Annotated in this window: 49 protein-coding genes (1 of these 49 running past the window's edge); 25 read left to right on the forward strand and 24 right to left on the reverse strand. The window is 72.5% G+C overall.

Features of this window, described 5'->3' with window-relative positions:
* Positions 1-224 precede the first annotated feature (224 nt).
* The gene (locus tag NE235_RS33240; RefSeq protein WP_252810121.1) at positions 225-1,073 is read right to left on the reverse strand and encodes a helix-turn-helix domain-containing protein; all 849 of its coding nucleotides are present in this window, start codon (positions 1,071-1,073) and stop codon (positions 225-227) included.
* Positions 1,074-1,266: 193 nt separating this feature from the next.
* Complete coding sequence (locus tag NE235_RS33245; RefSeq protein ID WP_252810123.1) at positions 1,267-2,115, reverse strand: siderophore-interacting protein; 849 nt, start codon at positions 2,113-2,115, stop codon at positions 1,267-1,269.
* A gap of 194 nt (positions 2,116-2,309) precedes the next feature.
* Between NE235_RS33245 and NE235_RS33250 the strand changes: the two genes are divergently transcribed.
* A complete protein-coding gene (locus NE235_RS33250) occupies positions 2,310-2,807 on the forward strand; it encodes a PH domain-containing protein (RefSeq protein WP_252810125.1) in 498 nt (165 codons plus the stop codon).
* Positions 2,808-2,878: 71 nt separating this feature from the next.
* Positions 2,879-4,363 carry a PH domain-containing protein gene (locus NE235_RS33255; RefSeq protein ID WP_252810127.1) on the forward strand — a complete coding sequence of 495 codons (1,485 nt, stop codon included), beginning with the start codon at positions 2,879-2,881 and terminating at the stop codon, positions 4,361-4,363.
* A gap of 52 nt (positions 4,364-4,415) precedes the next feature.
* Here NE235_RS33255 and NE235_RS33260 read toward each other — a convergent pair whose 3' ends face one another.
* The gene (locus tag NE235_RS33260) at positions 4,416-5,573 is read right to left on the reverse strand and encodes an MFS transporter (RefSeq protein WP_252810129.1); all 1,158 of its coding nucleotides are present in this window, start codon (positions 5,571-5,573) and stop codon (positions 4,416-4,418) included.
* A 42-nt stretch (positions 5,574-5,615) separates the two neighbouring features.
* Positions 5,616-7,184: an amino acid permease gene (locus NE235_RS33265; protein ID WP_252810131.1), complete on the reverse strand. Its 1,569-nt coding sequence runs from the start codon at positions 7,182-7,184 to the stop codon at positions 5,616-5,618.
* Positions 7,185-7,411: 227 nt separating this feature from the next.
* On the opposite strand from NE235_RS33265, the gene ggt reads away from it, so the two are divergent.
* From ggt to NE235_RS33280, 3 genes are all read left to right on the forward strand, one after another.
* On the forward strand, positions 7,412-9,235 hold the full coding sequence (ggt, locus tag NE235_RS33270; RefSeq protein WP_252810133.1) for a gamma-glutamyltransferase: 1,824 nt from the start codon (positions 7,412-7,414) through the stop codon (positions 9,233-9,235).
* A 125-nt stretch (positions 9,236-9,360) separates the two neighbouring features.
* Entirely contained in the window at positions 9,361-9,702 is a 342-nt protein-coding gene (gene cutA / locus NE235_RS33275; RefSeq protein WP_252810135.1) for a divalent-cation tolerance protein CutA, read from the forward strand.
* 88 nt (positions 9,703-9,790) lie between these two features.
* Complete coding sequence (locus tag NE235_RS33280) at positions 9,791-10,630, forward strand: oxygenase MpaB family protein (RefSeq protein ID WP_252810137.1); 840 nt, start codon at positions 9,791-9,793, stop codon at positions 10,628-10,630.
* Between the two features lie 58 nt (positions 10,631-10,688).
* Here NE235_RS33280 and NE235_RS33285 read toward each other — a convergent pair whose 3' ends face one another.
* The 5 genes from NE235_RS33285 to NE235_RS33305 form a co-directional block, all read right to left on the reverse strand.
* Positions 10,689-11,261 (reverse strand): histidine phosphatase family protein, encoded by a 573-nt coding sequence (locus tag NE235_RS33285; RefSeq protein WP_252810139.1) that lies wholly within the window; start codon positions 11,259-11,261, stop codon positions 10,689-10,691.
* Positions 11,262-11,331: 70 nt separating this feature from the next.
* Entirely contained in the window at positions 11,332-12,447 is a 1,116-nt protein-coding gene (gene ald, locus NE235_RS33290) for an alanine dehydrogenase (RefSeq protein ID WP_252810147.1), read from the reverse strand.
* Positions 12,448-12,546: 99 nt separating this feature from the next.
* On the reverse strand, positions 12,547-14,022 hold the full coding sequence (locus NE235_RS33295) for a potassium/proton antiporter (protein WP_252810149.1): 1,476 nt from the start codon (positions 14,020-14,022) through the stop codon (positions 12,547-12,549).
* 66 nt (positions 14,023-14,088) lie between these two features.
* Positions 14,089-14,241, reverse strand: a complete 153-nt coding sequence (locus tag NE235_RS33300) for a hypothetical protein (RefSeq protein ID WP_252810152.1) — start codon at positions 14,239-14,241, stop codon at positions 14,089-14,091.
* A 17-nt stretch (positions 14,242-14,258) separates the two neighbouring features.
* The gene (locus NE235_RS33305) at positions 14,259-15,665 is read right to left on the reverse strand and encodes an NCS2 family permease (RefSeq protein WP_252810153.1); all 1,407 of its coding nucleotides are present in this window, start codon (positions 15,663-15,665) and stop codon (positions 14,259-14,261) included.
* Between the two features lie 597 nt (positions 15,666-16,262).
* On the opposite strand from NE235_RS33305, the gene NE235_RS33310 reads away from it, so the two are divergent.
* The 3 genes from NE235_RS33310 (at position 16,263) to NE235_RS38465 (ending at position 20,516) form a co-directional block, all read left to right on the forward strand.
* A complete protein-coding gene (locus tag NE235_RS33310; RefSeq protein ID WP_308206189.1) occupies positions 16,263-17,561 on the forward strand; it encodes a helix-turn-helix domain-containing protein in 1,299 nt (432 codons plus the stop codon).
* 283 nt (positions 17,562-17,844) lie between these two features.
* Entirely contained in the window at positions 17,845-19,872 is a 2,028-nt protein-coding gene (locus NE235_RS33315; RefSeq protein WP_252810157.1) for a cytochrome c oxidase assembly protein, read from the forward strand.
* A 59-nt stretch (positions 19,873-19,931) separates the two neighbouring features.
* Entirely contained in the window at positions 19,932-20,516 is a 585-nt protein-coding gene (locus NE235_RS38465) for a retropepsin-like aspartic protease (protein WP_252810159.1), read from the forward strand.
* A gap of 24 nt (positions 20,517-20,540) precedes the next feature.
* Here the strand turns inward: NE235_RS38465 and NE235_RS33325 are convergent, their stop codons facing one another.
* The 5 genes from NE235_RS33325 to map form a co-directional block, all read right to left on the reverse strand.
* Entirely contained in the window at positions 20,541-21,590 is a 1,050-nt protein-coding gene (locus NE235_RS33325; RefSeq protein WP_252810161.1) for a S1C family serine protease, read from the reverse strand.
* A gap of 110 nt (positions 21,591-21,700) precedes the next feature.
* Positions 21,701-22,438, reverse strand: a complete 738-nt coding sequence (locus NE235_RS33330; RefSeq protein WP_252810163.1) for a metal-dependent hydrolase — start codon at positions 22,436-22,438, stop codon at positions 21,701-21,703.
* 181 nt (positions 22,439-22,619) lie between these two features.
* Entirely contained in the window at positions 22,620-23,873 is a 1,254-nt protein-coding gene (locus tag NE235_RS38470; RefSeq protein WP_252810165.1) for a cytochrome P450 family protein, read from the reverse strand.
* 147 nt (positions 23,874-24,020) lie between these two features.
* Entirely contained in the window at positions 24,021-24,998 is a 978-nt protein-coding gene (locus tag NE235_RS38475; protein WP_252810166.1) for a DNA polymerase ligase N-terminal domain-containing protein, read from the reverse strand.
* A gap of 34 nt (positions 24,999-25,032) precedes the next feature.
* Positions 25,033-25,881 carry a type I methionyl aminopeptidase gene (gene map / locus NE235_RS33345; protein WP_252810167.1) on the reverse strand — a complete coding sequence of 283 codons (849 nt, stop codon included), beginning with the start codon at positions 25,879-25,881 and terminating at the stop codon, positions 25,033-25,035.
* 58 nt (positions 25,882-25,939) lie between these two features.
* Between map and NE235_RS33350 the strand changes: the two genes are divergently transcribed.
* Complete coding sequence (locus NE235_RS33350) at positions 25,940-26,116, forward strand: hypothetical protein (protein ID WP_252782743.1); 177 nt, start codon at positions 25,940-25,942, stop codon at positions 26,114-26,116.
* A gap of 6 nt (positions 26,117-26,122) precedes the next feature.
* On the opposite strand, the gene NE235_RS33355 is transcribed toward NE235_RS33350, so the two are convergent.
* Positions 26,123-26,701: a hypothetical protein gene (locus tag NE235_RS33355; RefSeq protein WP_252810169.1), complete on the reverse strand. Its 579-nt coding sequence runs from the start codon at positions 26,699-26,701 to the stop codon at positions 26,123-26,125.
* A 77-nt stretch (positions 26,702-26,778) separates the two neighbouring features.
* On the opposite strand from NE235_RS33355, the gene ppgK reads away from it, so the two are divergent.
* The 4 genes from ppgK to NE235_RS33375 all read left to right on the forward strand — a co-directional run bounded on the left by ppgK (position 26,779) and on the right by NE235_RS33375 (position 29,474).
* Positions 26,779-27,528, forward strand: coding sequence for a polyphosphate--glucose phosphotransferase (gene ppgK / locus NE235_RS33360; protein ID WP_252810171.1), 750 nt, complete (start codon positions 26,779-26,781; stop codon positions 27,526-27,528).
* A 24-nt stretch (positions 27,529-27,552) separates the two neighbouring features.
* Positions 27,553-28,233, forward strand: coding sequence for an NADPH-dependent F420 reductase (gene npdG / locus NE235_RS33365; protein WP_252810173.1), 681 nt, complete (start codon positions 27,553-27,555; stop codon positions 28,231-28,233).
* Positions 28,230-29,192, forward strand: a complete 963-nt coding sequence (locus tag NE235_RS33370) for a ketopantoate reductase family protein (protein WP_252810185.1) — start codon at positions 28,230-28,232, stop codon at positions 29,190-29,192. The genes npdG and NE235_RS33370 overlap by 4 nt, the downstream gene beginning before the upstream one ends.
* 102 nt (positions 29,193-29,294) lie before the next feature.
* Positions 29,295-29,474 (forward strand): helical backbone metal receptor, encoded by a 180-nt coding sequence (locus NE235_RS33375; RefSeq protein ID WP_406567659.1) that lies wholly within the window; start codon positions 29,295-29,297, stop codon positions 29,472-29,474.
* On the opposite strand, the gene NE235_RS33380 is transcribed toward NE235_RS33375, so the two are convergent.
* The 5 genes from NE235_RS33380 to NE235_RS33400 all read right to left on the reverse strand — a co-directional run bounded on the left by NE235_RS33380 (position 29,425) and on the right by NE235_RS33400 (position 35,748).
* The gene (locus NE235_RS33380) at positions 29,425-30,087 is read right to left on the reverse strand and encodes a hypothetical protein (RefSeq protein ID WP_252810187.1); all 663 of its coding nucleotides are present in this window, start codon (positions 30,085-30,087) and stop codon (positions 29,425-29,427) included. The genes NE235_RS33375 and NE235_RS33380 overlap by 50 nt on opposite strands.
* Before the next feature lie 125 nt (positions 30,088-30,212).
* Positions 30,213-31,151: an asparaginase domain-containing protein gene (locus tag NE235_RS33385; RefSeq protein ID WP_252810189.1), complete on the reverse strand. Its 939-nt coding sequence runs from the start codon at positions 31,149-31,151 to the stop codon at positions 30,213-30,215.
* A 256-nt stretch (positions 31,152-31,407) separates the two neighbouring features.
* Complete coding sequence (locus NE235_RS33390; RefSeq protein WP_252810190.1) at positions 31,408-33,477, reverse strand: SpoIIE family protein phosphatase; 2,070 nt, start codon at positions 33,475-33,477, stop codon at positions 31,408-31,410.
* A gap of 88 nt (positions 33,478-33,565) precedes the next feature.
* Positions 33,566-34,174, reverse strand: a complete 609-nt coding sequence (locus NE235_RS33395) for a TetR/AcrR family transcriptional regulator (RefSeq protein ID WP_252810192.1) — start codon at positions 34,172-34,174, stop codon at positions 33,566-33,568.
* Positions 34,175-34,188: 14 nt separating this feature from the next.
* On the reverse strand, positions 34,189-35,748 hold the full coding sequence (locus NE235_RS33400) for an MFS transporter (protein ID WP_252810194.1): 1,560 nt from the start codon (positions 35,746-35,748) through the stop codon (positions 34,189-34,191).
* A gap of 208 nt (positions 35,749-35,956) precedes the next feature.
* On the opposite strand from NE235_RS33400, the gene panB reads away from it, so the two are divergent.
* Positions 35,957-36,799, forward strand: coding sequence for a 3-methyl-2-oxobutanoate hydroxymethyltransferase (gene panB / locus NE235_RS33405; protein WP_252810196.1), 843 nt, complete (start codon positions 35,957-35,959; stop codon positions 36,797-36,799).
* 94 nt (positions 36,800-36,893) lie between these two features.
* On the opposite strand, the gene NE235_RS33410 is transcribed toward panB, so the two are convergent.
* Complete coding sequence (locus NE235_RS33410) at positions 36,894-38,738, reverse strand: NAD+ synthase (protein ID WP_252810197.1); 1,845 nt, start codon at positions 38,736-38,738, stop codon at positions 36,894-36,896.
* 58 nt (positions 38,739-38,796) lie between these two features.
* Positions 38,797-40,044 carry an MFS transporter gene (locus NE235_RS33415; protein ID WP_252810198.1) on the reverse strand — a complete coding sequence of 416 codons (1,248 nt, stop codon included), beginning with the start codon at positions 40,042-40,044 and terminating at the stop codon, positions 38,797-38,799.
* A gap of 243 nt (positions 40,045-40,287) precedes the next feature.
* Here NE235_RS33415 and NE235_RS33420 point away from each other — a divergent pair, with 243 nt between their 5' ends.
* The gene (locus NE235_RS33420) at positions 40,288-41,673 is read left to right on the forward strand and encodes a glycoside hydrolase family 16 protein (RefSeq protein ID WP_252810199.1); all 1,386 of its coding nucleotides are present in this window, start codon (positions 40,288-40,290) and stop codon (positions 41,671-41,673) included.
* Between the two features lie 76 nt (positions 41,674-41,749).
* Here the strand turns inward: NE235_RS33420 and NE235_RS33425 are convergent, their stop codons facing one another.
* A complete protein-coding gene (locus tag NE235_RS33425; RefSeq protein WP_252810201.1) occupies positions 41,750-42,982 on the reverse strand; it encodes an MDR family MFS transporter in 1,233 nt (410 codons plus the stop codon).
* 55 nt (positions 42,983-43,037) lie between these two features.
* Between NE235_RS33425 and NE235_RS33430 the strand changes: the two genes are divergently transcribed.
* The 7 genes from NE235_RS33430 to NE235_RS33460 all read left to right on the forward strand — a co-directional run bounded on the left by NE235_RS33430 (position 43,038) and on the right by NE235_RS33460 (position 50,679).
* Entirely contained in the window at positions 43,038-44,030 is a 993-nt protein-coding gene (locus tag NE235_RS33430) for an ArsR/SmtB family transcription factor (RefSeq protein ID WP_252810203.1), read from the forward strand.
* Positions 44,031-44,212: 182 nt separating this feature from the next.
* Positions 44,213-45,022 carry an ABC transporter substrate-binding protein gene (locus NE235_RS33435; RefSeq protein ID WP_252810205.1) on the forward strand — a complete coding sequence of 270 codons (810 nt, stop codon included), beginning with the start codon at positions 44,213-44,215 and terminating at the stop codon, positions 45,020-45,022.
* A 119-nt stretch (positions 45,023-45,141) separates the two neighbouring features.
* A complete protein-coding gene (locus tag NE235_RS33440; protein WP_252810207.1) occupies positions 45,142-46,668 on the forward strand; it encodes a penicillin-binding transpeptidase domain-containing protein in 1,527 nt (508 codons plus the stop codon).
* Between the two features lie 72 nt (positions 46,669-46,740).
* On the forward strand, positions 46,741-47,550 hold the full coding sequence (locus tag NE235_RS33445; RefSeq protein WP_252810209.1) for an ABC transporter substrate-binding protein: 810 nt from the start codon (positions 46,741-46,743) through the stop codon (positions 47,548-47,550).
* A gap of 30 nt (positions 47,551-47,580) precedes the next feature.
* Positions 47,581-48,402, forward strand: coding sequence for an amino acid ABC transporter permease (locus NE235_RS33450; protein WP_252810211.1), 822 nt, complete (start codon positions 47,581-47,583; stop codon positions 48,400-48,402).
* Positions 48,399-49,172: an amino acid ABC transporter ATP-binding protein gene (locus NE235_RS33455; RefSeq protein ID WP_308206190.1), complete on the forward strand. Its 774-nt coding sequence runs from the start codon at positions 48,399-48,401 to the stop codon at positions 49,170-49,172. The genes NE235_RS33450 and NE235_RS33455 overlap by 4 nt, the downstream gene beginning before the upstream one ends.
* Before the next feature lie 145 nt (positions 49,173-49,317).
* Positions 49,318-50,679, forward strand: coding sequence for a glutamine synthetase family protein (locus NE235_RS33460; RefSeq protein WP_252810213.1), 1,362 nt, complete (start codon positions 49,318-49,320; stop codon positions 50,677-50,679).
* Positions 50,680-50,745: 66 nt separating this feature from the next.
* On the opposite strand, the gene NE235_RS33465 is transcribed toward NE235_RS33460, so the two are convergent.
* Positions 50,746-51,312, reverse strand: a complete 567-nt coding sequence (locus NE235_RS33465; RefSeq protein ID WP_252810214.1) for a TetR/AcrR family transcriptional regulator — start codon at positions 51,310-51,312, stop codon at positions 50,746-50,748.
* A gap of 135 nt (positions 51,313-51,447) precedes the next feature.
* On the opposite strand from NE235_RS33465, the gene NE235_RS33470 reads away from it, so the two are divergent.
* The 3 genes from NE235_RS33470 to NE235_RS33480 all read left to right on the forward strand — a co-directional run.
* Positions 51,448-53,034 carry an MDR family MFS transporter gene (locus tag NE235_RS33470; RefSeq protein ID WP_252810216.1) on the forward strand — a complete coding sequence of 529 codons (1,587 nt, stop codon included), beginning with the start codon at positions 51,448-51,450 and terminating at the stop codon, positions 53,032-53,034.
* Between the two features lie 115 nt (positions 53,035-53,149).
* Positions 53,150-56,149, forward strand: coding sequence for a bifunctional [glutamine synthetase] adenylyltransferase/[glutamine synthetase]-adenylyl-L-tyrosine phosphorylase (locus NE235_RS33475; RefSeq protein ID WP_406567658.1), 3,000 nt, complete (start codon positions 53,150-53,152; stop codon positions 56,147-56,149).
* A 115-nt stretch (positions 56,150-56,264) separates the two neighbouring features.
* Positions 56,265-57,671 carry the 5' portion of a N,N-dimethylformamidase beta subunit family domain-containing protein gene (locus NE235_RS33480; RefSeq protein WP_308206191.1) on the forward strand. The gene runs 114 nt beyond the window's last position, so the window shows 1,407 of its 1,521 coding nt (coding positions 1-1,407); its start codon is at positions 56,265-56,267; the stop codon falls past the right edge of the window.

Here is a 57,671-nt window from a genome sequence, read left to right on the forward strand (position 1 = left end):
TGGAGCGGTTGTGCATCGACGCCGAGCCCGCCACCCGCATCCGCGACACCCTCGGCGCCATTCTCCGCGACCTCTGAGGCGGCCGCTGAAGATGGTTGAAGGGCGGCCCGCGAAGGCCGTACATGCCGCCGAGTCCACCGTTCATGCGCGAGTTCGGCGTTTCCCGGAGCCGGCCGCCCACGCTGGATCCTGAACTGCGGGGGGGATCCCGCACCCGCGGGGTCTCAGAGCTCGCGCATGATCTTGCTGATCAGGTCCATGGACTCCTCCGGCGAGGCGCTCTGCACGCACAGGCGCTCCATCGCCGCCGTGTAGTGGTCCATGTCGTCGTCCTTCTCCAGGTACATCGCGCCCGTCAACTGCTCGATGTAGGCGATGTCGGGGAGCTCCGGCTCGGGGAACCGCAGGATCGTGAACGCCCCGGCCTCACCGGCGTGACCGCCCACCCGGAACGGCATCACCTGCACCGTGATGTTCTGCCGGCGGGCGGCCTCGTGCAGCGCCCGCAACTGGGCGCGGGTCACCTCCACGCCGCCGATGGGGCGCCACAGCGCCGCCTCGTCGATGACGGCCCACAGACGAGGCGGATGCGGCTGGTACAGGATCCGCTGCCGGCGCATCCGCAGCTCGACCCGGCGCTCGATCTCGTCCGCGGACGGATCCGACATCCCCTGGCTGACGACCGCGCGGGTGTACTCCGGGGTCTGCAGGAGCCCGGGGATGAACTGCACCTCGTAGGTCCGGATGACCTGTGCCGCCTCTTCCAGATCGACGTAGGGGCGGAACCAGGCGGGCATCGCGTTGTTGTACGCCTGCAGCCACCCGGGCCTGCTGGCCTCCCGTACGACGGTCAGGAGGGCGTCGCGCTCGCCGCGCTCGTCGATGCCATAGAGCTTGAGGAGGGCGACGACGTCGTCCTCATCGAGACCGGCCCGGCCCTGCTCGAGCCGGCCGATCCGGGTCTCCGTCGCGTTGAGGGCCTCGGCGGCCTCTTTGCGGCTCACCCCGGCCGCCTCCCGCAGGCGGCGCAGCTGCGCTCCCACGATCCTGCGGCGGACGGTGGGCCTGCTCACCGAATGCACCGCGACGGCCACGGGTTCCCACCTCCGATCACCATAATGCGGGCAGAGTCTGCCATCGATGACCACCGGTGAACAGCCCTCAGGGCCTACCGGGACCGAAATAGCCTTTGAATCTTTCCTTTTACGGCGGATCGGTCCAATAGGCGGGTCGTCGGCGGGTGCCCGCGCGATGTCGCCGGCTCGCTCAGACGGTCGTGGCGGCCTCTTCCTCCTCGATCCGGCGGTTCCAGTCCGCCTTGCTCGCCCGCCAGCCCTCGTCGTCCGCGCCGAGGCGCCAGTAGCCGGAGATGGACAGCTGGTCCATGGACAGCCCGCGTTCCAGTCGCAGGTGCCGCCGCAGCCGTTTCACGAACCCCGCCTCACCGTGCACGAACGCGTGGACCTCGCCCGGCGGGAACTCCAGGTCACGTACGGCCTCGACCAGGGCGTCACCGACCTCGGCGGCGCCGCGGTGCAGCCAGGTGATCCGCGTGTCCCCCGGAGCGGCGAGCGGCACCTCGTCCTCCGCGCCGGCCACCTCGACGAAGACCCGGGCGGTCGCGTCCTCCGAGAGCCGTTCCAGCGAGGCGGCGATGGCCGGGAGCGCGCTTTCGTCACCCACGAGCAGGTGCCAGTCGGCCTTCTCGTTCGGCGCGTACGCCCCGCCGGGCCCCAGGAACAGCACCTCCTCGCCGGGCCTGACCCGTGCGGCCCACGGGCCGGCCAGGCCGTAGTCGCCGTGGTACACGAAGTCGATGGCCAGCTCACGGGCCTCCGCGTCCCACGAGCGCACGGTGTAGGAGCGCTGCCGCGGCCATTGGTCGCGGGGGAGGTCGCGGCGCACGGCCTCCATGTCGAACGGCTCGGGGTACTCCACGCCGGGCACGGGGAAGAGGATCTTCACGTAGTGGTCGGTGTACTCACCGGCGGCGAACCCGGCCAGTCCGTCTCCGCCGATCACCACCCGGATCAGGTGCGGGGTCAGTCGCTCGACGCGCTCGACGCGTCCGCGGGTCACCCGCCGGCCTCGCCGGGCGGGCCTGTCGTTGCTCATCTGGCACTCCCTATTTAGGTGAGCCTAACTTTACGCGGCGGCGACCCTCATCCCCTACCCGGCGTGAGCGGGATCACCGCCGGGCCGGCTCCACGCGCCGGAGACCGGTGTACGGCTTCGGTGACATCTGTCATGGAACCGTCGGTGATAACGCGCTCTGTAGCGACGATGGAGGCTCTGCGAAGATCGATGGTGTGGAGGCAACGGAGGCGCGGCTCAGGCCGCCACGTCACCTGGTCAGCAGGAAGGCCATCGGCTACTGGACCTTGCGCGCGCTGGGCGGCTGGCTGCCCGTCGTCGCCGGTCAGGTCGCCTGGACGCTGGGCGACGGCGGCCACCTCCCGTGGCATCTCGCCGGGCTCGTCCTGACCGGGGTGCTCGGCGCGGCGCACGTCATCGTCATGCCTCAATGGCGGTTCCGCGTGCACCGCTGGGAGGTGACGCCGGAGGCCGTCTACACGCAGTCCGGCTGGTTCGACCAGGAGCGGCGCATCGCCCCGATCTCGCGGATCCAGACCGTCGACAGCGAGCGCGGGCCGTTCGAGCAGCTGTTCGGCCTCGCCAACGTCACGGTGACGACGGCCTCGGCGGCCGGCCCGCTGAAGATCCGCGGGCTCGACCGGGAAGCGGCGGAGCGGCTGGTCGACCACCTCACCGAGGGCACCTCGGCCGATCGCAGCGACGCGACGTGAGTGAGCGGGGCGAGCGAGCCCATGGGCGCGGCGGCGTCGGTCATCCCTCCGGCGAAGGAGGACACCTGACCATGACCGAGCGGAACCACGGCGGCTGGCGGCGGCTGTCCGCCCGCATGCTCCTCGTCCATCCGGTGCAGGAGCTCCTGCGGGCCTGGCCGGTGCTCGTCGGCCTCGTCGTCGCGGGCAGCGCCGGAGGGCAGGGGTCCTGGTGGAGCCTGGGCGCCACGGCCGCCGTCATCATCGGCGGGCTGCTTCGCTGGTTCACCACGTCCTACCGCGTCACCGCCGAACAGGTCCAGGTCCGCAAGGGTCTCCTGCGGCGGCAGGTCCTGACCGTCCCGCGCGACCGGATCCGTACGGTCGACGTCACGGCCCACGCGCTGCACCGCGCTCTTGGCCTGGCCAAGGTGGAGGTGGGCACCGGCCGTACCGACCGCAAGAACGACGGGGTGAGGCTCGACGCCCTGCACGCCGGCGAGGCCGACCGGCTGCGCGCGGAGCTCCTGCACCGCGCGGCGGCCTCCGCCACGGGACCGGCCGAGCGGCCCCGCGAGACGCTCCTGGCCCGGATGCGGCCGGGCTGGGTGCGGTACGGCCCGTTCACGTTGACGGGATTCGTCACGGTGGGGGTCATCGCCGGAGTCGTGTGGCGCTCCCTCAACGAGGCGCACGTCGATCCCCGGCGCATCCAGGTGCTGAGCGCGCTGCTGGACCGGTTCGGGCGGACCTCGCCGGCCGTGGACGTCCTCGTCGTCACGGTCGCGCTTCTGGTGGTCGTGGTGGCGGCGTCGACCTTCGGGTACGTCCTGGCCTTCCACGGGTTCCGGCTCACCCGGGGTGACGCCGGCACGCTCCACGTCACCCGTGGCCTCATCACGACCCGGGCGATCACCATCGAGGAGCGGAGGCTGCGCGGCGTGGAGTTCAGCGAGCCGCTGCTGTTGCGGTCCGTCGGCGGGGCGCGGTGCATCGCCATCACCACGGGGCTGCGCGTCGGGCGCGGCGCCGAGCGCGGCGGGTCGCTCCTGCTGCCGCCCGCGCCGCGGGCCGAGGCCCTCCGGGTGGCCGGCGCGGTCCTCCGGGACGACGCTCCGTTCACCCGGACGCTGACGGGGCACGGCCCGCGAGCGGCGCGCCGCCGGTTCTCCCGGGCCGTCGGCGTCGCCCTCCTCGTCGTCGGGGTCGCCGTCGTCTCGTGGGCCCTCGGCGTGGTGCCCGCGTGGACGTGGCAGGCGGCGCTCGTCCTCGTCCCGCTCGCCGCGCTGGTGGCCGCCGACCGCGCGCGGGCCCTCGGGCACGCGGTGGTGAACGGTGCCCTGGTCGGCCGCCGAGGCTCGCTCGTACGGCGCCGGAGCGTGCTGTCCTGCGAGGGGATCATCGGCTGGAACCTGCGCCGCTCCTTCTTCCAGCGGCGGAGCGGCCTGGCCACCCTGGTCGCGACGACCGCGGCCGGACGCCAGCGGGTGGAGGTCCAGGACGTCCCGCTGGAGGAGGCCCTCCGGGTCGCGGAGGAGGCGCTCCCGGGTCTGCTGACGCCGTTCCTGGAGCGCTGAGCGCCGCGACGGCCTCGGACGCGCCGCGGCGGCCGGCCCGGCGCGGTCGGCGTCACCGTTCGCGCAGGGCGCCGGCGGGCAGGGCGATGAGGGCGGTCATGCCCGCGACGAGCGCGAGCGCGGTCGTCAGCGAGGTCGCCTGCGCCACGAACCCGATGACGGGCGGGGCGATCATCCACCCGCCGTACCCCACCGTGCCCACGGCGGCCACGGCGGTGCCCGGATCGCGGCCGGGGGTCCGCCCCGCCGCGCTGAAGGTCAGGGGGACGACCGTCGCCATGCCGAGTCCGAGCAGGATGAACGCGACGACGATCACCGGGGTGACGGGTCCGAGGAGCCCCGCGGCCAGGCCGAGGGCGCCGATCACGGCGGCGGTGCGGACCACGCGGGGCGCGCCGAGGCGTCCCACGACCCGGTCCCCGACGAGCCGGGCGGCGGCCATGGACAGGGAGAATCCCGCGTAACCCCACGCGGCGACGCCGGGTGTGGCGTGCGCGGCCGTGCGGAGGTACACCGCGCTCCAGTCGGCCGCGGCGGCCTCCCCGAACAGGCTGCAGAAGGTGATGACGCCGAGGACGAGCAGGGCGCGGTCCGGCCGGGCGAATACCTTCCCTGCCGCCGTCGGCGGCGCGGGGACGAGGCGTGTGCCGCACAGGGCACCGACCACGGCGATGATCACACTGACGGTGAGCAGATGGCCCGGCGCCGCGACGCCCGCCCGCGCGACCAGACCGGCGCTCGCCGAGCCGATGAGGCCGCCGACGCTCCACAGGCCGTGCAGCCCCGACATGATCGACCGGCCGTAGCGCTCCTGGACCGTGACGCCCTGGGCGTTCATCGTCACGTCGAGAATGCCGCTGACGGCGCCGGACAGGAACAGCGCGGCGAAGATCACCGGCATGGACGGCGCGAAGGCCGGGAGCGGCAGGGCGATCGCGACGGCGAACACCATGACGCGGGTCAGGGTACGGCTGTCGACCCGCGCGCTCAGCCACGCGGCGATCGGCATGCCCGAGAGTCCGCCGATCGCCGCGCCCATCAGCGCCAGCCCCAGGTCGGCGGAGGACAGGTGCCGGGCCTCCTTGACCCAGGGGATGCGGGCGGCCCAGCTGCCCGCCGCGATGCCGTGCAGGGCGAAGACGGCGGCGACGGCGAGGCGGGCCAGGCGGTCCCGTCGGGTCGGACCGGCGGAGACGGACGTCGAGGACATCCCACCATGATCACCTACGCGCTCCGGCGGGCGATACCTCCGTCAGCGGCGGTGCCGGCCGTGGTCGTGGACCGGACGGCCGTCGAGAAGGTGCCGCAGGCGGCTGTTGGTCCGCCCGTACAGCAGGTAGACGACCAGCCCGAAGGCCATCCAGATCCCGAAATACTCCCACGTGCGCAGGCGCAGGTTGAGCATGAGCCAGCCGGTGGCGGCGATCGCCAGGACCGGGGTCACGGGTACGCCGGGCACGCGGAAGCCGCGCGGCAGGTCCGGGCGGGCGCGCCGGAGCACCGGTACGCCGGCGGACACGAACAGGAACGCGAACAGCGTGCCGATCACGATCATCTGCTGGAGCGTGAGGACGCTGACCTTCCCGAACGTCCAGACGTCGACCTGGGACAGGGCGATCGCCGTGCCTCCGACCAGGAGGGCGGCGCGGGTCGGCACCTTGTACCGGCCGCTGATCACGGCGAGCGGCGCGGGGAGCAGCCCGTCGCGGGCCATCGCGAAGAGCACGCGGGTCTGGGCGACCATGACGACGAGGATGACGGTGGCCAGGCCGACGACCGCGCCCACGTCGATGACCAGGGCCATCCCGTCCTTACCGACGGCGGTGAACGCGCTGGTCAGCGGCGTCGCCGGGTTCAGGCGGCCGTACGGGACCATGCCGACCATGGCGACGGCGACGCCGATGTAGAGGGCGATCGCGATGAGCAGGCTGACGATCATCCCGGCCGGCACCCGGCGCGGCGCGTCGCGGGTCTCCTCCGCGGCGGTGGCGATGAGGTCGAAGCCGATGTAGGCGAAGGCGATCGCGGACGTGGCGGCGAAGACGCCGAACAGGCCGAACGCGTGCGGCGCGCCGCCCGTGACCAGGTCGAGGACGGTCCGGTCGCCGCCGGAGGCGGGCAGGGGCCGGGCGGGCGGTACGAAGGGCCGGAGATTGGCGGGATGGAAGAACAGGAGGCCGCCGGCGATGACCAGCCCGATCGCGATGACCTTCGCCAGCACCATGAACCACAGGGCGTAGAGGCTGAGCCGCGCGCCGATGGCCACGACGAGCGCGAGCACCGCGAGGATCAGCAGGGAGAACAGGTCGAAACCCGTCTCGTGCCCGGCGACGCCCTCGATCGCCGAGGGGACGTGGATCGCGGAGACGCCGGACAGCGTGCCGACGTCGGCGATCAGCCGCGTCGCGTACAGGGACCAGGCGCGGCCGACCACGGCGGCGGCGAGCTGCAGTTCGAGCAGGAGCGCCCAGCCGATCACCCAGGCCCAGATCTCGCCGAAGGCGACGTAGGCGAACGAGTAGGCGCTGCCCGCGACCGGCATCGTGGACGACAGTTCGGCGTAGGAGAGGGCGGACAACAGGCAGGCGAGGCCCGCGATGACGAAGGAGACGACGACGGCGGGGCCCGCCGTCGTCGCGGCCTGCTCACCGGCGATCTTGAAGATGCCGGCGCCCACCATCACGCCGAGGCCCAGCACGATCAGGTCGCGCGTCTGGTAGATGAGGGACAGCCGGTGGCGGCCGCCGTAGTGCGGGCCCGCGGTCTCCTCGACCGGCAGCCGGCGGAGCACGTTGTTCCGGAAGGATGCCTGGGCGCTCAACTCGTGTCGTCCCCCAAAGGTGCCTCGGCCGGTCGAGCCCCCCACCGCCTACGGGTTCCAGGGTCACCAAGGATGTCCAAGTTCCTGGGGGATAACAAGGTCACAACCGCTAAATGGGTTTCCGGAAGTTACGCGACACTTCGGCCGCGTCCGGCCGAGCTCCTGGAAGCTCCGGCGGCCGGATGGCATGGTGGGGACAAGCGTTCACCGTGGGTCAGGAGATCTACATGCGCCGCAGACGTACCGTCCTCGGGCTCGCCGCCCTCGCCCTGGCGACCCTCACCGTGCCCGCCGAGGCGCGCACCCTGCCCGGACAGGTGCCGGGCGTCTCTCCACCCCAGGGCAGGCAGGCGGTCGCGGTCGGTTACGGCGGCGCGGTGTCGAGCGTCGACGTGGACGCCACCCAGGCCGGCATCGAGGTGCTCCGGCGCGGCGGCAACGCGGTGGACGCGGCGGTCGCCGCGACCGCCACCCTCGGCGTGACCGAGCCGTACGTCGCGGCGATCGGCGGCGGCGGGTTCTTCACGTACTACGACGCGCGGACGCACAAGGTCTCCACCATCGACGGCCGCGAGACCGGCCCGGCGCGGATGACCGAGAACACCTTCATCGACCCGAAGACCGGCAAGCCGCTGCCGTTCGACGAGGCCGTGACCAGCGGGCTGTCGGTGGGCGTCCCGGGGACGCTCGCGACGTGGGACAAGGCGCTGCGCGCCTTCGGCACCCGCCGCCTCGGCACGGTCCTCCAGCCGGCGATCAGGGTGGCCGAGCACGGCTTCACGGTCGACCAGGAGTTCTACGACCAGACCGCGCTCAACGCCGACCGGTTCAAGGACATCGTGCCGACGCGCGAGCTGTTCCTGCCGGGCGGAAAGCCGCCGGCCGTCGGGTCGACGTTCCGCAACCCCGACCTGGCCGGCACCTATCGGCAGATCGCCCGGCGCGGCCTCGGCTGGTTCTACGGCGGCGCGCTCGGCGCCGAGATCGCCCGGACGGTGCGCACGCCGCCCGTCGACCCGAAGGCCACCCGCAACGTACGGCCCGGCGTCATGCGGACGTCCGACCTCGCGGACTATCACGCCCTGAACCGCGCGCCCACCCACGTGAACTACCGCGGGCTCGACGTCTACGGCATGGCCCCGCCCTCCTCCGGCGGCTCCACCGTGGGCGAGGCGCTGAACATCATGAAGAACGTCCGGTTCGGCGATCCCGTCCAGGCGCTGCACACCTACCTCGAGGCGTCCCGGCTCGCCTACGCCGACCGGAACGCCTACGTCGGCGACCCGGCGTACGTCGACGTGCCGCTGAAGACGCTGCTGTCCGACGGGTTCGCCCGGTCGCGGGCGTGCCTGATCAAACCGGACGAGGCGGCCAAGAGCCCGGTGCCGCCGGGCGACCTGGAGTCGCACGGCTGCGCGGCTCCGCAGGGCAAGGCTCAAGACCTCCCGTACGAGGGGCCGCAGACGACACACCTGGTGACCGCGGACCGCTGGGGCAACGTCGTCTCGTACACGCTGACGATCGAGCAGTTCGGCGGCAGCGCGATCACCGTCCCGCACCGGGGATTCCTCCTCAACAACGAGATGACGGACTTCGACTTCACGTCCTCGACGCCGGCGGGGTATCCCGACCCGAACCTGCCCGCGGCGGGCAAGCGGCCGCGCAGCAGCATGGCGCCCACGATCGTGCTGCGGAACGGGCGGCCGTACCTCGCGGTCGGCTCGCCGGGCGGGTCCACGATCATCACCACGGTCCTGCAGATCCTGATGAACCGTGTGGACCTCGGCATGACGCTGCCCCAGGCGGTGGCGGCGCCGCGCGCCACCCAGCGCAACACGCCGCAGACGTTCGCCGAGCAGGAGTTCATCGACCGGTACGGCGCGGCGCTCAAGGCGAAGGGACACGACCTCGCGCTCTTCCCGGGGCCGCCGGCGGGCGTGATCGGCGCGGCGGCCGGTCTGGAGTTCCTCGGCGGTGGCAGGCTCCAGGCCGTCGCCGAACCGGTCCGCCGGCACGGCGGCAGCGCGATGGTCGTCTCTCCCCGCCCGTAGGGCCCGGCAGGCCGCCGCCCGGACGGGCGGCGGCCGCCCACGCCATCGTTCCGGAATGATTACGTGGTCGCCGGGCGAGGGCGGCGCAGGTCGGGACTACCATCGAGCGGGGGAGGGAGCCGCCCATGGCCGAGGCGTACGTCCAGGTGACGACGACCACCGACTCACGTCATGAGGCGGCCGAGATCGCCCGGTCCGCGGTGGCCGAGCGCCTCGCCGCGGCCGCGCAGCTCGTCGGCCCGATCGCCAGCACCTACTGGTGGGAGGGCGAGATCGAGTCGGCCGAGGAGTGGATGGTGGTCTTCAAGACCACCGCCGAGCGCTTCGAGGCCCTGGCCGGGCGGATCGCCGAGCAGCACTCCTACGACACCCCCGAGATCATCGCGACGCCCGTCGTCGCGGGGAGCGGCGACTACCTGGCCTGGGTCCGCGAGCAGACCGCCGAGGTGACGACGGACCAGGTGTGACTTGTCCGTAATCGGGCAATAATCACTTACTTGCGGCGTGGCGTGCCCTCGCGCCCGCGCCCGGTCCGGTCTCTCAAGGCGGTGACGGATGAGCGAGGACTACGGGCTGTTCGGCCCCGGCTCCGTGACCTGGAAGGTGATGGGGGAGCCCGTCCTGCTCGTGGGCGGCTTGCGCGCGCTGATCCTGCAGGCCCTGCACCCGCCGTCCATGTGGGGCACGGCGCAGAACTCCGAGCTCATGGACCCGCACGCGGCCTGGGCCCGGCTCGGCCGCACGATCGAGTTCGTGCGCGTCCGGACGTACGGCACGATGGAGGAGGTCGAGCGGGCCGGCCACCGGGTCCGCCGGATCCACTCCCGGCTCACCGGCTTCCACCCCTACACCGGCGAGATCTTCCGGATCGACGAGCCCGAGAACCTCCTGTGGGTCCACATGGGCGAGGTCGACTCCTATCTCGACGTCGCGCGGCGCTCCGGCGTGCCGCTGACGCCGGATGAGGCCGACGCCTTCGTCGACGAACAGCGCCGGGCCGGCGCGGTCGTCGGGCTGGACCCGGCCGACATCCCCGCCTCGGTGGCCGAGATGCGGGACTACTACGCCGCGATCCGCCCGAAGCTCTTCGCGTGCAAAGAGGCCAAGCAAGGTCTGCGGCGCCTGTACCACCCGACGGTCCCGCGCCGGATGCTGCCCCTCAAGCTCGCCGCCCCGAGCATCGCGACGCTCGTCGTGGCGACGCTGCCGCGCTGGGCCCGCCGCATGTACGGCCTGCCGGCCACGCCGCTGGAGGACCTGTGGGCCACGACGACGCTGAAGGCGCTGTACCAGGGCACCCGGATCGTTCCCGAGCAGTGGCGTTACTCGCCCGACGCCCGCCGCGCCCGCCGCCTGACCCGCGAGACGGCCCCGGACCTCGCCGCCGTGTCCTGAGTCACCGGCCGCCTCCGCGGCTACCGGGCGGGGCCTGACTCACCGGCCGCCTTCGCGGCTACCGGGCGGGGACGTTCCAGGAGCCGATGACGGAACGGTCGTGCTCGGTTCCGAGGGTGGAGACGGTGCCGGTGTCGAGGCGGAACAGCCGGCCGGCGTCCGGCGGCAGGCCCAGCCACCGGGCGGTGAGCACGCGGAGCACGTGCCCGTGCGCGACGAGCGCCACGTCGCCCTCGGCGAGGGACGGCCGGACGCGCTCGATGACGGCGTCGGCCCGCGCGCCGACCTGCCCGGCCGTCTCGCCCCCGGGGACGCCGTCGGCCCAGAGGTACCAGCCGGGCCGGTCCTGCCGGATGTCCGGGGTCGTACGCCCCTCGTACGCGCCGTAGTCCCACTCCCAGAGGCGGTCGTCGACCTCGGTGGTGGTCAGTCCGGCCAGCTCGGCCGTGCGGCGGGCGCGCTGGGCGGGGCTGGTCAGGGTGACCGCGACGTCCCGGGCGGCGATCAGAGGGGCGAGCGCCTTGGCCTGCTCCTCGCCGCGTGAGGTCAGGGGGACGTCGGTGCGGCCGGTGTGCCGGCCCGAGCGGCTCCATTCGGTCTCACCGTGCCGCAGCAGTATCAATTCCCCCATGAGGGCACAATACGGGAGGCCAGGGGAGCGCTCCCCACCACCCCGCGGACGGGAGGAGCGCTCCGGACGGTCAGGCGAGGACGTCGTCCAGCGCGGTCGCCGCCAGGCCGTGCGCCTCGGCCACCGGCTCGCTGACCAGCGCGCCGTCGTGGGTGCTGAGACCGAGCGCCAGGGCGCGGTCGTCGCGCAGCGCGGCGCGCCAGCCCTTGTCGGCGAGTGCGACGGCGTACGGCAGCGTGACGTTCGTCAGCGCGTACGTCGAGGTGTTCGGCACCGAGCCGGGCATGTTGGCGACGCAGTAGAAGACCGACTCGTGGACCTTGTAGGTCGGGTCGGCGTGCGTCGTCGGGTGGGAGTCCTCGAAGCAGCCGCCCTGGTCGATGGCGATGTCCACGAGCACCGAGCCCGGCTTCATCCGCGCCACCAGGTCGTTGGAGACCAGCGTCGGGGCCTTGGCGCCCGGGATCAGCACCGCGCCGATGACCAGGTCCGCGCCGAGCACCTCCCGCTCGATGGCGTACGCGCTCGACACCAGCGTCCTCAGCCGGCCCTGGTAGATGGCGTCGATGTGCCGGAGCCGGTCGACGTTGACGTCCATCACCGTCACGTCCGCGCCCATCCCGACGGCGATCTGCGCGGCGTTCAGGCCGGACACGCCGCCGCCGACCACGACCACCTTGGCCGGGGCGACGCCGGGCACGCCACCCGGAAGGACGCCGCGGCCGCCGTTGAAGCGCATCAGGTTGTAGGCGCCGACCTGCGGGGCGAGCCGCCCGGCGACCTCCGACATCGGGGCCAGCAGCGGCAGGGACCGGTTCGGCAGCTGCACGGTCTCGTAAGCGATCGAGGTGACGCCCTTCTCCAGGAGCGCGTCCGTGCACGGGCGGGACGCCGCCAGGTGCAGGTACGTGAAGAGCGTCTGGCCCTTCCGCATCCGGGTGTACTCCTCGGCGATCGGCTCCTTCACCTTCAGGATCAGGTCACCGGCCGCCCACACGTCGTCGGCGCTCTCCAGGATCTTGGCGCCGGCGCCGATGTAGTCCTCATCGGGGATGGACGAGCCCGCGCCGGCGCCACGCTCGATCAGCACATCGTGGCCGTGCCGGACCAGCTCATGCACGCCCGCGGGCGTGATCGCCACGCGGTACTCATGGTTCTTGATCTCGCGGGGTACGCCGACCTTCACGTTTCCTCCTCATGGTGCTTCCACCCCAAGGGTGACGGCGAAAGACCCGTGGCGGCGGCGGCAACATGTATCCCGCTCGTCAAGCTTGCTGACACTATGTCAGCAGGTCGCGGGGCCCTCCCGACGGCGCGCGAACAGCGCGTCCAGGCCGGGGCCGTCCGCGGCGAGGACCAGCACCTCGTCGTCCGCCCGCAGCAGCGTGTCCCCGCGCACCGGCACCAGGCGCCCGCCCCGGATCACGAAGCTGATCCAGACGTCCTCACCGCACGGCAGGTCGTCCACGCTGATGCCGTCGGCGGGCGAACCCGCCTCCACCTGGTACCGGCGCAGGCCCTCGGGCTCCTCCTGGAAACGCACGCCCAGGCTCCACGGCTCGGGTTCGACGACGCGCAACGGGATCCTCAGGCGGCGGGCGAGGGCCGGCACCGAACCGCCCTGCACGATCACCGAGAACGCCACGACCACAAAAATGATCTCGTAGGCGCGCCGGGCCCCGGGCAGTCCCTCCTGCAGGATGAACAGGCCGAGGAGGATCGGCACCGCGCCCTTCAGCCCGGTCCACAGCACGAAGATCCGCTCGTTGCGCCGCAGGCGCACCGGCCACAGCAGCAGCCCGACGAACAGCGGGCGGATGACGAAGGCCAGCGCCGCGGCGAGGACCAGGCCGATCCACCACGCGCCGCCGTCGCCCAGGCCCCGCAGGCTGATCGTGAGGCCCAGCATGGTGAAGGCGACGATCTCCGCCAGGCTCGCCAGCGAGGAGTGGAACCGCTCGATCTCGTGCTTGTACGGCGCGCGCTCGTCACCGAGGAAGATGCCGGCGACGAAGACGGCGAGGAAGCCCGAGCCGTACGCGACCGTCGCCACCCCGTACACCGCCAGCGCGCCGAACAGGACCCGCAGCGGGTACAGGCCCTCGCTGGGCAGCGGGACGCGTCGCATGAAGGCCAGCAGCAGCATCCCGCCGGCGACGCCGATGACGCCGCCGATGACCATCTGCTCGAGGAAGGTGACGGTGACGTGCCCGATCGCCGACGCGCCGCCGCCCGTCGCGCCCAGGACGGCGACGAGGAGGGCGATGCCGACCGGGTCGTTGGCTCCGGACTCGCCCTCGAGGAGGGTGCCGGTGCGACCGGCGATCTCCCGGCGGCCCAGGACGGAGAAGACCACGGCGGGGTCCGTGGGCGAGAGGGCCGTGCCGAGCAGCATTGCGAGGCGCCAGTCGATGCCGAGCCCGTAGTGGGCGAGCAGGGCGATGGCCGTGCCGGTGACGAGTGTCCCGGCGACGCCGATCCAGATCGTCGCGCCCGCCGCGGACCGGAACCTGCGCCGGCCGATGTTCATCCCGCCGTCGAACAGGATCACCGCGAGCGCCACTGTGACGATCTTCTCGATGGACGGGATCGAGATCGCGCCGAGACGTGGCCACAGATCCGAGGCGATCGCCGCGCACACCAGGAAGATGGCCGGGGCGGGAACCCGCGTGCGCTCGCTGAAGCGGTTGGACAGGACCGCGACCGTACCCACGAGCGCGATCAGCAGAATGGCGAGCCCGAACTCCTCGACGCCTGACACGGCCACTGCCTCTCTAAGGGGATGACAAGGACAGAGCCGACCAGACTTCCCGGCACACCTGAGGTCTTACGTTATCGACACCCGCCGCATCGGGTGACCACGCGCGGCGAGGTCCGCGCGCCCGCCGCGCTCCTCGAGACGGGCGGCGGTCTCGTATCGGTGCTCTACCTCCTTGCCGCCGCCGAGCTTGAACTCGGCGCGGACGTCATGAACGAGCATGGCTCCGTCTCGATCGGTCAGGAGATGCCGAAGATCCGCTCGATGACGGTAATGCCGAAGTAGGCGACGAAGACGACGGAGATCAGCCACAGGAGCCAGCCGGCCCACCGGCCGCGGGCGGTCTGGATGACGGTGTAGGCGATGACGCCCGCGCCGACGCCGTTGGTGATCGAGTAGGTGAAGGGCATCATCACGATCGCGAGGAACGCCGGGATCGCGATGTCCAGGTCGGACCAGGCGATCTTGGCGACCTGGGTCATCATCAGCGCGCCGACGATCACCAGCGCGGGCGCGGCCGCCTGGGCCGGCACGACGGCCGCGATCGGGGTGAGGAACAGCGTCAGGGCGAAGAGGATCCCGGTGACGATGTTGGCCAGGCCGGTGCGGGCGCCCTCGCCGATTCCCGCCGCCGACTCGACGAACACGGTGCCGGCGGACGAACTGGTGAGACCGCCGGTGATCGCGGACAGGCCGTCGACGGCGAGGATGCGGCCGAGCCGGGGGACCCGTCCCTCCTCGTCGAGCAGGCCGGCCTCCTCGGTGAGGCCGAGGATCGTGCCCATCGCGTCGAAGAAGCCGCTCAGCACGAGGGTGAACAGCACGACCAGCGCCGTCAGCACGCCGGCCCGGCCGAAGCCGCCGAACAGGTCGACCTTGCCGAGCAGCCCGAAGTCCGGGGTCGAGACGAGCTTGGAGGGCAGCTTCGGCACGACCGTGCCCCACGCCTTCGCCGCGATCGTGGCGTTGCTGTTGATGACGACCGCCAGCACCGTCGCGACGGCGATGCTCAGCAGGATCGCCCCGGGGACGCGGCGGACGTACAGCACGATCATCAGCAGCAGGCCGATGACGAAGACCACCACGGGCCAGCCCGTGAGGTGGCCGCCGGTCCCGAGGTTCAGCGGAGTGCCCTCGCCCTTGCTGACGAAGCCGGAGTCGACCATGCCGATCAGTGCGATGAAGGCGCCGATGCCCGCGGCGATGGCGTGCTTGATGGCCAGTGGGATGGCGTTCATGATGCGCTCGCGCAGGCCGGTGACGGCCAGGATGACGATGATGACGCCCTCGAGCACCACGAGGCCCATGGCCTGAGGCCAGGTCATGTGCGGGGCGGCCTGGAAGGCGATGACCGCGTTGATGCCCAGGCCGGACGCCAGGGCCAGCGGCGCGTTGCCGACCAGGCCCATGATGATGGTGGAGATCGCCGCCGCCAGCGCGGTCATCGTCGTGAGCTGGGGGATCGACAGCTTCGCGCCGGTGACGTCCGTGGCCCCGCCGAGGATGATGGGGTTCAGCAGGATGATGTAGGCCATCGCGACGAACGTCGTGACACCACCGCGTACTTCGCGCGCGACCGTCGTCCGGCGTGCGGTCAGATCGAAGAAGCGGTCGAGGGGACCTCCGGCCTCCAGCCGCGTGGTCATTCGGGGGCTCCGTTTCGCAGGACCGGGCGTACGGCCTCCGACGAATCGATCGGGTGAGGGATCGTCAGGGTCTCGGGCCGCAAGGGGGACGGGGGAAGACTAGCCGCCCGGGTGGCGTTCCGGACCACCCGGTAGCGATGTAACACAGCCGTCATACCCAGGTGACACGCCCGTAGCGCCCGGGCGGGCGGGGCGGCGGGCGGGCGGCGCCGGCGGTGTGCGGGTGTGGTTCCGGGATAGATGGGTATTGGGGGGAATCACGCTCGCGCTTTGCGGAGATCGCCGCGAAGCGCGCGTCCGCGGGCGGCGATCCCCGGTGCGATCGGCGGCACGGGTTTCGAAGTCTGCAAAAAGGTCTTCTGTAAGAAGAGGGAGAAAACTATCCTTTCTGGTACAAGTATTGTCAGCGACGGGGGACGGCCGGCTGGGGGCGGCCGGTTCGCCGCTGATGAGAGGCGTGATCGTTGAACTGTCCTGGTTCGCGGGGGAACCGCACCCGCGTCGAAGGCCGCGCCGTACGGGCCTACGTGAACCGCGACCTGGAGCCGACCACTCCTCCTGATTCTCTGTTGATTGTTTCGGTAAAAGTGGGTCAATGTGGACAGTCACCAATCGCTCGGGCAACGCATCCGCTGGGCACGGATGCGAAAGGGTCTTTCGCAGGCGCAACTGGCCCTCCCAGAGCTGTCCGACAGCTACGTCTCCCTGATCGAGAGCGGCAAGCGCACCCCCACCCCGGAGGTCGTGCGGCTCCTGGCCCGCAAGCTCGGTTGCTCGGCGTCCTACCTGTCCAGCGGCATCGACGAGGCCACGCAGGAGCGGCTGCAGACGACGCTCGACGAGGCCGAGACGGCGCTCCAGAGCGGCCGGGCCGTCGAGGCGCGGGACCGCTTCGCGGAGCTGCTGGCCGACCCGGCGCTGACCAGCCTGCCCGATCCGGCGCGCCGGGCCCGGTGGGGTCACGCCCTCGCCCTCGAGGTGGCCGGAGAGATCGAGGAGGCCCTGCGCGAGTTCGCCGCCCTCGGGGCGTCGCTCTCGCCGGAGTACGACACGGACGAGTGGATCCGCGTGAACGTCGCCGCCGCCCGCTGTCATCGGGACAACGGCGACCTGGCGGAGAGCGCCGCCGTGGCGGAGCGCGCGTTCGCGCGGGTCACCGCGAAACAGGGACCGTGGAGCGATGAGACGGTCAAGCTCGGCGCCACCCTCGTCGGCGTGTACCTCGAACGGGGCGACCTCGTCAGCGCGCGGCAGCTCACCGAGCGGCTGGTCGAGCACGCCGAGGCGACGGGCAGCCCGGTCGCCCGGATCGCCGCCTACTGGGAGGCCGCCCTGGTCGCCCAGAACAAGGCGGACTTCGACGCGGCGGTGACGTACGGGGAGCAGGCCCTGGCCCTCCTGGGCGAGGTGACCGACCTGCGCGACGCCAGCCGGCTGCGGGGGGAGTACGCCACCCTGATGCTGCTGGCCCGGCCGCAGGACGCGCGACGCGCCCGCGACGAGCTCGAACGTGCGCTCCATGAGCGCACCGCCACCGGGGCGTCCGACGTCGACCGCGCCTGGTGCCTGACCGAGCTCTCCCGCGCGGAGCTGGCGATGGGCGAGCCGCAGCGGGCCGCCGACCGCGCGAAGGAGGCACTCGGACTCCTCGGCGACGAGCCCAGGCCGGCCACCGCCGGAGCCCTCATCGCGCTCGCCGAGGCGGCCCTGCGGCTGGACCGGACGGAGGAGGCCACGGCGACACTGGACCGTGCGATGGCGTGCCTCGGGGAGATCGGCCCGTCCCGCGAGGCGGCACAGGGCTGGTTCCGGCTCGCCGAGCTCCTGTCGGACGCCGGCTCACCGCAGCAGCGGGCCGACGCGTATCGGCGGGCGCTGGCCTGCGCGGGCCTCTGAAGGCCTGGTGAGCGCGGGCGCACCGCCCGTACGCCGGTCCGAATCCGCGTGACGTCCTGCCGTGAATAAGCTGAGGGGGGCCGGGAAGCGCTCCCGGCGAGCGGGCGGGCGGCCGAGGAGGTCGCGTGCCGCGCGCGCCGTGCCGTGAGCGACCCGGGAGACCTGCCGATCCGGAGAGACCACCGCCTCGCCATGATGAACATCCCGCCCGCGCACCTTCCCGGTGCCGCCACTCGCACCGGTGCGCCGAGCGCAGCCGTCTTCCTCGGGCGGGCGGTTCCCCATGCGTAGCCACCGGCCGTACGCCGTCGCGGTGCTCACCGGGCTCACGAGCCTGGCCGCCCTCATCGTCGCGCTGGTCGCCGGCGGCGCCGTCCGCGAGAAGGTGATCAGCGGGCTCGCCGACGCCGGCGCGCTGACCCGCTGGGGCCTGCCGGTTGCCCGGCTGGCCATGGACCTCGGCGGCGCGCTGACCGTGGGGACCCTGCTGTTCGCGGTGACCATGCTGCCCTCGGCGAAGGGCGTCATGGACCCCCAGGCCGTACGGTACGTCCGGGCCACCTCCTGGATCGCCGCGGTCTGGGCGGCCGGCGCCGCCGCCACGCTGCTCTTCACCGTCTCCGACATCCTCGGCGAGCCGGTCGGCAGGGTGGCCGGCGGCAACGAGCTGTCCAGCTACGTCGGCCAGCTGCCCCAGGGCACCGCGTTGATGATCGTCGTCCTGCTGACCGCGATGATCGCCCTGTTGACCCGGACCGCGGCCACCCTAGGCGCGACGGCGGGCCTGCTCGTCACCGCGCTCGTCGCGCTGCTGCCGCCGCCGCTCACCGGCCACTCGGCGACCTCGCCGAATCACGAACTAGCGATCAGCGGGCTGGCGATGCACGTCGTCGCGCTCGCGCCCTGGGTGGGCGGCCTCCTCGTCCTCGCCTGGCACGCCGTGCACGACGGCGACCATCTCGGCGTCGCCGCGCACCGGTTCAGCCGCATGGCGCTGTGGTGCTTCGTCGCGGTCGGCGTCAGCGGCGTCGCGAACGCCGTCTCCCGGCTGCCCGACCCCGCCCAGCTCTTCACCAGCGACTACGGCAGGCTGGTCCTCGCCAAGGTGGTGCTGTTCGCCCTACTCGGCGTCGCCGGGTGGCTGCACCGTGAGCGCACGCTGCCCGCGGTGATGGCGCACAACCCCAAGGGGTACACGCGGCCGCCGGTCGGCCGCCCGCCGTGGCCCCTCGTGCGTCTCCTCGCCGCCGAGGCGTTCGTGATGGCCGCCACGATGGGCGTCGCCGTCGCGCTGGCCCGGACCGCTCCACCGGCGCCGTCCGCCGAGGAGACGCCGATCCGCAGCCTGCTCGGGTTCGACATGCCGCCGCCGATCACCGTTGGCCGGCTGGCGACGATGTGGCGGCCGGACCTGTTCTTCGGCGTCCTCGTCGTGGTGATGGGCGGCCTGTACCTCGCCGGGGTCGCGCGGCTGCGCCGGCGCGGTGACCGGTGGCCGGCGGGCCGCACCGTCTCCTGGCTCGTGGGCCTGGTCACCATCGTCGCCGTGACGATGACCGGCGCCGCGACCTACGCGCCGGTGCTGTTCAGCGTGCACATGGTGCAGCACATGACGCTGTCCATGCTCACCCCGATCTTCCTCGTGCTGGGCGCCCCGGTGACGCTCGCCCTGCGCGCGCTGAGGCCGGCCGCCGTCCGCGGCGACCGCGGACCGCGCGAGTGGCTCGCGGCGATCCTGAACAGCCGGGCGGCCAAGTTCATCGGCCACCCGGCCGTCGCCACGGTCATCTTCATGGGCAGCACGTACCTGCTGTACTTCACGCCGCTGTTCGGCTACCTCATGCGCGCCCACATCGGCCACCTCGCGATGCTCGTGCACTTCATGGCGGCGGGCAGCCTCTTCTTCTGGGTGCTCATCGGGGTCGACCCGACTCCGCGCCGGCTGCCGTACATCGCCCGGATCCTCCTACTGTTCGTCACGATGCCGTTCCACGCCTTCTTCGGCATCGCGCTGATGGAGCTCGGCAAGCCCATCGCCCCGGCCTGGTACAACTCGCTGCACCGGCCGTGGGGGCCGTCGATCCTCGTCGACCAGCAGACCGGCGGCGGGATCGCGTGGGCGTTCGGGGAGATCCCGACGTTCATCGTTCTGATCGCGATCGTGTTCCAGTGGTTCCTGGCGGACCAGCGCATCGCACGCCGCCAGGAGCGCCGTGCCGACCGGGCGGCGGCGCGCAAAGAGGACGACGAACTGGCCGATTACAACGCCTACCTCGCGTCTCTGGACAAGCGGGCGCACAGCCAGGAGTGAGGGCCCCCGCCGGGCGGCCGGCACGGTTAGCCGGCCCGGTGGCGGGAACGTCCGTCCGTGTGTCCCGCACGACGATCACCAGGTTGCTGCTGCTGGCTGCCGTGCTGCCGATGGCCGCCGGCTGCGCCGAGACACGCGCCCGGCCGGCCTCCGGCGTCACCCTCGGAACGTCCGTCGCGTCCGCGAGCCTGCGGACGTCGCCGGCACGGTCGGCGCCGGCCTCGCCCCGTCCGCCCGACCCCTTCGAGACCGGCGACCGGAGCTTCTCGCTGCCCATGCGGGTGATCCGCAGCGGTGACGGCACCCTCGTCTTCGTCCCGGTGCGGGTCAACGGCATGGGCCCGTACGACTTCGTCCTGGACACGGGGTCGTCGAACTCCTCCGTCGACCGCAGTCTCGTCCGGCGGCTGCGGCTGCCGCGTACGGGCCAGGAGCACCGCGTCCAGGGCGTGACGGGCAGCGGGGTCGTCCCGATCGTCAAGGTGCGGCGCTGGACGATCGGCGGCGTTCCCCTGCGGGCGACGTCGCTGGCGGTGGTCGACCTCGGCATGGGCGTGGCCGGCCTGCTCGGCTCGGACGAACTCCGCCACTTCAGCAGCGTCACCCTGGACTTCCAGCACGACCGCGTCAACTTCCGCCGTTAGGGCCTGTCTCGAAGCGGGCCCTGGTCAACCGGGCAGCTGGCCGAGCGTGATCTGGACCGTGGTCTTGGCGCCGTCGGGATGCTGGACCACCATCGGGACGGTCTGCCCGGGCTTGAGGCCGGCGAGGACGTCGGACAGGTCGGAGGTGCTCGGCGTCTTGGTGCCGTTGACCGACACGATGATGTCGTTGGGGCGGATCCCGACCTTGTCGGAGGGGCCGCCCCTCGTCACCGCCACCACGCCCACGCCGACGACGTTGCCGGAGAGGTCGGCGACGTCCCGGACCGTCACGCCCAGCGCCGCCCTGCCGGAGTTGGTCACCCGGCCCGACTTGATCAGCTGATCGGCGATCAGCTTGACCGTGTTGCTCGGGATCGCGAACCCGATCCCGGCGGCCGCGCCGCCGATCTGCGGGTCGGCGGCGGCCAGCGCCGGGATGCCGATGACCTCGTTCTGCAGCGTCACGAGCGCGCCGCCGCTGTTGCCCGGGTTGATCGGCGCGCTGGTCTGCACGGCCCCCGCGATGGTCGCGCCGGGGAACTCGCCCTCCCGCGGAGAGGAGACCGTGCGGCCCACCGCGGAGATGATGCCGCTCGTCACGCTGCCCGACAGGCCGAGCGGGTTGCCCATCGCGAGCACGATCTCGCCCACCGCGACGCGGCTGGAGTCGCCGAACCGCGCGGGCCGCAGCGACGCGCCGTTCACCCGGACGACGGCCAGGTCGTCCGGGGCGTACTGGCCGACGAGCGTGGCCGGGAGCGCCTTCTTCCCGGTCGCCGTGGTCACCGTGAACCGGTTGGCCCCGGCCACGACGTGCGCGTTGGTGACGATGTCGCCCTGGTTGTCGTAGACGACCCCGGAACCGAGCCCGCTGTCGGTGTCGATCTGCACGACGGAGGGCAGCACCGTCTTGACGACCCGCTCGTAGTCCTGCTCCAGCCGCAGGCCGCTGACCTGGCCCGGCGGCGCGGCCCCCGTCGAGGTCGAGGCCGTGTTGCTCCTGTGCGCGCCGCCGCCTCCGCACCCGGCGACCAGGACGAGCGCGGTGATCATGGTGACGCCCCATCGCGTCATGTGTCCCACACCACTGCTCTTCCCAGCCGGTCGGGCGGGTAAAGCGGCGCGGCGCACGCAACGATGCGCCGGGCGATCCGCCGCCGCCGGCGCGGGCGGCTCCGGGGGGGTCAGCCGCCGTTGTGCTCGAGCCAGTGCGCCGCGAAGGACCCGGCCGAGGAACGGACGCCGAGGATGACGATGCCGAGCGTGAGCAGCGGCGTGACCACCCACTTCTCCACCTTGCCGTTGGTGCTGCCCACCAGCGGAATCGCGAGGCGCCAGGGGATCGGCCAGAAGACGGGGCAGCCCTGCGGCGTGATGCCGTCCGTGACGACGTGCGCGAGGCAGCCGAGACCCACGGCGAATCCGGCCCATCCCAGGGTGAAGCCGTGGGTGCCGAGGCCGGGTCCGGCGAACTGCATGCGCGCCATCAGGAAGGTCAGGCCGCCGGCGATCGCGGCGTTGAGCAGCGCGTCGAAGTGCTCCCGCTCGGGCACGCGGATCCCGATCCCCCGCAGCCCGAGGCCGATGATCAGGAACAGCATCACCCACCACGCCTGGACGAGGTGCTCCGACAGAAGGTCGGCGCCGACGGCCATGGCGACGCAGAACAGCAGGGAGTGGGTCGCGTGCCGGTGCCCGCCGGACACGGCCGCGATGCCCTTGCACAGGGCGCGGGTGACCGGCCCGAAGGTGTTGGCGATCGTGCCGTCGTGGTGGTCGAGGTCGGGCAGCATCGCCGCCCCGGCGCAGACGACCGCACCGGCCGCGATCTGGCCGGGGGTCATCCGCATTCCGTAGTCGGCCAGGAACGGCACGGTCCCGAGCCAGGCCGCGGCCCCCGCCAGCGCATGCGTATGGCCCATCATGTGAAGATCACCCGCTTTGTTGCCACGCGCGGACTGTAGCCCGCTTCGGGATCTACGGACGCGCGACGCGCCGGTGTGGTTCCCGCGATCGACGCGAATCCGGCCGTCCTCTGGGAGACCCGTGACCCCGTACCCGCGGGGGGAGACGGGTACGGGGTCGGATCGCCGGAGGCGGGCGTCAGGCGGGTTCCGGCGTCACGCGCTCGGCGGGCCGCTTCGCGACCGGGCCGAGGTTCACCGGCAGGGACATCGGCCCGTAGGTGATGTGGGACGGCGTGTAGGGGATGGCGCCGGGGTCCACCGCCAGGCTCAGCTCCGGGAACCGGCCGAACAGCGCCGCCAGGGCGATGCGGGCCTCCAGCCGGGCCAGTGGCGCGCCGATGCAGAAGTGGGGGCCGTGGCCGAAGGCCAGGTGCCCGGTCTGCTCGCGGGTGATGTCGAACCGGTCGGCGTCGTCGCCGTACCGCGCGGTGTCGGTGCCGATGTGCGCGTAGCTGAGCCAGAGCGCCTCACCGGCGGGGATGTCGACCCCCTCCACGGTCGCGTCCGTCACGGTGTACCGGAAGGGCGATCCGATCACGGAACTGCGGTACCGCAGGGTCTCCTCCACCACCTCCGGCCACAGGTTCCGCGCGATGGCCAGTGCCCGCTGCTCCGGGTGGGCGCACAGCGCCACGATCGCGTTGCCGAGCAGGTGCACGGTCGTCTCGTGGCCCGCGATGAGCATGACCCACAGGGCGCTGACCAGCTCGCCGTCGGACAGGCGGTCCTCTTCGTCATGGGCCCGTACGAGGCCGGTGGTCAGGTCGTCGCCCGGTTCCCGGCGCTTGAGCTCCACCAGCGAGGCGAGGTAGGCGAGCAGCTCCTGGTGGGCCGTGGCGGCCTCCTCGCCCGTGCTCGTGTGCGAGAGGAGCGTGACGGTCCAGCCGCGCAGCCGGGCACGGTCGGGAGCGGGCACCCCGTACAGGTCGCAGATGACCGACATCGGCAGCGGCTCGTTGAACGCCGTCACGAGGTCGACGCCGTCCCCCGCCTCCGCGATCCGCTCGATGAGCGCGGCCGTGGTCTCGGTGATCCGGGGGGCCAGCGCCTCGACCCGCGCGGCGGTGAAGGCCCGGGCGATCAGTCCCCGGAGCCGCCGGTGGTCGGCGCCGTCCTTCACTTGCAGGTGGTCCCCGGAGACCAGCGGCAGCAGCGGCCAGTCCGGGGGCACGGTGCCGTCGCGGAGGGCGTGCCAGTGGCGGGGATCCCGGGAGAACACCCCGTTGTCGCGCGCGAGGAGGTCCGCGACCCCGGCGTAACTGTTGATCGACCAGGCCCCGACGCCGCCGGGAAGCTCGATGGGCACGACCGGGCCGGTCTTCCGGAGCCGGTCGTAGGTGTCGAGGATCGGTTCTCCCGGCGTGGGGAAGAGAAAGCGGGAACCGCTCACGAAATGCCTCCAGACGCATACATATGACTCGCGTAGCGTAGATAGCCGCAGATCCGGAGGTAAGGCGCTTTCCGATCTTGGTCAGGGATCGCTGTCAAGGCGGCTGTATCGCGTCCCCGGGCCGGGTCCAGGAGACGGTTCGGGAGGTCACGGCTCCGGAACCGGGATGAGACGCCAGTCGGCCCGCCCCTGACGGTAGGGAGCGTCGAGGCGCTTGGCGACGACGCCCGGCAACCCCTGCGCGCGCGCCGCGGCCCGTACCGCCTCGCCGTTGTCGAAACAGGGCGCGGTCTGCCATCGCGGCCCGGCGAGCTCCAGCCCGTCGAGCAGTTCGCGCCGCCGCCGGTACGGTTCGTCGAGGAGCGGGCGGCCGTCCAGGTACAGCAGGTCGAAGACCATGTACGTCTCGCCGCCGTCGACGCCGGCCAGCTCGCCGTCGAGGACGACCCGGTGGGCGGAGAGCGCCTCCCCGAGACCGGAGGGGGCCTTGGTGGACCTCCCGTCGCCGTCCTGGGCGCGCGTCGTGCCGCGGTCGGAGTAGACGACCAGCCGGCGCCCGCCCCAGGCGAACTCGAAGCCGTACGCGCCCGCGCGGCGGGGAAGGCGCTCCCGCCGTTCCGGCCGTACCGGGTCCACGCGCTCGGGCATCGGCACCGCCTCCGGGTCGACCGGCGGATCCATCCGGTGGATCATCCAGTTCTTCCCGTGGGTCGGGAACAGGACGTACCGGCCGGAGACCCGGCTCCCGTGCAGGACCACCTTGACCTCGCGGTCGGTCCACTTCGCGGTCTCGTACGTCCCGCGGTCCCAGATGGTGACACGGCCGCCGCCGTACTCGCCCTTCGGGATCTCACCGGCGAACGACGCGTACTCCAGCGGATGGTCCTCGGTGTGCACCGCGAGGTGGTTGGTCCGCGGGTCGTCCGGCAGGCCCTTCGGCAACGCCCAGGAGACGAGCACCCCCTCGCGTTCGAGCCGGAAGTCCCAGTGCAGCCGCCGCGCGTGGTGCTCCTGGACGACGAACGTGTCGCCGTCGCCCCGTGGGAGCGGCCCCTCGCCCGGAACCGGCTCCGGCGTACGGCTCGCGTCGCGTTTCCGGCGGTACGTCCCGAGTCTGTCGGCCACGGCGCGGTACGTACCCGCGAAGAACGGGTCTATCTCACGGCAGGGTGAGGATCTCGGTGCCGCTGTCGGTGACGAGGATCGTGTGCTCGAACTGCGCGGTGCGCTTACGGTCCTTGGTGACGACCGTCCAGCGGTCCGGCCAGATCTCGTAGTCGATCGTGCCCAGCGTCAGCATCGGCTCGATCGTGAACGTCATGCCCGGCTCGATCACCGTCGTCGCGTGCGGGTCGTCGTAGTGCGGCACGATCAGCCCGGAGTGGAACGTCGTGCCGATGCCGTGCCCGGTGAAGTCGCGCACCACCCCGTAGCCGAACCGCTTGGCGTAGGACTCGATGACCCGGCCGATGACGTTCAGCTGCCGGCCCGGGCGCACCGCCTTGATCGCGCGCATCATCGCCTCGTGCGTGCGCTCCACGAGCAGGCGGGACTCCTCGTCCACCTCGCCGACCAGGAAGGTCGCGTCGGTGTCGCCGTGCACGCCGTCCTTGAACGCGGTGATGTCGATGTTGATGATGTCGCCCTCGCGGACGACCGTGTCATCGGGGATGCCGTGGCAGATCACCTCGTTCAGCGAGGTGCACAGCGACTTGGGGAACCCGCGGTACCCCAGCGTCGAGGGGTACGCGCCGTGGTCGAGCATGAACTCGTGCCCGATCCGGTCCAGCTCGTCGGTCGTGACGCCCGGCCGGATGTGCTTGCCGACCTCCTCGAGCGCCCGCGCGGCGATCCGCCCGGCCACCCGCATCCTCTCGATGATCTCGGGTGTCTTGACGTCCGGCTCCCCGGTCCGCGGCGTCTTCTTGCCGACGTACTCCGGCCGGGGGATCTCCGCCGGCACCTTGCGCATCGGGGAGACGTGGCCGGGTTGGAGTTGCGTCGTCATGCTGTTGGAGTGTAGTCAGCCAGCCGGGGCACAGATGCCACCATGATCGGAGGTCGCGATGAGTGACGAGGGAAAGTGGTTCTTCTGCCTCAAGCACCAGCGGGTCGAGCACGGACCCGGCTGCCCGGACCGGGACCGGATGGGGCCCTACGCCAGTGAGGACGAGGCGGCCCACGCCCTGCAGCGGGCCGCCGAGCGCAACGAGCAGTGGCGCCGCCAGGACGACGACTTCTGAGGGCCCTCAGACGTCGGGGCCGCTGATGGTCTCCAGGAGCCGCGCCAGGCGGACGCGCAGGCCCCGCCTGGGCTGCGGCTCCCCGGCGGCGGCGCTGACGAGGTGCTGGGCGGCGTCGAACGACACGAGCCGGTCGTCGGCCGGCACCGTCAGCGCCTCATGCGCGAGGCCCTCCAGCTCACGGTCGCCCGTGTCGAGCGCGAAGATCGTCGCGCCGACGCGCCGCGCGTCGTCCACCCGCTCCAGCAGCGGAGCGGCCGACTCCTCCTCGGACACGACGATGAGCGTCTCGCCGCGCCGGGCCGCCTCCAGGCGCTCCAGCCCCACCCGCAGGTGCGGCGGAGCGCCCGGCGGCGGCTCCCAGCGCACCAGCGTCGGCGCCAGCTCGGGCAGGCCGCCGAGCCGGCTCTCGTCGTCCAGGTGCGCGGCCAGGTGCCACGGCTCGTCGTCGGGCGGGCCGAAGACCAGCAGGCCGCCCGGCGTCCGGGCGGACGAACGCAGCGCCCGGGCGAACTCCCGTGTCCGCTCCGGCCATCCGGTCGTCGCGAGCAGCCCCCGCAGAGCCGCCACCTGACTCGCGTCCATGCCGTACATCGTGCCGTACGGACCGTGAGATCACGCGCACTTTGTTAGGTGTCGGCGTTCTCAGGTAGGTATTGCGCATGGAGATACTGGGGGTCGACATCGGCGGGTCCGGCATCAAGGGCGCGCCGGTCGACGTGGACAAGGGCGAGTTCACCCGGGACCGGCTGCGCCTTCCCACCCCGGACGGCGCGCCGCCGCAGGAGGTGGCGCGGACCGTCGCGGAGATCGTCGCGCACTTCGGCTGGACGGGGCCCGTGGGCGTGACCTTCCCGGGCGTGGTCACCGACGGCGTCGTCCGCACGGCGGCCAACCTCGGCGACGCGTGGATCGACCTGGCCGCGCGCGACCTGTTCGCGGAGGCGAGCGGGGCGCCCGTGACCCTGCTCAACGACGCCGACGCCGCCGGGGTCGCGGAGATGACCTTCGGCGTCGGGCGCGGCCGGCCGGGCACGGTCCTCATGCTCACGCTCGGCACCGGGGTCGGCAGCGCGCTGTTCCTCGACGGCAGGCTCGTGCCGAACACCGAGCTCGGGCACATCGAGATCCGCGGCAAGGACGCCGAGCGGCGCGCCTCCGCGCACGCCCGTGAGGTCCACGACTGGGGCTGGCACGACTGGGCGAAACGGCTGGGGGAGTATCTGCGGCGGGTCGAGGACCTGCTGTACCCGTCGCTGATCATCCTGGGCGGCGGCGTGAGCAGGAAGGCCGACCGTTTCGTGCCCCTCCTGGAGGGCGTGCGGACCCCGGTCATCCCCGCCGAGCTGCACAACGACGCGGGCATCATCGGCGCCGCCATGGCCGCGGTACCCGCTGCGGGAAGAACCTGAGGCGGCCTGGCAGGATCATCGTCCATGAGCACTCAGCACGCGGATCTGCCCGACGTCAGCGGCCTGTCCGTCGGGATCCTGGGCGGCACCGGCGACCAGGGGAAGGGACTGGCGCGCCGGTTCGCCCTCGCCGGCCACAACGTGATCATCGGATCGCGGAACGCCGAACGCGCCCAGCAGGCCGCCGAGAGCCTCGGCGAGGGCCTGACCGTCCGGGGCGCGGAGAACGCCGTCGTCGCCCGGGAGTCCGACCTCGTCATCGTGGCCGTGCCGTACGACGGCCATAAGGCGCTCCTGGAGTCCCTCCAGGACGAGCTGGCCGGCAAGATCGTGATCGACTGCGTCAATCCGCTCGGCTTCGACAAGCAGGGCGCCTACGCGCTGCCCGTCGAGGAGGGCAGCGCCGCCCAGCAGGCCGCCGCCGCCCTGCCCGGCAGCACCGTCGTCGCGGCCTTCCACCACGTCTCGGCCGTGACGCTCCTCGACCCGGCCGTCGACGAGGTCGACCTCGACGTCCTCGTCCTCGGCGACGACCGGGAGGCCACGAACACGGTGCAGGCCCTCGCCGGCCGGATCGGCGGCGTGCGCGGCGTCTACGGCGGGCGGCTCCGCAACGCCGGCCAGGTCGAGGCGTTCACCGCCAACCTGATCTCCATCAACCGGCGGTACAAGGCGCACGCGGGCCTGCGGGTGACCGACGTATGAGGTTCGTGGTCTACGGCGCGGGCGCGGTCGGCGGCGTCATCGGAGCACGGCTCTTCCAGCAGGGCCACGACGTCACCCTCATCGCCCGCGGCGCGCAGTACGAGGCCGTGCGCGACCGGGGACTGCGCCTCGACACCCCCGAGGAGAGCGTCACCCTGCCCGTCCCGGTCGTCGACCGGCCGTCGAAGGTGACCTTCCAGCCCGATGACGTCGTCCTGCTCGCGATGAAGACGCAGGACACCCTGCCGGCGCTGGCCGAGCTGGCGGCGGTCGCACCACCGTACATCGTCGTCGCCTGCGCCCAGAACGGCGTGGAGAACGAGCGCCTCGCCCTCCGGCGCTTCGCCCGCGTGTACGGGATCTGCGTCCTGCTGCCGTCGGCGTTCTCCGAACCCGGTGTCGTCGAGGCGTACCTCGCCCCGCAGACGGGCAGCCTGGACGTCGGCCGGTACCCCGCCGGGACGGACGGCCCGGCCGAGTCCCTCGCGGCGGCCTTCGCGGGCGCGACCTTCGCGTCGAAGGCACGGCCGGACATCATGCGCTACAAGTACGGCAAGCTCGTCTCGAATCTGAACAACGCCGTCGAGGTGGTCATCGGGCCCGGCGAACAGGGCGCGGACATCGAGCGGCTCGCCCGGGAAGAGGGCGAGGCCTGCCTGCGGGCGGCGGGCATCGACGCGGCCGCCGGCGTCGCCATCGTCTCCCGGATCCGCCCGATCCGCGGGCGCGAGCGCGGCGGCGGCTCGTCGTACCAGAGCCTGCGCCGGGGCACCGGCAGCATCGAGACCGACTACCTGAACGGCGAGATCGTCCTGCTGGGCCGGGAACACGGCGTGCCGACCCCGGTCAACGACCTGCTGCGGCGGCTGGCGAACCGGATGGCCCACGAGGGCCTGCAGCCGGGACTGATGACGCCGGAGGAGTTCCTGGCCGCGCTGGACGGGCCTGCGCCGGGATGACCGCACGGCCGTGCGGCGTTCCGGTCCGGGCCGCCGACCTCGGCGCCCCGCTCGATCGCGACCGGACGGTCCGCCGCGTGGTCTCCCTCGTGCCTGGTCGTCCTGCCCGACGAGCCGTACGCCTTCTCCGCGGCGCACGGGCCGGAGATGTCCCCCGGCCTCCCGGTGGCCCTCGTGAGCGGCCGGCACCTGGAGTGGTATGGGCCGTCGCTCACGGAGGCGCGGGGGGTCCTCAGCGCGACGCTGCCGCGTTCCGGCCCCGCCTCCAGTCCACGGCCATGATCGTACGAGCGGCGGCGAGCGGCATCAGCCCCGCGCACACCTTCCTCTTCAGCGCGTTCTCGACCTCGTCCTTGCCGGCGGCGGTGCCCCCGCCGGCGTCGTAGCGGGGCTCGGGCCACAGGTTGCGCGGATCGCGCGGTGCCCCGCCGAGCTCCAGCGGGATCAGGTGGTCCTCTTCGTAGTCCGCGGGGTTCGTGTCGGTGTAGCCGTACTCGGCGATCTGCCGGCGCTTGAGCGCGTTCGTGTAGGACACCGGCGGCCGTACGGTCCTGGTCCAGCCGGCCACGCAGATCGTCACGCCGATGGTCGCCTGTGTGACGTCCGGGTTGACCGCCCCGGGCTGACAGGCCGGATCGGGCAGCGGCAGGTAGGCCTGGGAACAGACCCCGTCCCGTCCCGGCGGACCGCCGGCGGCCGGGGTGGCGACGGCATGAGCGGCGGGCCGGCGCGGAGCGGCCGGGGCGGCGGCGTGGGCGGCGGAGCGGCCCGGAGCGGCCGGGGTCGCGGTGGCATGGGCGGCCGGAGCGACCGGGTGCGCGGCCCTGGCAGGGGCGCTCGCGGTGGTGACCAGGGCGGCGGTCGTGGACAGGACGATGACGAAGACACGTGGCATGGGAGTGCCCTTCGGACGGCGGGGGGTCGCCCCGCCGTCCGGGCACTCGTCCCTGACGGCTCGGACCGGTCGTCGGCTGTGGCGTTACACGGGAGTGGAGATCATCTACCCCAGCCGGTCGATCTTCAAAACGCTGCCGCGGCCGATGAGGGGACCGGCGGCACGGCTGCGTCCGCCTCGAGCGCGGCGAAGGCGTCCAGCACGGCGGCGCGGTCGTGGCCGGAGCCCAGCAGGAGATGCATGAGGACGCGGGCCTTGAGCGGGTCCAGGCGGGTGACCGCCAGGCCCGCGGGCGGTGTGGTGGGGGAGTGCAGGACGACCGGGATCCGCGCGGCGGTCTCGGCGAGGACCGGGACCAGCGCGTCGAGCGCGGCCTGTCCCGCGCGGGCGGCCACGACCAGCCCGGCACAGTCCCCGGCGAGCGTCCGCAGCAACCCGCCGTCGTCGCCGAGCGCCACGACGTGGAGCCCGACGCGCGGCGGCCGCCCGGCGAAGGGACCGCGGACCGTGAACCTCCCGGGCGGGCGCCGCAGCAGACGCGGCGTCCCACCGGTCACCTGGCCCAGCGGCCCCGCCTCCGGCGAGGCGAACGCCGGAGCCGCGACGCCGGTCGCGGTGACGTGGCGGGCCGCGTGGATCTCCCCGTTCGCCACGACCACGCACCCGGGCCACTCCGGCCCGGCGGCCGCGACGGTGATGGCGTCGGTCAGGTCGGCCGGACCGCCCGAGGCGGCGACGAGGACGATGCGCGCGGCCGCCTCGTGCAGGAGTTCCAGCGCCCAGGCGGTCTCCGCGAGCGTCTCCGCCGGATGCACGATGACGGCGCCGGCCGCCCCGTCAGCGGTCGCCTCGCCGACCGCACGGGCCAGGTCGCCGACCCCGGCGAACGTGGAGACGGGACCTGGGGCCGGGCGGCGCTCCACCCTGACCCCGTGCGGCGGGGACGGCGCGACGCCGGCGACCGGCGCGGACCCCTCGGGGTCGAACACGACGACGAGGCGGGGCATGACCTCCGGCTCGATCCCGTCACCGGCCCACTCGCCGACCGGGCCGATGCCGGTCACCGGAGACATGGTGGCCGGCAATGCGGCGTGACCGGGTGGCGCCGGCGGTGACGGGGCCTCGGCATCTGGTTCGCCTGCCGGGAGCGTGACCTGCCGCGACGGCGGGATCGGCCATGGCGGCGGGTTCAGGGGGGTGGCCATCTTCGGCATCCTCCGGCGTCACGCGGCGCCGGCGGCGTCCGCCTCATGATCAGACGACGGACGAAACCTAGTGCATGGCGAAGACGCTCGGGGGGAGTTGGCGCGAATAACCCCGTCAGGTGGGGAGGTGGTGGGCCTCGCCGGGCCAGGAGCCGTCGGCGTCGTCCTCCTGACCGGGCAGCTCGAACTCGCACCAGACGACCTTGCCGTCGCGGACGGGGCGGGCGCCCCAGCGCTTGGCGAGCCGGCGCACGACCTGCAGGCCGCGCCCGCCCTCGTCGTCGTCGGCGGCCTGGCGTGCCCGGGGGAGCGCGTCGGCGTCGTCGCGCACCTCGCAGACCAGCGTGCGGTCGCGCAGCAGCCGCAGCTCGATGTCGCCCGCGGCGTAGCGCAGGGCGTTGGTCACCAGCTCCGACACCGCGAGCTCGGTGCTGAAGGACAGCTCCTCATGGCCCCAGCGTTCAAGCGTCTCACGGACCCGGACCCGGGCGTCCCGTACCGCGGACGGCAGGGCGGGCAGCCGCCAGGAGACGACATGACCGGCGGGCAGGCGGCGCAGGCGGGCGATGAGCACGGCGATGTCATCGCGGTCATGGTCGGCGTAGGCGCTATCGAGGGTGGCCTTGGCCAGCTCCTCCAAGGGCCGGAACAGCGCGTCCGCGCCGAACAGCCCCCGCAGCCGGGAGAGGCCGTCGTCGATGTCCTGGCCGCGGTTCTCCACGAGCCCGTCGGTGTAGAGGACGAGGACGCTGCCGTCCCCGACGGTGAACTTACGGGTCTCGATGACACCTTCGCCGACTCCGAGCGGCGGGGCGGGCGGGACGTCGAGGAACTCGCTGGTGCCGTTGGGGCGCAGCAGCAGCGGCGGCAGGTGCCCCGCGGAGGCGATCTCACAGGTGCCGGCGGTCGCGTCGTACACGGCGTACACGCAGGTGGCGAAGGCGGGTTCGCGCTCGCCGATCTCCCGCATCAGCGCGTCGAGTTGCTGCAGGCCGTCCGCGGGGGAGAGCTCGAGGTTGACGATGGTCCGCAGGGCGGTGCGCAGGCGGCCCATCGTGACGGCGGCGCGGACGCCGTGACCGGCGACGTCGCCGACGATGAGGGCGACGCGCCCGCCGGGCAGCGCGATCGACTCGTACCAGTCGCCGCCGACCTCGATGAGCTGGTTGCCCGGCAGGTAACGGTGCCGGACGGCGACGCTGGACGGGGCGGTGAGGCCGGTGGGCAGCATGCTCCGCTGGAGGGTGAGGGCGGTCGCGCGTTCGCGGCTGTAGTGGCGGGCGTTGTCGATGTAGAGCGCGGCGCGGGCGGCGAACTCCATCCCGAGTTCGACGTCGTAGGCGTCGAAGGGGCGGTGGGCCGGGCTCCGGGTGCAGACGAGGAATCCCAGTGTCGTGCCCCGGGCGATCAGCGGCAGCACGACCATGGAGGTGTCGGCGAGGAGCTTGGCGACGGGTTTGCGCCGCCACAGCCGGGCGGTCCGCCTGGCGACCTTCCCGTCGAGGTGGGAGACCAGCACGGGCTCGCCGGTGGCCATGCAGCGGGTGTACGGGGTGTCGGGCGGATAGGTGAGGACCTCCCCGGTCGGGAAGGCGGAGTTCCAGCGGGGGTCGGGCTCGTCGGAGGCGATGGCGAGCCGGCGCAGCACCGTGGTGCCGTCCGCAGCGATCGAGGGCTGCTCGTCGGCGGCGACGATGGCCTCCTGGATGAGGACGCCGGCGGAGTTGCAAAAGTGGGGGACGACGACGTCGGCGAGCTCGCGGGCCATCTGGTCGAGGTCGAGGGTGGCGCCGATCCGCACGAGCGCGTCATCCAGCATCGCCCGGCGCATCAGGGCCGGGTCGGTGAAGCGTTCGAGGTCCGTCACGGCGACCCGGACCGTCATCAGGTCGACCGGGTCGGCGGCGGTGGCGTGCATCGGCTGGACGGTGACGACGGCGTTGCGCGGGTCGCCGTCCGCGGCGCGCAGACCGAGGACGGCGGTGCGTTCGTGGCGGTCGGCGAGGGCGTCGAGGAGCCCGGTCAGGGCCTCCTTGCTCTCGTCGGTGAACAGGCCGCTCACGTCGGCGCCGACGAGCTCCTCGGGGGTACGGCCGAGCACGCCGGAGGAGTTCTGCCCGCACTGGAGGACCCGGCCGGCCCGGCCGATGCCGAGCACCAGGGTCCTCGCCGAAGAGTCGGCCATCCGCCGGAGTCCTTCCTGTGGACCGTCATCCCCCGAGTAAAAGTATGGCCAAAGCCGCTCGGCGGAGGAAGATCATTGCCGCTCCGGTTCAGTGTGCCGCGAACCCCGCCAGGACGGCGTCGACGATCCGCTCGGCGAAGTCCACCGGGACCGGACCGGCGCCGGCGGCCCGGGCCCGGTGGGTGATCGTACCGGTGATGATCCACTGAGCCAGCTCGACGTCCAGGTCGGGGCGGAGCTCCCCGGAGGCGATGCCCCGCCGCAGCGCCGCCCGCATGACCTCGCGCCGGGGCTCGATGACCTCGCGGGTGACCCGTTCCACCAGCTCCGGATAGCGCTCGGCGCTGCCGAGGACGCTCCAGTAGCAGTCGACCCGCTTCTTGTCGCTCTTGTCGGCGACGAAGGCGCGGGCGATGGCGATGAGGTCCTCGCGGACCGACACGCCCCGTGGTTCGGGCAGCGGCTCCTTCAACGCGGCGAGCGCGTCGATGATGAGCGCCTCCTTGTTGGGCCACCGGCGGTAGATCGTCGTCTTGCCGACGCCCGCACGCGCGGCGACCGCCTCGATGGAGACGCCCGCCACCCCGCCCTCCTCGGCGAGGAGGTCCAGGGTGGCGTCGACGATCGCCTTCGCTGCGCGCTCGCTGCGCGGCCGGCCCGGCGGCCGCGCGGAGCACTGGTCAGTGGTGTGCGTCATGACGCTTCACCGTCTCACACCTCGACGGCTTCGCGCTGTTCGACCTGGGGGATGTCGGGTTCGGCCGCCGGCCGGCCCGGCATCCACTTCAGGACGACGAGGGCTCCGAGGAAGGCCACCGCGGCGGAGATCGCCGAGGTGATGTGCATGGCGTGGACGAACGCGTCGTGCGCCGGGGGGAGGAGCGCCCGGCCCGCCGGCCCGAGCTTCTCGGCCACGCCGGTGGTGGCGCCGATGTCCGACCCGGCCACGGCGCGCAGTCCCTCGGGCAGCGTGGTCAGGTGCGGCTTCATGCCGTCGCGGTAGATGGAGGCGACCAGGGAGCCCAGGAGGGCGGTGCCGAGCGCGACCGCGACCTGACGGGCGATGTTGTTGATCGCCGAGCCGGATCCGGCCTGTTCACGCGGCAGCACCGACATGACGGCGGTGGTGGCCGGGGTCATCACCAGGGCCATGCCCGCGCCCTGCACGAAGAACGTGATCTCCAGGATCCAGATCGGGTTGTGGACCGCGGCGAAGTGGTAGCTGAGCAGTGCCAGCGCGACCATCGTCAGCCCGGTTGCGGCGACCGGCCTGGCGCCGTACCGGGCGACCAGCCCGGCGCTGCGCGGCGAGAAGATCATCTGGCCGGCGGCCAGCGGTAGCGTGAGCAGGCCCGCCTGCAGCGGGGAGTAGCCGCGGACGTCCTGCAGGTAGAGCGAGATGAACAGGAAGACGCCGCCCAGCGCGAAGAACACCAGCGCGATGGCGCCGACGGACGCCGACAGCCGACCGTCGCGGAACAGCCGCACGTTGAGGGACGGGTGCTCGATTCGGGACTCGTACCAGATGAACACCGCGAGGAGCGCGACACCGGCGAGCACGGAGCCGTAGACGGACGGCGCGGTCACGGTCGCCTTGTCGCCGCCCTCGATGATCCCGTAGGTGAGGAGGATCAGGCCGGCGATCGACAGGAGCACACCACCGAAGTCGATCCTCGCGCGGATCGGGCTCCGGGACTCGGGAACGAGGAACGCGATGCCGATCACGCCGGCGATGACGAACGGGACGTTGATGAGGAAGACCGAACCCCACCAGAAGTGGTCGAGGAGCAGGCCGCCGGTGATGGGCCCGATGGCGACGCCGATACCGACGGCGCCGGCCCACAGGCCGATGGCGCGGGCGCGCTCCTGCGGCTCGAAGACGTTCGTGATGATCGACAGGGTCTGCGGCATGACCGCCGCGCCGCCGAAGCCCATCGCCGCGCGGGCGAGGATCAGCTGGTCGGGGGTCTGCGCCAGCGAGGACAGCAGTGAGGCCAGGCCGAACAGTGACATGCCGATCATCAGCATGCGCTTGCGGCCGATCCGGTCGCCGAGCACGCCGAACGTGAACAGCAGGCCGGCGAACACGAGCGTGTAGGAGTTGATGGCCCATTCGAGCTGGCCCTGGGTGGCGCCGAGGCCGTCGCGGGGGTCCGCGATCGTCTTCAGGGCGACGTTGAGGATCGTGTTGTCGAGCACGATGACGAGCAGGCTGACGATGAGGACGCCGAGGATGCTCCAGCGTCTCCGGTGAATGGTCTGGGGATCCATGAGGCCCTTCGAAGGAGGAATAGATACGAGTCCGTGTCGTTTCTTAACGATGCACAGCCTAGGGCGGATCGATCCGATACGCAACTGTACCGTTTCGAAAGTCGGAGAGGGTTCGGGGAAGGACCGGGCTGTACGACTCGTTGACCTCATGGGATCATCGATCTCGTCCGGGGACGCCACCGTGGCGCCTCGAGGCAGGAGGTTTCCGATGTCTGTTTCGACCAGTCGGCCGACCACGCTGTACGGCGGCCAGACCGGACGCCGCGTGACCGTACGCGACATCGCGGCGGCCAAGGAGCGCGGCGAGAAGTGGCCCATGCTCACCGCGTACGACGCGCTCACCGCGCGGGTCTTCGACGACGCGGGCATCCCGGTGCTGCTCGTCGGCGACTCCGCCGGAATGGTGGTGTTCGGCCACGAGTCCACGATCCCCGTCACCGTCGACGACCTCATCCCGCTCACCGCGGCCGTCGTGCGCGGCACCACCCGCGCCATGGTCGTCGCCGACCTGCCGTTCGGCGCGTACCAGGCCGGGGTCGCCGAGGCCCTGCACACCGGGGCGCGGTTCCTCAAGGAGGCCGGCGCGCACGCGGTCAAGCTCGAAGGCGGCCGCCGGGTGCTCCCGCAGGTGGAGGCGCTGGTCGCGGCGGGCATTCCCGTCATGGCGCACCTGGGCCTCACGCCGCAGTCGGTGAACGCCTTCGGCGGCTACCGCGTCCAGGGACGCGGTGAGGACGGCGAGCGCCTCATGGCCGACGCCAAGGACCTCGAGGCGGCCGGTGCGTTCTCCGTGGTGCTCGAGTGCGTGCCCGCGGAACTCGCCGAGCGCGTCACCGCCGCGCTGTCCATCCCGACGATCGGGATCGGCGCGGGCGCCGGCACCGACGCGCAGGTGCTGGTGTGGCAGGACATGGCCGGCCTCACCCCGCACACCGCGAAGTTCGTCAAGAAGTACGCCGACGTGGCGGGCGTGCTGAGCGGCGCCGTCCAGGAGTTCGCCGCGGACGTCGTCTCGGGCGCCTTCCCCGGCCCCGAACACGGCTACCGCTGACCCGCGTGACCGCCGCCCGGTCCGCCGGGCGGCTGCCGGCGCCGGGGATTTTGGTCGGTAAGGTGACGAACATCCTCGGCGCTCCGGGAACCCCTCAGGCGTTCTCGGCGGTCTGCTCCTTGGCGACGCGCGCCGGGTCGGCGGTGCCGGGGGCGACGATCTCGCGCCACTTGTTCGTGATCGGAAGCCTGCGGTCGCGGCCGAAGTTCTTCGGAGTGATCTTCGGGCCCGGCGGGTACTGGCGGCGCTTGTACTCGGCCGCGTCGACCAGCCGGATCACCCGCTCGACCAGGTCCGGGTCGTGCCCCGCGGCGATGAGGGAGTCCCGGCCCATGTCCTTCTCGACGTAGTCGTCCAGGAGTGCGTCGAGGATGTCGTACGGCGGGAGCGAGTCGGTGTCGAGCTGGCCGGGACGCAGCTCCGCGGACGGCGGCTTGTCGATGATGTTCTGCGGAATCGGCGGGGTCTCGGACGGGCGGGTGAACGGGTGCGCCCCGTCGATCCGCTCGTTGCGCCACCGGCACAGCGCGAACACCGTGATCTTCGGGACGTCCTTGATCGGCCCGTAACCGCCGGCGGAGTCGCCGTACAGCGTGGAGTAGCCGGTGGCCAGCTCGCTCTTGTTCCCGGTGGTCAGGACCAGGTGGCCGTGCTCGTTGGACAGGCCCATGAGGATGGTGCCGCGGACCCGCGCCTGGAGGTTCTCGGCGGCCAGGCCGTGCAGCTCCAGCTCCGCCTCGAAGGCGTCGACGATGCCGCGGATCGGCACCGTGCGGGAGTGGATGCCCTGCCGCTTGACCAGGTCCTCCGCGTCGGTGATCGAGTGATCGCTGGAGTAGCGGCTGGGCATGAGCACGGTGTGCACGTTGTCCGGGCCGATGGCGTCCGCGGCGATCGTGGCGACGAGCGCTGAGTCGATGCCGCCGGACAGGCCGAGGATGACCGAGCGGAAGCCGTTCTTGCGGACGTAGTCGCGCACGCCGAGCACGAGCGCGCCGTACACCTCGCCGAGGTCGCCCAGCGGCTCGGCGCAGGGCGGCTCCTCCGGGGGGTACGCCGGCACCGGGTCAGGCGACAGCAGCACACGCTCGATGGTGATGGTGGTGCCGTCGCGCCCGTCGGCGGGCGTCTCTCCCGGCGTGAACTCCGCCGGGGCGGCGGGCAGGTCGAGGTCGGCGACGAGCAGGTCCTCGGTGAACTGCGGCCCGCGGGCGATCAGCTCGCCCGCGCCGTTGACGATGACGGAGTCGCCGTCGAAGATCAGCTCGTCCTGGCCGCCGACGAGATTGACGTACGCGAGCGCGCACCCGGCCTCGCGGGCCCGCCGCGCGCACAGGTCCAGGCGCACGTCGTCCTTGTTGCGCTCGTACGGCGATGCGTTCGGGGTGACGAGCAGCCGGGCGCCGGCGTCACGGGCCACCGTGACCGGCCCGCCCTCCTGCCACAGGTCCTCACAGATCGCCACGGCGACGTCGACGCCGTGGAGCCGGAAGACGGGCAGCCGGTCGCCGCGGACGAAGTAGCGGTACTCGTCGAAGACGCCGTAGTTCGGCAGGTGGTGCTTCGCGGTGCGGACGACGACCCGGCCCTGGTACAGGACGGCGGCCGCGTCGAGCGGCGCGCCGGCGGGCTGGCCGACGCGGTCGACGACGTCGGAGCGCCGGTCGAGGTAGCCGAGCACGACGGCGAGCTCGCCGAGGCCCTCGTCGGCGAGCCGCCGGGCCGTCGCCTCCAGCGTGGCGATCGACGCGTCCACGAACGACTTGCGCAGCGCGAGGTCCTCCACCGGGTAGCCGGTGAGGAACATCTCCGGGAAGACGACGAGGTGCGCGCCGCGGTCGGCGGCGCGCCGGGTCCATTCGACGGTGAGGTCGGCGTTGCCGGTCAGGTCGCCGACGGTCCCGTCCACCTGAGCGAGTGCGATACGAAGCTGTGCCACGCTCCTGAGACTAGACGGGACCTTCAGGACGGTGCCGCGAGGGACCGGACGATCGTGTTCACCCCCGGGTGTCGCGCGGCGGCGACGGCAGCATCCGTACCTCGGAGAACAGTAGCGGGATCAGGACGACGAGGATCTGCAGGGTCCCCGCGGTCCAGAGCGTCGTCCGCAGGCCGAAGCAGGCGGCGACGGGCGCCACCAGCGCCAGGCCGAGCGGCTGGCAGGCGAGCGCCCCCGCCCACTCGTAGGCGCAGACGCGCGACAGGGCCGTCGCCGGGATGTGGTGCTGGAGGGCCGTCTCCCACAGTGTGTTGAAGACCATGAGGACGAGGCCGCCGCAGAACGCCGCGATCGCGATGCCGGCCACCGTGAGCCCGGAGGCCAGGGCGAGGGTCGGGCACGCGAACATCACCATCATCGCGACTCCCCAGCGCAGCGGGTACCGCGGCCGTACGCACAGCGCGATCGCCCCGCCGCCGAGGCAGCCGCCGCCGAACGTCGCGGAGATCAGCGCCCACGCCCCCGCGCCCCCGAACGACCGGGCGCTCACCGTGGGACCGAGCACCGAGAACGCCCCGTACAGGAGGTTGACCAGGGAGGACGCCACGATGACGCTCCACACCCACCGCCGGGACCGGAACTCTCGCCAGCCGTCGGCGAGTTCGCGGGCGAACCTCTGCGGGCGTTCCCGGCAGGCCCGCCCGAGCCGCAGCCGGGACAGGCACGCCGCGCTGCCCGCGAACGTCGCGGAGTCCGCGGCGAGCGCCCAGCCCGGACCGACGCCGACGACCAGGGCGCCGGCCAGCGCGGGCCCGGTGAGGAGCGACGCGGACAGGGCCAGGACCCGCAGCGCGTTGGCGGGCTGCCGCTGCTCGGGCCGTGTCGTCGCCTGGACGACCCCGGCGACGGCGGGCCCGGAGAGCGCGGCGGCGATCCCGTGGACCGCCTGCAGGACCACGAGGTGCCACACCCGGGCGGCGCCGCAGATCAGGAGGGCCGCCGCGAGGCCCTGGCTGACGGCCCGTACGAGGTCGGAGCCGAGCATCAGCGAGTGGCGGGGAAGGCGGTCGGCGATGACGCCGCCGATCAGCGTGAACATGACCTGCGCCGCCGACCCGGTGGCGAGGACGACGCCGAGGTCGGCGGCGCGCCCGGTCAGGCCGAGGACGGCGAAGGCGAGGGCGGGCGCGACCATGCCGTCACCGAGCAGGGAGGTGCACTGGCCGAGGAAGAACCAGCGGAAATCGCGCTCCCGGAGAACGGAGAGCCCGTGCGCCAGGCCACAGGACCTCGGAGCCTCCACCATTCAGCTCGTACGCCGTCTCGGAGGGAATTAACCACCTGAAGTTAGACATTCCACACGAATCGGTCAACCCCCGCGAGAGAGAAGAGGGTGGTACACGTCCGTTCATGAGTTGAACAGGTAGCCGACTGCAGACCGTTCGTGTGTTCATGCCTTGACCAGAAGGTATTTCGGGGGGACAGTGAGGCGGCAGCCTCCCGACTGCGCGCTCATGGCTCCGCCCCCGCTCTCGGAAGAGAGGTACCTATGAGTGCGACCCCCGCCAGGCGGGGCAGGCTCCGCCTGCGAGCGACCCTCGCCCTGCTGTCCTCACTCATCGTCGCGGGCGCCGCGGCGACCGTCACCACCGGCGCGGCCCACGCCTCCGCGCCCGGCGCCCCGCCCGGCTGGACGACCGTGTTCACCGACGACTTCAACGGTCCCGCGGGCTCCGGCGTCGACACCGCGAACTGGCAGTACACGACGGGGACGAGCTACCCCGGCGGCCCCGCGAACTTCGGCACCGGGGAGGTCGAGACGATGACCTCCTCGACCTCCAACGTCTCCCTCGACGGCGCGGGGAACCTGCGCGTCACCCCGCAGCGCGACGGCGCCGGGAACTGGACCTCCGGCCGGATCGAGACCCGGCGCTCGGACTTCCAGCCGCCCGCCGGCGGCAGACTCCGGGTCGAGGCGCGGATCCAGATGCCGGACGTCACCGGCGCGGCGGCGCGCGGCTACTGGCCGGCGTTCTGGATGCTCGGTGCCCCCTATCGCGGGAACTGGTGGAACTGGCCGGGCATCGGCGAGCTCGACATCATGGAGAACGTTCAAGGCATCAACAACGAGTGGGCCACGATGCACTGCGGCACCAGCCCCGACGGCCCGTGTCACGAGACGAACGGGATCAGCGGCCAGCGCGCCTGCTCTCCGACGACCTGCCAGGCCGCATTCCACACTTACGCCCTCGAATGGGATCGGAGTACGAGCCCGGAACAGATGCGGTTCTACCTCGACGGCGTCAACTTCCACACCGTGCGCGCCGACCAGATGGACGCCACCACGTGGGCGAACGCGACGAACCACGGCTACTTCGTCATCCTGAACGTCGCGATGGGCGGCGGGTTCCCGGCGGCGTACGGCGGCGGCCCGGACTCCGGCACCGTCCCCGGCCACCCCATGCTCGTCGACTACGTCGCGGTGTGGCAGACCGGCGGAGGGAGCACGCCCGCGCCGGGCGGCCGCGACGCCTACGCGCAGATCCAGGCCGAGTCCTACGACCAGCAGTCCGGCCTGGCCACGGAGACGACGACCGACGGCGGCGGCGGCCAGGACGTCGGGTGGGCCGCGAACGGCGACTGGGCCCTGTACAAGGGCGTCGACTTCGGATCCACGCCCGCGAAACAGTTCTACGCGCGGGTCGCGAGCGGCGCCGCCGACGGCGTGAGCGGGCTGGTCGAGGTGCGTCTCGACAGCCGTTCCAACGCCCCGATCGGGAGCTTCGCCGTCGGGAACACCGGCGGCTGGCAGAGCTGGCGCACGGTCCCGGCCAACATCACCGGGGTCACCGGCACGCACGATGTGTACCTGACCTTCAGCAGCGGGCAGCCCGCCGACTTCGTCAACGTCAACTGGTTCGACTTCGGTCACTGAGACGTGCGGGCGCGGGGTGCCGACCGGTTTCCCGCCCCGCCCGCCTCGCGCCCGCACCCTTCCGGCCTTGGCGCCCTCACGGCGCCAGGGCCCGCCGCCGTCTCCGGACCGCGGGGCCGAGCGCGAGCGCACCGGCGGCGGCGGACCCGCACAGGGCGGCGCAGACGAGCCACGGCGACCAGGGGGCCAGGCCGAGCAGCCAGCCGCCGACCGGCGGGCCGAGCAGCGACGCCGCCGCGAACGCCGTTCCGTACAACCCGTTGTAGCGCCCCCGCAGGTGCGCCGGCGCGAGGTCCGCGATGATCGCGGTGGACACCGCCGCGAAGAGGACCTCGCCCAGCGTCCACACCAGGACCGTCGCCGCGAACGCCCAGGCCGACGACGCGAGCGCGGTCAGCCCGAACCCGGCCCCGACCACGGCGACGCCCACCGCAAGGACCCGGCTGTGGTCGCGGCGGCCGAGCCAGGCGCCGATCAGCGGCTGCACGACGACGATCCCGACGCCGTTGACGGCCATCGCGAAGCCGTACACCGACGGCGCGAGTCCCGCGTGCCGCATCGCCAGCGGGAGGGTCGAGTAACACTGCATGTAGACGAACCCGTAGCAGAGGACCACCAGGACCGAGCCGACGGCGACGCGGTCCCGCAGGACGTCCGCGAGCCCGCCGGGTTCGCGCTCCGCGCGCCGGGCGCGGGTCTCCGGCACCGCCCGCCAGACCAGGAGGCCGCAGATCACGCAGGTGGCCGCGTCGATCCAGAACAGCCAGGAGAAGCCGGCCCGCGCCAGCGTTCCGCCGAGCACCATCGCGACCGCGAAGCCCAGGTTGATCGCCCAGAACAGCAGCCCGAACGCCCGGGTCCGCTCGGCGGGCCCGACCAGGTCGGCCAGCAGCGCCTGCGAGGCCGGGCGGAACGCGTCGATGGTCAGGCCGAGCACGAACACCAGCACGATCAGAGCCGGGGTCGCGGTCGTGTACCCGAGCGCGAGCATCGCGGCGGCGGTGGCCAGCATCCCGCCGGTCAGCGTGGCCCGCCGCCCGACCCGGTCGGCCAGCACTCCGCCGACGATCTGGGAGATGATCGAGCCGAGACCGAACAGCGCCAGCACGAGCCCGGTCGCGCCGGCCGACAGACCGCGCACTCCTGTCAGATAGAAGGCGAGGAACGGCTCGACCATCGTGCCGAGCCGGTTGACGAAGCTGCCGGTCCACAGCGCCCAGAAGCCTCGTGGCAGGCCGCCGATCCGCGTGTGGAGGAACGCGGGGAGCCGGGTGGGCGGGGGAGCGGGCAGCTCGTCGACGGAGGTCATGCGGGAATGGTCGACAAGACGCGCGCCCGGCTGGAACTCTTTTAGCGGTGCCTAAATGATCGAGTTCCTCTTCGCCCCCGACGACGTCGCGCGCGTCCGGTTCGCGTTCTCGCCCCTCTGGGAGCTGATGCACGGCCTGCGGGTGCTCGCCGACCCGTCCCGGCGCGCGCTGCATCTTCCGTGGGTCCGTGACGTACGGCCCCGGCTGCGCGGGCTCGACCTGACGCCGTTGCACGCCCTCGTCCCGGCGGACGGGTACATGCCCGACTTCCTGACGCCGCCGCCGGACTCCCCGCTGCCGGACTTCGCCGCCGAACTGGCGCGGGTGCGGGCCACACCCGCCCGCCGCGTCGCCGCGGAGATCCTGAAGGTCGGGGAGGGAACCGTGGAGCCGGCGTCGCCGCGCGCGCGGCGACGGGCGATGGCCGAGGCTCCCGAGCGCGCCCTCGCCCAGGTGGCGGACCTGATCGAGGCGTACTGGGAGGCGGCCCTCGAAGGGGCCTGGCCGAGGATGCGGGCGCTGCTGGAGGCCGACGTGCTCCGGCGGTCCCGTGCCCTGACCGAGCGCGGGGCCGAGGGACTCTTCGCCGGCCTCCACGAGGAGGTCCGCTGGCACGGCGACCGGCTCGCCGTCCGGCGCAGGTGGCACCATCGCGGTCCGCTCGCCGGGCGCGGGCTGGTGCTGGTGCCGAGCGCGTTCGTCTGGCCGGCCGTCTCGGTGATGGTCCCGCCGTACCAGCCGATGCTGAGCTACCCGGCGTACGGTGTCGCGACGCTGTGGGAGACCGTCCCGGCGGCGCCCCCGGACGCCCTCGCGGCCCTGATCGGACGGCGCCGCGCGTCGCTGCTGCTCGCACTGACGGTCCCGGCCTCGACGACGGAGCTCGCCCGGCGCCTGGCGGTGACCCCCGGCGCGATCAGTCAGCACCTGGGTGTCCTGCGCGCGTGCGGGCTGGTGAGCGGGCACCGGGTCGGCAGGCGCGTCCTGTACGCGCGCACGGCGGCCGGCGACGCGCTCGCGGCGGCGGGCGACACGGGCCCGCGGTGACGCGTTCGCGGCGGCGGGCGACACGGACCGGCGGTGACGTGCGGACGGGCGGTGGCGGCCCGCCCCGGGTAACGCGCGGCGGGAACGGACGGTGCGATCGACATGGACGTGACGGTGCGCAACTGATTGACTCTTCCGCGTGAGTGGGACGGATGGAGCGTCGTATCCCCCTCGGAGGCACCGTGCACCTGTTCACTCTCTTCCGGGCGTGCGCCATGCCCGCGACGGCGGTGACCGCCTGCCTGCTGGCCGGCTGCGCCCCGCCCGGCCAGACCGTGCGGGGCGTCCACCTGGTCGCGCGCGGCACGCTCACCACCTGCACGCATCTGCCGTACGCCCCGTTCCAGTTCCAGCGCGGCAAGGCGATCGTCGGCTTCGACGTGGACCTGATCGACCTGGTCGCCCGGCGGCTCGGCGTGCGGCAGAAGATCGTCGACACCCGGTTCACCGCCATCACCTCGGGCGAGGTGTTCGCGGTCGCGGCCTGCGACGTGGCGGCCGCCGGCATGACCATCAGCCCGCAGCGGGCCACCGCGATCGACTTCTCCCGGCCGTACTTCGACTCCGGGCAGGTGCTGATGGCCCGCCGGGACGCGCGGATCGCGCCGGACTCCCTCGGCCCGGGCGGGGTGCGCGTCGGCGTGGTCGTCGGCACGACGGGACAGGCGTACGCGCGCCGCCGGGGATGGCAGACGAAGGGGTATGAGAACGCCACCACCGAACTGGACGCGCTGCGCACCGGGCAGGTCGACGCGCTCGTGCAGGACGATCCGGTGGTCCGCTATTGGCTCACCGACGAGGCCAACGCGGGATTCACCCTCGTCCCGGGGCTGCTCACCCACGAGCAGTACGGCTTTGCCGTGCGCAAGGGCCACAACCCGGCGCTGCTGCGGCTGATCGACGACGTCATCGCGCGGATCCGCCGGGACGGCACCTACCGGCGGACGTACGAGAGGTGGATGGGCCCGATGCCGCCCGAGTCCACCGGCTGACCTCCTGGCGCCGGACGGCGCGGAGGCCGGTCCCGGACCGGACCGGCCGGAACCGGTCAGCCCGTCGCCGCCGTGTCGGAGACCATGATCCACTTAGGGGTCGCCGATGGGGGAGCGTGATGCGCGGAGTCACCGTCGCCGCGGCCGGCCTGATCATCCTGGTAGCGGGGGCCGCCTTCTCGTGTGCCGGTCTCCGGGGACCGCGCGGCCCGGCGACGCCGGAGGAGGCCTCGCGCGCGTACTTCCGCGCCTGGAGCGACGGGGATCTGCCGGCGATGCGGCGGCTGGCCGACGACCCGCCCGGCGACTTCGCCGACCGGCACCTGGCCCTGTCCCGGGCGCTGCGCGTCGACTCGGTGGACCTCACCCCCGGCGCGCCGGTCCGGCACGGTGACGAGGCGTCCGTCGACTACGCCGTCACCCGGCATCTGGCGGGCGTGGGCAAGTGGAGCTTCCGTGCGACCCTGCGGCTCGCCCGCCGCGACGGCGCCTGGCGGGTCGTGTGGTCGCCGGCCACGCTGCACCCGGCTCTGGCCGACGGCGGCCGGTTCCTGCTGACGCGGACCGAGGGCGCGTCGGGCGCGCCGGTCGCCGCGGACGGCCGGCCCCTGCCCGACGACAGCGGCGCCCAGCCGTACCTCACCGACGTCGGCGGCCGGTACGGCGAGGACGACGGGCCCCCCGGGTGGACGGTGCAGGTGCGGAACCCGGGACGCCCGGCGGTGCCGCTGAAGGTCTTCCCCGGCCGGGGCGCGGAGCCCGTCCGCACGACCATCGACCGGCGTGCGCAGGCGGCCGCCGACGCGGCCGTGGGGTCGACACCGGCGGCCCTGGTCGCGATCCGGCCCTCGACGGGCGAGATCGTGGCGGTCGCCGACCGGCTGCCGGGCCACGAGGAGGCGTTCCAGGGCCTGTACCCGCCGGGGTCGACGTTCAAGGTGGTCGTCGCGGCGGCGCTGCTGGAGGGCGGGATGACCCCGGCGAGCGCGGTCGACTGCCCGGCCGTGACGGTCGCCGGGCAGCGCACGATCCACAACCACGGCGGGCTGGCGCTGGGCCGGGTGCCGCTCGCCGACGCGTTCGCGGAGTCCTGCAACACGACGTTCGCGAAGCTGGGGGTGGCGGCGGGAACCGATCGGCTCCGGCGGAGCGCCACCGCGTTCGGCTTCGGCGCGCACTTCGACGCGGGAACCGGCACGGCGTACTCCGGCGACCTCCTGGACCCGGGCGGCGGCAACGGGCTGGCCGAGGCGTCGATCGGCCAGGGGAAGGTTCAGGCGACGCCGCTCGCCATGGCGGTCGTCGCCGCGGCGGTGGCCGACGGCTCGTACCGCTCGCCGAGGCTGGTCCCCGCCCGCCTCGTGCACGGGGGGACGGTCCGGCCGCTGCCGTCCCCGGCCGTCGCCGGGCTGCGGTCGATGATGCGCGCGGTCGCCACGCGGGGCACCGCGGCCCACGCCGGACTTCCGGCGGGCACGGCGGGTAAGACGGGGACGGCCGAATATGATGCCCAGGGCCATACGCACGCGTGGTTCATCGGCTACCGGGGCGATCTGGCCTTCGCCGTCCTCGTCCTCCATGGCGGGGACGGCGGACAGGTGGCCGGGCCGGTGGCGGCTCGCTTCCTTGCCGTGACCAAGTCGTGACCCGCTGACGTTTTCGCAGGTGGCGTGCGGTATGACATAGTCGGACATTAATTTGTCTGCTTTGGAGGAATTGTGGCTATAAGTCGTCGGCTCGCCGCCGCCACCGCCGGGCTCTGCGCGGCCGCTCTCGCCCTCACCGCCTGCGGCGGAGGAGGAGGCGGGGCGACGGTCCAGGGCGCCAAGCTGGTGAAGAAGGGCAAGCTGACCACCTGCACCCACCTGCCGTACCCGCCGTTCCAGTCGGCCCAGGGCGGCAAGGTCGTCGGCTTCGACGTCGACATCATCGACCTGGTCGCCAAGAAGCTCGGTGTGACCCAGCAGGTCGTCGACACGCCCTTTGAGACGATCAAGTCGGGCACCGCGCTGAACGCCGGCAAGTGCGACGTGGCCGCCGCCGGCATGACAATCAAGCCGGAGCGGGCGAAGTACATCGACTTCACCAAGCCGTACTTCAACGCGACCCAGGCGATCATGGCGAAGAAGGGCGCGACCTACGCGTCGCTGGACGACGTCAAGGCCAAGAAGCTCAAGGTGGGCTCCCAGGCCAGCACCACCGGTGAGGACTTCGTCCACGCCAAGGGCATCGACTCGAAGTCCTTCAAGGACTCCGCCAGCCTCCTCAACGGACTGCGCAGCGGCCAGGTGGACGTCATCGTCGAGGACTACCCGGTCGTGCAGGGCTGGCTGAAGGACCCGGCGAACGCCGCGTACGGCATCGCGGCCAGCCTCAACACCGGTGAGCAGTACGGCTTCGCCGTTCGCAAGGGCAAGAACCCCAAGCTGCTCGCGCTGATCAACCAGACGATCGACGAGGCGCGGCAGAACGGGGAGTACAAGAAGATCTACGAAAAGTGGATCGGCCCGATGCCGGCGAACGCCTGAGCCCGGCCCTGACCGATCCGAGAGGCCGCAATGACTGAACACGCGGAGGCGGCGCCGCGGCTGACCCGCAGGCAGCGCCGCCGGCTGATCCTGGGCGGCGAGTACGGCGTCTTCGTCGTCGCCGTCGTGCTGCTCGCGTCCCTGGCGAACTGGGGCACGCTGAAGACCAACTTCGCCGAGTGGCGGGTCGCCAAGACGCTGTTCCCCGACATCATCACGGTCGGGCTGCGCAACACCCTGCTGTTCACCGTCACCGGATTCGCGCTCGGCCTGGCGGCCGGCCTGGTGCTGGCGCTGATGCGGTTGTCGTCGGTCCCGCCGTACCGCTGGTTCGCCATCGCCTACATCGAGGTGTTCCGCGGGCTGCCCGCGCTGCTCATCTTCATCTTCGTGGGCACCGGCATCCCGATCGCGTTCCCGGGGGTCGAATTCCCCGGCGGGGTGTACGGCCAGGCCGCCCTCGCACTCGGCATCGTCTCGGCGGCGTACATGGCCGAGACGATCCGGGCCGGCATCGAGGCCGTGCCGCGCGGCCAGATGGAGGCGGCGCGGACGCTCGGCATGTCGCACGGGCGGGCCATGCGCTCGATCATCATCCCGCAGGCGCTGCGGGTCGTCATCCCACCGCTGACCAACGAACTGGTCCTGCTGTTCAAGGACTCGTCCCTGGCGCTGTACCTCGGCGTGACGCTGCAGCAGCGGGAGCTGACCAAGATCGCCCAGGACGTGACCGGCCAGCAGGGCAACACCACGCCGATCGTCGCCGCCGCCATCTGCTACCTGATCATCACCATTCCGCTCGGCCACCTGGCGCGGCGGCTGGAGGCCCGGCAGAAGAGGGGACAGCGGTGACGACGGTGAATCCCGCCGCGGCGGTCCAGATCACCGGGCTGCAGAAGGCGTTCGGGGACCTGGAGGTGCTGCGCGGCATCGACTTCGAGGTCGCGCGTGGCGAGGTCGTGTGCATCATCGGGCCGTCCGGGTCCGGCAAGTCCACGCTGCTGCGCTGCGTGAACCTCCTGGAGGAGCCCACCGCCGGGCAGGTGTACGTCGGCGGCGTGGAGCTGACCGATCCGGATGTGGACATCGACGCGGCCCGCCGCCGCGTCGGCATGGTGTTCCAGCAGTTCAACCTGTTCCCGCACCTGTCCGTGCTCGGCAACGTCACCATCGCCCAGCGCAAGGTGCTGCGGCGTTCCGCCGAGGAGGCCGACCGGATCGCGCGTGACAACCTCGTCCGCGTGGGGCTGGCCGACAAGGTGGACGCCTACCCCGCGCAGCTGTCCGGCGGGCAGCAGCAGCGGGTCGCGATCGCCCGCGCGCTGGCCATGGGCCCGGACGTCATGCTGTTCGACGAGCCGACCTCCGCGCTCGACCCCGAGCTCGTCGGCGACGTGCTCGGCGTCATGCGCAAGCTCGCCCTCGAGGGCATGACGATGCTGGTCGTCACGCACGAGATGAGCTTCGCCCGCGAGGTCGCCGACCGCGTCGTCTTCATGGACGGCGGCGTCATCGTCGAGGAGGGACCGCCGTCGAAGGTCATCGGCGACCCGGCGTACGAGCGGACGCGCAGGTTCCTGTCCCGCGTCCTCGACCCGGCCGCGGCCGAGGTCGAGGAGTGACCCGGTGGGTCCCCGGCGGCACGCCGCCGGGGGCTCACCGGGGACGGTGGTCGCACGTCGCGGCCGTGTAACGTCGCCGAAACATCGGCGCGGCACACTGATAGAAGGCCAGAGTTGTCGTAGCAGGGATCGAAGGGGATCGGTTTTGGACCGTCAGCAGGAGTTCGTGCTCCGCACGCTCGAGGAGCGCGACATCCGCTTCATCCGGCTGTGGTTCACCGACGTGCTCGGATTCCTCAAGTCCGTCGCGGTCGCCCCGGCCGAGCTGGAGCAGGCGTTCGCCGAGGGCATCGGGTTCGACGGGTCGGCCGTCGAGGGCTTCGCCCGTGTGTACGAGGCCGACATGCTCGCCAAACCGGATCCGTCGACGTTCCAGGTGCTGCCGTGGCGGGCGGAGTCGCCGGGCACCGCCCGGATGTTCTGCGACATCCTCATGCCGGACGGGTCGCCGAGCTTCGCCGACCCGCGCTACGTCCTCAAGCGCACGCTCGGCCGCGCGGCCGACCTCGGGTTCACCTTCTACACCCATCCGGAGCTGGAGTTCTACCTCCTCGGGCAGCAGCCCGACGACGGCAGCGAGCCGACGCCGGTCGACCTCGGCGGCTACTTCGACCACACGCCGCACCGCGCCGCGCACGACTTCCGGCGCAACGCCATCATGATGCTGGAGTCGATGGGCATCTCGGTCGAGTTCAGCCACCACGAGGGCGGCCCGGGCCAGCAGGAGATCGACCTGCGGTACGCCGACGCGCTCACCACCGCGGACAACATCATGACGTTCCGCCTGGTGATGAAGGAGGTCGCGCTCGAGCAGGAGGTGCACGCCTCCTTCATGCCGAAGCCGTTCACCGAGTACCCCGGCTCGGGGATGCACACCCACATGTCGCTGTTCGAGGGCGACCGCAACGCCTTCTACGAGCCGGGCGCCGAGTACCAGCTCTCCAAGGTCGGGCGCGCGTTCATCGCGGGCCTGCTCCGGCACGCCGCCGAGATCACCGCGGTCACCAACCAGTGGGTCAACTCCTACAAGCGCCTGTGGGGCGGCGTCGGCGCGTCCGCCGGAGCCGGCGGCGAGGCCCCGCCGTACATCTGCTGGGGGCACAACAACCGGTCCGCGCTGGTCCGCGTGCCGATGTACAAACCGCAGAAGGGCCACGCGACCCGCATCGAGTTCCGCGCGCCGGACACCGCCTGCAACCCCTACCTCGCCTTCGCCGTGATCCTGGGCGCCGGCCTGCGGGGCATCGAGCAGGGGTACGAACTGCCGCCGGGCGCCGAGGACGACGTGTGGGCGCTGACCGCGGCCGAGCGCCGCGCGATGGGCATCGAGCCGCTGCCGCAGAGCCTGGACGAGGCCATCACCGCCATGGAGCGCAGCGAGCTGGTCGCCGAGGTCCTCGGCGAGCACGTCTTCGACTTCTTCCTGCGTAACAAGCGCGTGGAGTGGGAGGACTACCGCCGCCAGGTCACCGAGTACGAGCGCCGCCGCTACCTGTCGATCCTGTAGGCCCCTGATCCGGGAGGTCCGTCGCCGGGCCGGCGGTGTCCCCGGCCGCTCGGGCCGGGGCGCGCGTCAGTTCTCGGCGTCCCGAGGCACGCCGATCATCTCCATCGCGACGGCGAGGGCGGCGGTGCGGCGCTCCTCGTCGGTGATGTCGTCGTCGAAGGCGAAGAGCGCGATGTTCAGCCCGAAGATCGACATGGCCGACTTGAGCCGTTCGGTCAGCGGGGACTTCGGGTCTGCGAGCAGTCCGATCAGGGCCCGGACCCGGCACTTGAGCTTCTCGCCGACCGCGAGCTCGCGCATCGTGCCCTGGTTCTCATGGGCGAAGCGCATGATTCCGGGCGCCGCGGTGTACAGGTGGTCGGCGTAGCGGCGGATCAGCTCCTGGCGCGTCTCCACGGTCGGCGGCTGTTCCCGGCCCCAGGCGATCAGGTCGTCCAGCCTGGCGAGGGCGTCGTCGAACAGGCTGACGATGATGTCCTCTTTGGTCTTGAAGTGGTAGTACAACGCCGCCTTGGTGACGTTGAGCCGTTCGGCGATCTCGCGGAGCGAGGTCTTCTCGTATCCGTGCTCGGCGAACAGCTCCAGCGCGACCGCCTGGATCCGCGCCCGGGTGTCGCCGCGGGGTTCGCCCATGATCAACTCCGTCCACACCAACTAACTTGACGACCGGCTAGTTCCTAACTTACCGTACGGCAGGTAAAGAGACTAGCCGGTCGACAAGTAAGCACTCGGCCACAGTAAGCACTCGGCCACAGAGAGAGGTTATCGATGGCGGGGACGAACACGGCGGAGTCGGCGCCACCAGGCGCGGCGGAGCCGAGAAGCACGCGATCCATCTACATCGCGATCATCGGCCTGATGCTCGGCATGTTCCTCGCGATGCTCGACAACCTGATCGTCGGCACGGCGCTGCCGACGATCGTCGGCGACCTCGGCGGCCTCAGCCACCTCGCCTGGGTCGTCACCGCCTACACCCTCGCCACCGCGGCCGCGACGCCGATCTGGGGCAAGCTCGGCGACCTGTACGGCCGCAAGGGCATGTTCATGGCGTCCATCGTGATCTTCCTCGCGGGTTCCATGCTCTCCGGGCTGTCGCAGAGCATGGGCCAGCTCATCGGGTTCCGGGCCATCCAGGGCCTCGGGGCGGGCGGCCTCATGGTCGGCGCCTTCGCGATCATCGGTGACCTCGTTCCGCCGCGCGAGCGCGGCCGCTTCCAGGCGATCATCGGCGGCATGATGCCGATCGCCTTCGTCGGCGGCCCGCTGATCGGCGGATTCCTCACCGACCACCTGAGCTGGCGCTGGACCTTCTACGTCAACGTGCCGCTCGGCGCGCTCGCGCTGCTCGTCACCGGGGTCGGCATGCGCCTGCACACCCCGCACATCAAGGCGAGGATCGACTTCCTCGGAGCCTTCCTGCTCACGGTCGGCGTCGTCTCCCTCACGCTGGTCGCGAGCTGGGGCGGCACGGAGTACCCCTGGGGATCCTGGCAGATCATCGGGCTGGCGATCCTGTCGGTCGTGGCGCTGGTCCTGTTCGTCCTCGCCGAGGCCCGCGCCGCCGAGCCGATCCTGCCGCCGCGGCTGTTCCGCAACAAGAACTTCACCGTCGCGCAGATCCTGAGTTTCCTCGTCGGCGCGGCGATGTTCGGCGCGGTGAACTTCCTCCCGCAGTACATGCAGGACGTCCAGGGCGCCTCCGCGACGGCGAGCGGCCTGCTGCTCCTGCCGCTGATGTTCGGCATGCTGGTCGTCATGCTGACGACCGGTCAGCTGATCGCCCGCAACGGCCGTTACAAGCTCTACCCGATCATCGGCGGCGCGGTGATGACCGCGGGCATGCTCGTGCTGCTTCTGCTCAAGGTCGACACCAGCACGGCGATGAGCTCGGCGCTGACCGCCGGCGTGGGCCTCGGCATGGGCTTCATCATGCAGAACACCATGCTGATCACCCAGAACAGCGCCGAACTGCGGGACATGGGTGCCGCGAGCGGCTCGGTCACGCTGTTCCGCACGGTGGGCGGCTCGCTCGGCGTGGCGCTGTTCGGCTCCATCTTCACGAACCGCCTTGAGGACACCATCTCCCACCGGCTCGGCCCGCAGGCCGCCCACCAGATCTCGTCGGGCGGCGCGCACGTGACGCCGGCGCTGCTGCACAAGCTCCCGATGGCGGTGCAGGACGCGTTCAAGGCCGGCGTCACCGACGGCCTGCACGGCACGGTCATCGGCGGAGCGATCGTCGCGTTCCTGGCCTTCCTCCTCGCCTGGTTCATCCGCGAGGTGCCACTGCGCGGCTCGGCGGCCCGGGGACCGAAGGAGCAGGCCGAGGAGACCCTCACCGAACCGGCCATCTGATTCCGGCTCACCCGGGAGGCCGGGAGTCCCACCGGGGACTCCCGGCCTCTTCGCTCAACGAGCCCGATCCGGCACTCCCGGCGGGTCCGCCGGGCGTTCGTGATTTCCTTTGATCGTGAGCGAACGCCGTACGGAGAGCACGACCGCCCGGCTGGCCCGCCTCGGCATCACCGACGTCGCCGAGGCCCAGCGCCGTCTCGCCGGTCAGGGGCTCGGCGGTGTCCTGCTCGACGTCCTCGGCTCCGCCGCGGACCCAGACCTGGCCCTCGCCGGGCTGCTCCGGCTGCTGGAACGGGCCGACGTCCGCGCCGAACTCGCCGCCGACCCGGACGCCCTGCACCGGCTGGTCGCCGTCCTAGGCGTCAGCGCCGCGCTCGGCGACCACCTCGCCCGGCATCCCGATCACTGGCGGGTCCTCGCCGGTCCCACGGCGCTGCTGCGCCCCACGGCCGACGAACTGCGGACCGCGCTGCTGATCGCCGTCGGCGCCGACCCGGCCGACCCCACGCCCCGCGCCGGAGTCGCGGAGCCGGCGGTCGCGCTCCGGATCGCGTACCGGCGGTCGCTGCTGCATCTGGCGGGCCGGGACCTGACAGGCGTGACGGACGTCGAGGACGTCGCGGCCGAACTCGCCGAGCTCGCCGCCGCCGCGCTCGAGGCCGGCCTGGCCATCGCCCGCGCCGAACTCGGCGAGCAGGCCGGCACCTGCCGGCTCGCCGTGATCGGCATGGGCAAGTGCGGCGGGCGGGAGCTGAACTACGTCAGCGACGTCGACGTCGTCTTCGTCGCCGAGCCGATGCCCGGCCAGGACGAGACCGCCGCGCTGCGGGCCGCGACACGGCTGGCGTCCGGGATGATCCGGGCGTGCTCGGCCAGCACCGCCGAAGGCGCGCTCTGGGAGGTGGACGCCGCGCTGCGGCCCGAGGGCAAGTCGGGCCCGCTCGTACGGACGCTCGCGAGCCACCGCGCGTACTACGAGCGGTGGGCCAAGACGTGGGAGTTCCAGGCACTGCTCAAGGCCAGGCCGGTGGCGGGGGACCGTGACCTCGGCGAGGAGTACGCCGAGGCGCTCGCCCCACTGGTGTGGCGGGCCGCCGAACGCGACAACTTCGTCGAGGACGTCCAGGCCATGCGCCGCCGCGTCGAGGAGCACATCGACCCGGACCAGGCGGGACGGCAGCTCAAGCTCGGCCCCGGCGGCCTGCGCGACGTGGAGTTCGCGGTGCAGCTGCTGCAGCTCGTGCACGGCCGTACCGACGAGGAACTGCGGGGCGCCAACACGCTGAACGCCCTGAAGAAGCTGTCCTGGGGCGGGTACGTCGGCCGGGCCGACGCCGCCGCCCTCGCGAACGCGTACCGGTTCCTGCGGCGCGTCGAGCACCTGATCCAGCTGTACCGGCTCCGCCGGACGCATCTGGTGCCCGAGGACCCGGCCGACCTGCGGCGCCTCGGCCGGGCCCTGGGCTTCCGGACCGACCCCGTGGCGGAGTTCACCGCCGAGTGGCGGCGGCACGCCCGGGAGGTGCGGCGCCTGCACGAGAAGCTGTTCTACCGGCCGCTGCTGGTCGCCGTGGCCCGCCTGCCGGGGGAGGAGGCGCGCCTCACCCGCGAGGCCGCCCGTACCCGCCTGGAGGCGCTCGGGTACACCGACCCGGACGGCGCGCTCCGGCACCTGGAGTCGCTGACCGCCGGGGTGTCCCGGCGCGCCTCGATCCAGCGCACCCTGCTGCCCGTCATGCTGGGCTGGTTCGCCGACGGTCCCGACCCCGACGCCGGGCTGCTCGGCTTCCGGCAGGTCAGCGACGCGCTCGGCACCACGCCGTGGTACCTCCGCCTGCTGCGCGACGACGTCACCGTGGCCGAGCGGATGGCGCACGTGCTGTCCTCCAGCCGCTACGCCACCGACCTGCTGCTGCGCGCGCCGGCGGCCGTCTCCCTGCTGGCCGGTGACGCCGAGCTGACGCCCCGCTCGGCCGGCGCGCTGCGCGGGGAGGCGCTGGCCGCGGTCGGCCGGCACATGAGCGCCGTCCCCGCCCGCCTGCAGCTCGACCCGGCGGCGGACGCCGTCACCGCCGTACGCGGCATCCGGCGCCGCGAACTGCTGCGCGTCGCGGTCGCGGACCTGCTCGGCCGCCTCGACGTGCGCGAGACCGGTGAGGCGCTCACCGCCATCACCCTCGTCACGATCGAGGCGGCGCTGCGGGCCGCCGTCGAGAAGATCGAGATGGAGCGCCGGGCGCCGCTGCCGACGAGGTTCGCGATCGTCGCGATGGGCCGCCTCGGCGGATACGAGCTCGGGTACGGCAGCGACGCGGACGTCATGTTCGTGCACGATCCTCTGCCGGGCACGGAGCAGGAGGCGGGCGCCGCGGCCCACGCGGTCGCCGAGGAACTGCGGAGGCTGCTCGCCCTGCCGGCGCCCGACCCGCCGCTGGTCATCGACCCGGGCCTGCGACCGGAGGGACGCCAGGGGCCGCTCGTGCGCACCTTCGACTCGTACGCCTCGTATTACCGGCGCTGGTCCTCGCCCTGGGAGAGCCAGGCGCTGCTGCGCGCGGCGCCGGTGATCGGCGACGAGGACCTCGGCGCGCGGTTCCGGGAGCTGATCGACCCGCTGCGGTGGCCGCGGGGCGGGATCGACGACCGCGTCCTGATGGAGATCCGACGGCTCAAGGCCCGGATGGAGGCCGAGCGGCTGCCCCGCGGCGTGGACCGCCGCCTGCACCTGAAGCTGGGGCCCGGTGGGCTGTCCGACGTCGAGTGGGTGGCCCAGCTCCTCCAGCTCCGGCACGCGTACGACGTTCCCGAGCTGCGGACCACGCGGACGCTCGCGGCGCTCGACGCCGCGGCGGCGGCCGGCCTGCTGGACCGCGAGGACGCCGTACGGCTCGCCGACGCGTGGCGGCTCGCGACCCGCATCCGCAACGCCGTCATGCTCGTACGGGGCCGGGCCTCGGACCTCCTGCCGACCGAGCACCACCGCGAACGCTCCGCCGTGGCCCGCGTGCTCGGCTACGACGCCTCCGGCGAGATGCTGGAGGACTACCGCCGTCACGCCCGCCACGCCCGCGCCGTCGTCGAGCGCGTCTTCTACGGCGACGACGCGGGTGCGTGAGGGGTACCGGCCCGGCGGCCCGCTCCCGGACGCCCGGGAAGGCCGGGCGAGGGCCGGCGCGTGGTCATCCGCGCCTCGGCGGAGGCGCCGATGCGCGACAATCCTCACCGTGATCATGAACCGGGCCGTCGCCGCCGTCGCCGTCCTCCTCCTGCTCCTCACCGGATGCGGCGGCGGGCATCACGAGGCCGCGAGCCCGTCCAGGACCCCTCATTCCGTCCCGTCGCCCGCGGTGGCCGAGAACAGCCGGCCGGGAACCTCGGCCTGGAAGGTCCGCAAGGTCGGCGCCGAGCACGCCATCGAGGGCTTCGCGGACCACGTGAGCGTGCTGCCCGGCGAGTCGTTCCGGCTGTTCGTCTCCACCACAGCCAAGGGCTACACCGTCACCGCCTTCCGGATGGGCTGGTACGCCGGGGCCCAGGCGCGGAAGGTCTGGGCCGCACCGCACCAGGCCGGGCGGCGGCAGGCGCCCGCGAAGACGGCCGGTAGGACGCACACGGTCACCGCGCCGTGGCAGCCCTCGCTCACGGTCTCCACTCGCGGCTGGCCGGAAGGCGCGTACCTGCTGCGCCTCGACGCCGACTCGGGGTCCCAGCGGTTCGTGCCGATCACCGTCCGGTCGGCGAGCACGGCGGGCAGGGTCGTCATCCTGGGCGGGACGACGACCTGGCAGGCGTACAACATGTGGGGCGGCCGGGACCTGTACCAGGGGCCGGGCGGCTTCGACGGCCGGTCCCGCGCGGTCAGCTTCGACCGCCCGTACGACGGGAACGGCGCGGTGAAGTTCCTGGCCTTCGAACAGCCCGCCATCGCCCTGGCCGAGAGGACCGGGCTGCCCCTCGCGTACGAGACCGACAACGATCTCCACCACGACCCGCGGCTGCTCGACGGCGCCCGGGCGCTGGTCAGTCTCGGCCACGACGAGTACTGGTCGACCGCCATGCGCGACGAGGTGACGAAGGCCCGCGACGCCGGGATGAACATCGCGTTCCTGGGCGCCAACGCGGTCAACCGGCACATCCGGTACGAGCCGACGTCCCTCGGCCCCGACCGCCTCGTCGTCTGCTACAAGAGCGCCGACGAGGACCCGGTCAAGGACCCGGCCGAGAAGACCCAGGACTGGCGCCTGTCGCCCAGACCGCGCCCGGAGAGCGCCCTGATCGGAATCATGTACACCTGCTTCCCCGCCGACGGCGCCTGGAAGGTGTACCGACCGGACAACTGGGTCTTCGCCGGCACCGGCGCGCACAAGGGGGATGAGTTCCCCGGCGTGATCGGACCGGAGTCCGACGCGGTGACCGCGGGCGGCCCGACCCCACGGCCCATCGAGGTGCTGGCCCACTCGACGATCCAGTGCGGCACGTACACCACGACGAGCGACGCGACGTACTACACGACCAAGAGCGGGGCCGGGGTGTTCGCCACCGGGACCATGCGCTGGGTCTGCTCGATGCGCGGCCGGGCCTGCGGCCACGGGGTGACCGGCAAGGCCGCGTCCTTCGTGTCCAAGGTCACCGAGAAC

Origin of the sequence: Actinoallomurus spadix, from assembly GCF_024055725.1 — a bacterium.
Taxonomy (GTDB): Bacteria; Actinomycetota; Actinomycetes; order Streptosporangiales; family Streptosporangiaceae; genus Actinoallomurus; species Actinoallomurus spadix.

What these genes read in the sequence shown, in the direction of transcription:
- NE235_RS33245 (WP_252810123.1), bottom strand. Translation starts at nt 2,115, where the DNA reads ATGAGCAACGACAGGCCCGCCCGGCGAGGCCGGCGGGTGACCCGCGGA.
- NE235_RS33255 (WP_252810127.1), top strand. Translation starts at nt 2,879, where the DNA reads ATGACCGAGCGGAACCACGGCGGCTGGCGGCGGCTGTCCGCCCGCATG.
- NE235_RS33260 (WP_252810129.1), bottom strand. Translation starts at nt 5,573, where the DNA reads ATGTCCTCGACGTCCGTCTCCGCCGGTCCGACCCGACGGGACCGCCTG.
- ggt (WP_252810133.1), top strand. Translation starts at nt 7,412, where the DNA reads ATGCGCCGCAGACGTACCGTCCTCGGGCTCGCCGCCCTCGCCCTGGCG.
- cutA (WP_252810135.1), top strand. Translation starts at nt 9,361, where the DNA reads ATGGCCGAGGCGTACGTCCAGGTGACGACGACCACCGACTCACGTCAT.
- NE235_RS33280 (WP_252810137.1), top strand. Translation starts at nt 9,791, where the DNA reads ATGAGCGAGGACTACGGGCTGTTCGGCCCCGGCTCCGTGACCTGGAAG.
- NE235_RS33285 (WP_252810139.1), bottom strand. Translation starts at nt 11,261, where the DNA reads ATGGGGGAATTGATACTGCTGCGGCACGGTGAGACCGAATGGAGCCGC.
- NE235_RS33300 (WP_252810152.1), bottom strand. Translation starts at nt 14,241, where the DNA reads ATGCTCGTTCATGACGTCCGCGCCGAGTTCAAGCTCGGCGGCGGCAAG.
- NE235_RS33305 (WP_252810153.1), bottom strand. Translation starts at nt 15,665, where the DNA reads ATGACCACGCGGCTGGAGGCCGGAGGTCCCCTCGACCGCTTCTTCGAT.
- NE235_RS33315 (WP_252810157.1), top strand. Translation starts at nt 17,845, where the DNA reads ATGCGTAGCCACCGGCCGTACGCCGTCGCGGTGCTCACCGGGCTCACG.
- NE235_RS33325 (WP_252810161.1), bottom strand. Translation starts at nt 21,590, where the DNA reads ATGACGCGATGGGGCGTCACCATGATCACCGCGCTCGTCCTGGTCGCC.
- NE235_RS33330 (WP_252810163.1), bottom strand. Translation starts at nt 22,438, where the DNA reads ATGGGCCATACGCATGCGCTGGCGGGGGCCGCGGCCTGGCTCGGGACC.
- map (WP_252810167.1), bottom strand. Translation starts at nt 25,881, where the DNA reads ATGACGACGCAACTCCAACCCGGCCACGTCTCCCCGATGCGCAAGGTG.
- NE235_RS33350 (WP_252782743.1), top strand. Translation starts at nt 25,940, where the DNA reads ATGAGTGACGAGGGAAAGTGGTTCTTCTGCCTCAAGCACCAGCGGGTC.
- NE235_RS33355 (WP_252810169.1), bottom strand. Translation starts at nt 26,701, where the DNA reads ATGGACGCGAGTCAGGTGGCGGCTCTGCGGGGGCTGCTCGCGACGACC.
- ppgK (WP_252810171.1), top strand. Translation starts at nt 26,779, where the DNA reads ATGGAGATACTGGGGGTCGACATCGGCGGGTCCGGCATCAAGGGCGCG.
- npdG (WP_252810173.1), top strand. Translation starts at nt 27,553, where the DNA reads ATGAGCACTCAGCACGCGGATCTGCCCGACGTCAGCGGCCTGTCCGTC.
- NE235_RS33370 (WP_252810185.1), top strand. Translation starts at nt 28,230, where the DNA reads ATGAGGTTCGTGGTCTACGGCGCGGGCGCGGTCGGCGGCGTCATCGGA.
- NE235_RS33380 (WP_252810187.1), bottom strand. Translation starts at nt 30,087, where the DNA reads ATGCCACGTGTCTTCGTCATCGTCCTGTCCACGACCGCCGCCCTGGTC.
- NE235_RS33390 (WP_252810190.1), bottom strand. Translation starts at nt 33,477, where the DNA reads ATGGCCGACTCTTCGGCGAGGACCCTGGTGCTCGGCATCGGCCGGGCC.
- NE235_RS33395 (WP_252810192.1), bottom strand. Translation starts at nt 34,174, where the DNA reads ATGACGCACACCACTGACCAGTGCTCCGCGCGGCCGCCGGGCCGGCCG.
- NE235_RS33400 (WP_252810194.1), bottom strand. Translation starts at nt 35,748, where the DNA reads ATGGATCCCCAGACCATTCACCGGAGACGCTGGAGCATCCTCGGCGTC.
- panB (WP_252810196.1), top strand. Translation starts at nt 35,957, where the DNA reads ATGTCTGTTTCGACCAGTCGGCCGACCACGCTGTACGGCGGCCAGACC.
- NE235_RS33415 (WP_252810198.1), bottom strand. Translation starts at nt 40,044, where the DNA reads ATGGTGGAGGCTCCGAGGTCCTGTGGCCTGGCGCACGGGCTCTCCGTT.
- NE235_RS33420 (WP_252810199.1), top strand. Translation starts at nt 40,288, where the DNA reads ATGAGTGCGACCCCCGCCAGGCGGGGCAGGCTCCGCCTGCGAGCGACC.
- NE235_RS33425 (WP_252810201.1), bottom strand. Translation starts at nt 42,982, where the DNA reads ATGACCTCCGTCGACGAGCTGCCCGCTCCCCCGCCCACCCGGCTCCCC.
- NE235_RS33430 (WP_252810203.1), top strand. Translation starts at nt 43,038, where the DNA reads ATGATCGAGTTCCTCTTCGCCCCCGACGACGTCGCGCGCGTCCGGTTC.
- NE235_RS33440 (WP_252810207.1), top strand. Translation starts at nt 45,142, where the DNA reads ATGCGCGGAGTCACCGTCGCCGCGGCCGGCCTGATCATCCTGGTAGCG.
- NE235_RS33450 (WP_252810211.1), top strand. Translation starts at nt 47,581, where the DNA reads ATGACTGAACACGCGGAGGCGGCGCCGCGGCTGACCCGCAGGCAGCGC.
- NE235_RS33465 (WP_252810214.1), bottom strand. Translation starts at nt 51,312, where the DNA reads ATGGGCGAACCCCGCGGCGACACCCGGGCGCGGATCCAGGCGGTCGCG.
- NE235_RS33470 (WP_252810216.1), top strand. Translation starts at nt 51,448, where the DNA reads ATGGCGGGGACGAACACGGCGGAGTCGGCGCCACCAGGCGCGGCGGAG.